Annotated in this window: 43 protein-coding genes and 1 tRNA gene (1 of these 44 only partly in view); 13 read left to right on the forward strand and 31 right to left on the reverse strand. The window is 38.8% G+C overall.

The genetic code is table 11. The features are described from left to right. Positions 1 to 1,705: the 5' portion of an alanine--tRNA ligase gene (gene alaS / locus H7U19_RS05740; protein ID WP_186560043.1), read on the reverse strand. Its footprint begins 908 nt before the window's first position; 1,705 of the gene's 2,613 nt are visible here — the first part of the coding sequence; it begins with the start codon at positions 1,703 to 1,705; its stop codon lies beyond the left edge, outside the window. A 222-nt stretch (positions 1,706 to 1,927) separates the two neighbouring features. On the opposite strand from alaS, the gene H7U19_RS05745 reads away from it, so the two are divergent. From H7U19_RS05745 to H7U19_RS05765, 5 genes are all read left to right on the forward strand, one after another. Beyond that, complete coding sequence (locus H7U19_RS05745) at positions 1,928 to 2,899, forward strand: M23 family metallopeptidase (RefSeq protein ID WP_186560045.1); 972 nt, start codon at positions 1,928 to 1,930, stop codon at positions 2,897 to 2,899. After that, a complete protein-coding gene (locus H7U19_RS05750) occupies positions 2,899 to 3,228 on the forward strand; it encodes a MerR family transcriptional regulator (RefSeq protein ID WP_186560047.1) in 330 nt (109 codons plus the stop codon). The genes H7U19_RS05745 and H7U19_RS05750 overlap by 1 nt, the downstream gene beginning before the upstream one ends. A gap of 137 nt (positions 3,229 to 3,365) precedes the next feature. Then, positions 3,366 to 3,980 (forward strand): LemA family protein, encoded by a 615-nt coding sequence (locus H7U19_RS05755; protein WP_186560049.1) that lies wholly within the window; start codon positions 3,366 to 3,368, stop codon positions 3,978 to 3,980. Next, positions 3,980 to 4,420 carry a TPM domain-containing protein gene (locus tag H7U19_RS05760; protein ID WP_186560051.1) on the forward strand — a complete coding sequence of 147 codons (441 nt, stop codon included), beginning with the start codon at positions 3,980 to 3,982 and terminating at the stop codon, positions 4,418 to 4,420. Before H7U19_RS05755 ends, H7U19_RS05760 begins: the two co-directional genes overlap by 1 nt. A 9-nt stretch (positions 4,421 to 4,429) precedes the next feature. Further along, positions 4,430 to 5,275 carry a TPM domain-containing protein gene (locus H7U19_RS05765; RefSeq protein WP_425489552.1) on the forward strand — a complete coding sequence of 282 codons (846 nt, stop codon included), beginning with the start codon at positions 4,430 to 4,432 and terminating at the stop codon, positions 5,273 to 5,275. A gap of 101 nt (positions 5,276 to 5,376) precedes the next feature. Here H7U19_RS05765 and H7U19_RS05770 read toward each other — a convergent pair whose 3' ends face one another. The 7 genes from H7U19_RS05770 to der form a co-directional block, all read right to left on the reverse strand. Further along, on the reverse strand, positions 5,377 to 7,941 hold the full coding sequence (locus H7U19_RS05770; protein WP_186560053.1) for a TlpA family protein disulfide reductase: 2,565 nt from the start codon (positions 7,939 to 7,941) through the stop codon (positions 5,377 to 5,379). A gap of 10 nt (positions 7,942 to 7,951) precedes the next feature. After that, complete coding sequence (locus tag H7U19_RS05775) at positions 7,952 to 8,392, reverse strand: protein-disulfide reductase DsbD domain-containing protein (RefSeq protein WP_186560055.1); 441 nt, start codon at positions 8,390 to 8,392, stop codon at positions 7,952 to 7,954. A gap of 113 nt (positions 8,393 to 8,505) precedes the next feature. Beyond that, positions 8,506 to 9,027: a hypothetical protein gene (locus H7U19_RS05780; RefSeq protein ID WP_186560057.1), complete on the reverse strand. Its 522-nt coding sequence runs from the start codon at positions 9,025 to 9,027 to the stop codon at positions 8,506 to 8,508. Next, on the reverse strand, positions 9,014 to 9,394 hold the full coding sequence (locus H7U19_RS05785) for a GntR family transcriptional regulator (protein ID WP_186560058.1): 381 nt from the start codon (positions 9,392 to 9,394) through the stop codon (positions 9,014 to 9,016). The genes H7U19_RS05780 and H7U19_RS05785 overlap by 14 nt, the downstream gene beginning before the upstream one ends. Next, positions 9,394 to 10,212: a hypothetical protein gene (locus H7U19_RS05790; protein ID WP_186560060.1), complete on the reverse strand. Its 819-nt coding sequence runs from the start codon at positions 10,210 to 10,212 to the stop codon at positions 9,394 to 9,396. The genes H7U19_RS05785 and H7U19_RS05790 overlap by 1 nt, the downstream gene beginning before the upstream one ends. A gap of 11 nt (positions 10,213 to 10,223) precedes the next feature. Continuing rightward, positions 10,224 to 11,042, reverse strand: coding sequence for an ABC transporter ATP-binding protein (locus tag H7U19_RS05795; RefSeq protein WP_186560062.1), 819 nt, complete (start codon positions 11,040 to 11,042; stop codon positions 10,224 to 10,226). An 81-nt stretch (positions 11,043 to 11,123) separates the two neighbouring features. Beyond that, complete coding sequence (gene der / locus H7U19_RS05800) at positions 11,124 to 12,428, reverse strand: ribosome biogenesis GTPase Der (RefSeq protein ID WP_186560064.1); 1,305 nt, start codon at positions 12,426 to 12,428, stop codon at positions 11,124 to 11,126. Positions 12,429 to 12,504: 76 nt separating this feature from the next. Between der and H7U19_RS05805 the strand changes: the two genes are divergently transcribed. Further along, positions 12,505 to 13,008 (forward strand): GTP-binding protein, encoded by a 504-nt coding sequence (locus tag H7U19_RS05805; RefSeq protein WP_186560066.1) that lies wholly within the window; start codon positions 12,505 to 12,507, stop codon positions 13,006 to 13,008. A 206-nt stretch (positions 13,009 to 13,214) separates the two neighbouring features. On the opposite strand, the gene H7U19_RS05810 is transcribed toward H7U19_RS05805, so the two are convergent. The 4 genes from H7U19_RS05810 to H7U19_RS16795 all read right to left on the reverse strand — a co-directional run bounded on the left by H7U19_RS05810 (position 13,215) and on the right by H7U19_RS16795 (position 17,852). Then, positions 13,215 to 14,720, reverse strand: coding sequence for a choice-of-anchor I family protein (locus tag H7U19_RS05810; RefSeq protein WP_186560068.1), 1,506 nt, complete (start codon positions 14,718 to 14,720; stop codon positions 13,215 to 13,217). An 83-nt stretch (positions 14,721 to 14,803) separates the two neighbouring features. Next, the gene (gene era / locus H7U19_RS05815) at positions 14,804 to 15,688 is read right to left on the reverse strand and encodes a GTPase Era (RefSeq protein ID WP_186560070.1); all 885 of its coding nucleotides are present in this window, start codon (positions 15,686 to 15,688) and stop codon (positions 14,804 to 14,806) included. A 102-nt stretch (positions 15,689 to 15,790) separates the two neighbouring features. After that, on the reverse strand, positions 15,791 to 16,525 hold the full coding sequence (bamJ, locus tag H7U19_RS05820) for a BamJ family beta-barrel-assembly machinery protein (protein WP_222597389.1): 735 nt from the start codon (positions 16,523 to 16,525) through the stop codon (positions 15,791 to 15,793). 148 nt (positions 16,526 to 16,673) lie between these two features. Further along, positions 16,674 to 17,852: a hypothetical protein gene (locus tag H7U19_RS16795; RefSeq protein WP_222597390.1), complete on the reverse strand. Its 1,179-nt coding sequence runs from the start codon at positions 17,850 to 17,852 to the stop codon at positions 16,674 to 16,676. A gap of 169 nt (positions 17,853 to 18,021) precedes the next feature. Between H7U19_RS16795 and H7U19_RS05830 the strand changes: the two genes are divergently transcribed. Next, positions 18,022 to 19,329 carry a Kelch repeat-containing protein gene (locus tag H7U19_RS05830; RefSeq protein WP_186560071.1) on the forward strand — a complete coding sequence of 436 codons (1,308 nt, stop codon included), beginning with the start codon at positions 18,022 to 18,024 and terminating at the stop codon, positions 19,327 to 19,329. 141 nt (positions 19,330 to 19,470) lie between these two features. Here the strand turns inward: H7U19_RS05830 and H7U19_RS05835 are convergent, their stop codons facing one another. The 10 genes from H7U19_RS05835 to H7U19_RS05880 form a co-directional block, all read right to left on the reverse strand. Further along, positions 19,471 to 20,235, reverse strand: a complete 765-nt coding sequence (locus H7U19_RS05835; RefSeq protein ID WP_186561496.1) for an SDR family NAD(P)-dependent oxidoreductase — start codon at positions 20,233 to 20,235, stop codon at positions 19,471 to 19,473. A gap of 284 nt (positions 20,236 to 20,519) precedes the next feature. Beyond that, positions 20,520 to 22,169, reverse strand: a complete 1,650-nt coding sequence (locus H7U19_RS05840) for an alpha-amylase family glycosyl hydrolase (protein ID WP_186560073.1) — start codon at positions 22,167 to 22,169, stop codon at positions 20,520 to 20,522. Positions 22,170 to 22,172: 3 nt separating this feature from the next. Beyond that, a complete protein-coding gene (locus H7U19_RS05845) occupies positions 22,173 to 24,050 on the reverse strand; it encodes an alpha-amylase family glycosyl hydrolase (RefSeq protein WP_186560075.1) in 1,878 nt (625 codons plus the stop codon). Between the two features lies 1 nt (position 24,051). Continuing rightward, positions 24,052 to 25,026 carry an alpha/beta hydrolase gene (locus tag H7U19_RS05850; RefSeq protein WP_186560077.1) on the reverse strand — a complete coding sequence of 325 codons (975 nt, stop codon included), beginning with the start codon at positions 25,024 to 25,026 and terminating at the stop codon, positions 24,052 to 24,054. Positions 25,027 to 25,076: 50 nt separating this feature from the next. Beyond that, positions 25,077 to 27,047 (reverse strand): glycoside hydrolase family 13 protein, encoded by a 1,971-nt coding sequence (locus tag H7U19_RS05855; protein WP_186560079.1) that lies wholly within the window; start codon positions 27,045 to 27,047, stop codon positions 25,077 to 25,079. Positions 27,048 to 27,053: 6 nt separating this feature from the next. Beyond that, positions 27,054 to 29,165, reverse strand: coding sequence for a glycoside hydrolase family 97 protein (locus H7U19_RS05860; RefSeq protein WP_186560081.1), 2,112 nt, complete (start codon positions 29,163 to 29,165; stop codon positions 27,054 to 27,056). A gap of 32 nt (positions 29,166 to 29,197) precedes the next feature. Next, complete coding sequence (locus tag H7U19_RS05865) at positions 29,198 to 31,507, reverse strand: glycoside hydrolase family 65 protein (protein ID WP_186560083.1); 2,310 nt, start codon at positions 31,505 to 31,507, stop codon at positions 29,198 to 29,200. Then, on the reverse strand, positions 31,488 to 32,177 hold the full coding sequence (gene pgmB, locus H7U19_RS05870; RefSeq protein WP_186560085.1) for a beta-phosphoglucomutase: 690 nt from the start codon (positions 32,175 to 32,177) through the stop codon (positions 31,488 to 31,490). The genes H7U19_RS05865 and pgmB overlap by 20 nt, the downstream gene beginning before the upstream one ends. Positions 32,178 to 32,249: 72 nt before the next feature. Next, positions 32,250 to 33,608 carry an MFS transporter gene (locus H7U19_RS05875; protein ID WP_186560087.1) on the reverse strand — a complete coding sequence of 453 codons (1,359 nt, stop codon included), beginning with the start codon at positions 33,606 to 33,608 and terminating at the stop codon, positions 32,250 to 32,252. Positions 33,609 to 33,763: 155 nt separating this feature from the next. Then, complete coding sequence (locus H7U19_RS05880) at positions 33,764 to 34,837, reverse strand: LacI family DNA-binding transcriptional regulator (RefSeq protein WP_186560089.1); 1,074 nt, start codon at positions 34,835 to 34,837, stop codon at positions 33,764 to 33,766. Positions 34,838 to 35,085: 248 nt separating this feature from the next. On the opposite strand from H7U19_RS05880, the gene H7U19_RS05885 reads away from it, so the two are divergent. The 5 genes from H7U19_RS05885 to H7U19_RS05905 all read left to right on the forward strand — a co-directional run bounded on the left by H7U19_RS05885 (position 35,086) and on the right by H7U19_RS05905 (position 45,367). After that, positions 35,086 to 38,034, forward strand: coding sequence for a SusC/RagA family TonB-linked outer membrane protein (locus tag H7U19_RS05885; RefSeq protein WP_186560098.1), 2,949 nt, complete (start codon positions 35,086 to 35,088; stop codon positions 38,032 to 38,034). Positions 38,035 to 38,046: 12 nt separating this feature from the next. Next, positions 38,047 to 39,651 (forward strand): RagB/SusD family nutrient uptake outer membrane protein, encoded by a 1,605-nt coding sequence (locus tag H7U19_RS05890; RefSeq protein WP_186560106.1) that lies wholly within the window; start codon positions 38,047 to 38,049, stop codon positions 39,649 to 39,651. A gap of 14 nt (positions 39,652 to 39,665) precedes the next feature. After that, positions 39,666 to 40,796 carry a SusE domain-containing protein gene (locus H7U19_RS05895; protein ID WP_186560108.1) on the forward strand — a complete coding sequence of 377 codons (1,131 nt, stop codon included), beginning with the start codon at positions 39,666 to 39,668 and terminating at the stop codon, positions 40,794 to 40,796. Positions 40,797 to 40,814: 18 nt separating this feature from the next. Continuing rightward, a complete protein-coding gene (locus H7U19_RS05900) occupies positions 40,815 to 42,275 on the forward strand; it encodes a SusE domain-containing protein (RefSeq protein WP_186560109.1) in 1,461 nt (486 codons plus the stop codon). A gap of 188 nt (positions 42,276 to 42,463) precedes the next feature. Beyond that, positions 42,464 to 45,367, forward strand: coding sequence for an alpha-amylase family glycosyl hydrolase (locus tag H7U19_RS05905; RefSeq protein ID WP_186560118.1), 2,904 nt, complete (start codon positions 42,464 to 42,466; stop codon positions 45,365 to 45,367). Between the two features lie 192 nt (positions 45,368 to 45,559). Here the strand turns inward: H7U19_RS05905 and H7U19_RS05910 are convergent, their stop codons facing one another. The 8 genes from H7U19_RS05910 to H7U19_RS05945 all read right to left on the reverse strand — a co-directional run bounded on the left by H7U19_RS05910 (position 45,560) and on the right by H7U19_RS05945 (position 55,940). Continuing rightward, entirely contained in the window at positions 45,560 to 46,465 is a 906-nt protein-coding gene (locus H7U19_RS05910) for an alpha/beta hydrolase (RefSeq protein ID WP_222597392.1), read from the reverse strand. 134 nt (positions 46,466 to 46,599) lie between these two features. Next, positions 46,600 to 46,672: transfer RNA gene (locus H7U19_RS05915), tRNA-Met, on the reverse strand. Positions 46,673 to 46,731: 59 nt separating this feature from the next. Further along, entirely contained in the window at positions 46,732 to 46,914 is a 183-nt protein-coding gene (locus H7U19_RS05920) for a CPXCG motif-containing cysteine-rich protein (protein WP_186560120.1), read from the reverse strand. Positions 46,915 to 46,987: 73 nt separating this feature from the next. Further along, complete coding sequence (locus H7U19_RS05925) at positions 46,988 to 47,812, reverse strand: leucine-rich repeat domain-containing protein (RefSeq protein WP_186560122.1); 825 nt, start codon at positions 47,810 to 47,812, stop codon at positions 46,988 to 46,990. A 103-nt stretch (positions 47,813 to 47,915) separates the two neighbouring features. After that, the gene (locus H7U19_RS05930) at positions 47,916 to 49,277 is read right to left on the reverse strand and encodes a TolC family protein (RefSeq protein WP_186560124.1); all 1,362 of its coding nucleotides are present in this window, start codon (positions 49,275 to 49,277) and stop codon (positions 47,916 to 47,918) included. Continuing rightward, entirely contained in the window at positions 49,267 to 52,575 is a 3,309-nt protein-coding gene (locus tag H7U19_RS05935; protein ID WP_186560126.1) for an efflux RND transporter permease subunit, read from the reverse strand. Before H7U19_RS05935 ends, H7U19_RS05930 begins: the two co-directional genes overlap by 11 nt. Before the next feature lie 3 nt (positions 52,576 to 52,578). Then, positions 52,579 to 53,733, reverse strand: coding sequence for an efflux RND transporter periplasmic adaptor subunit (locus H7U19_RS05940; protein ID WP_186560128.1), 1,155 nt, complete (start codon positions 53,731 to 53,733; stop codon positions 52,579 to 52,581). 299 nt (positions 53,734 to 54,032) lie between these two features. Continuing rightward, a complete protein-coding gene (locus H7U19_RS05945) occupies positions 54,033 to 55,940 on the reverse strand; it encodes an ABC-F family ATP-binding cassette domain-containing protein (RefSeq protein WP_186560129.1) in 1,908 nt (635 codons plus the stop codon). A gap of 174 nt (positions 55,941 to 56,114) precedes the next feature. On the opposite strand from H7U19_RS05945, the gene H7U19_RS05950 reads away from it, so the two are divergent. Then, complete coding sequence (locus H7U19_RS05950; RefSeq protein ID WP_186560131.1) at positions 56,115 to 56,510, forward strand: DUF983 domain-containing protein; 396 nt, start codon at positions 56,115 to 56,117, stop codon at positions 56,508 to 56,510. Here the strand turns inward: H7U19_RS05950 and H7U19_RS05955 are convergent. Beyond that, positions 56,507 to 57,553, reverse strand: coding sequence for an NAD(P)/FAD-dependent oxidoreductase (locus H7U19_RS05955; protein WP_186560133.1), 1,047 nt, complete (start codon positions 57,551 to 57,553; stop codon positions 56,507 to 56,509). The two genes, H7U19_RS05950 and H7U19_RS05955, sit on opposite strands and share 4 nt — an antisense overlap. Positions 57,554 to 57,671: the final 118 nt, after the last annotated feature.

Here is a 57,671-nt window from a genome sequence, read left to right on the forward strand (position 1 = left end):
GCAACAAGTGCGTTGCTGTATGGTTACATTCCGTGCGATGACGCTGTTTGGCATCCACCACAGCCTTAAACGTTTCATCCAAATGCTTCGGCAAATTTTTTGCAAAATGGATAATCACATTATTTTCCTTTTTCGTGTCCAAAATATAAACCACGTCTCCATGCGCATCTTCCAAATACCCCTTATCCCCCACTTGGCCTCCGCCTTCTGGATAAAAGGGCGTAATATCAAATACCAATTGGAACATGTCACCCTCTTTTTTGGAGGACACTTTTCGGTATCGTGTTAATTTTACATTCGCTTCAAGCGTATCATAGCCCACAAATGCTTCGTCTGAGTTTTCGGTTAGAACCGTCCAATCATCAGTAGACATTTCACTAGCTGCTCGGGAGCGGTCCTTTTGTTTTTGCAGTTCGGCCTCAAATCCTTTTTCATCCAGTTTTAATCCTTTTTCAGAAAGAATCAACGCTGTCAAATCGATTGGAAAGCCATAAGTATCATACAACTCGAAAGCCTTTTCACCTGAAATGGTTTCGCCTTTAGTTTCTACAACAATACCGTTCAATAATACCAAACCTTGCTCCAAAGTCCTTAAAAAAGACTGCTCCTCTTCTTTAATCACATTTTCAATCAATTGCTTTTGAGCCTTCAACTCTGGAAAAGCTTCTCCCATTCTATTGCTCAACACGTCCACCAAACGGTAAATAAAAGGTTCTTTTTTATCTAAAAAAGTAAAACCATAACGTACCGCGCGACGTAAAATCCTTCGGATGACATACCCTGCACCGGTATTGCTGGGCAACTGCCCATCAGCAATTGAAAACGCCACCGCACGCACATGGTCGGCTATTACCCGAATGGCTACATCCACTTTTTCACCCTTACCATAGGATTTATTAGTAATAGTTTCTACCTCACGGATTATCGGGGTAAACACATCGGTATCGTAATTAGACTGCACGTCTTGCAATACCATGCATAAGCGCTCAAAACCCATCCCTGTATCGATATGCTTGTTCGGCAAAGTTTCCAATTTCCCGTTGGCCCTTCTATTGTATTGCATGAATACCAAATTCCAAATTTCCACAACCTGCGGGTGGTCCATATTCACCAAATCCTTACCGGAAACTTTGGCTTTTTCTTCTGGCGAACGGATGTCCACATGAATCTCAGAACACGGCCCACAAGGACCCTGGTCGCCCATTTCCCAAAAATTGTCCTTTTTATCTCCTTTTAAAATACGGTCCTCGGAAATATGTGCCTTCCAAAAATCATAGGCTTCGGTATCCATTTCGGTGCCATCAGCTTCATCACCTTCAAAAACCGTCACATAAAGGATGTCCTTATCAATACCGTAAACTTCAGTCAGTAATTCCCATGCCCAGGCAATGGCTTCTTTTTTAAAATAATCGCCAAAACTCCAATTCCCCAGCATCTCAAAAAGCGTGTGGTGGTAGGTATCGTAGCCCACTTCTTCCAAGTCGTTGTGCTTCCCGGAAACACGCAAGCATTTTTGTGTATCTGCAATTCTGTTGCTTTTTGGCTCCGCATTCCCCAAGAAATATTCCTTAAAAGGTGCCATGCCTGAATTGACAAACATAAGGGTGGGGTCGTCCTTTAATACCATTGGTGCAGATGGCACAATACTGTGTTTTTTACCCTCGAAAAAACTTAAAAATTTGGACCTTACTTCTTGAGATTTCATGGATGTAATTACGCTAATCTTCGTTAAATTATAGTTTTTGTAAAACAATTTTTATCTTTATCCTCCATTTTGAAAATCAAACTCGGAGTTGGACAAATAAATCACCCATTTTATTATTCCCTTTTACAAGGCAATAAACTATAAAAATTTGGGTTGTAATTGTTGGTAAAATTCAACTTCCACATTAAATTTTATAGCTGCAAAAATAGCATAAATTAAGTAATGAGTAAGGTAAAATATTATTACGATCCTGAATCGCTTTCTTACCGAAAAATTGAACGCAAAAAACGTAACACTTTTAAGTTTATCATGGTGTTTTTGCTGGCTTCGGCGCTGTTTGCCTTTCTCTTCGTATTCATTGCTGGGCATTATGTGGAATCCCCAAACGAAAAGGCTTTAAAGCGCGAACTGGAAAACATGCAATTACAGTTCGATTTACTGAACAAAAAAATGTCTGAAGCCGAGGCGGTTTTGGCGAGTATTGAAGATAGGGACAATAATATTTACCGCGTATATTTCGAAGCCAATCCCATTCCAGGAGAGCAACGGCGCGCTGGTTTTGGAGGTATCAATCGCTACAAGGATTTGGAAGGCTATGACAATTCGAAGCTAATAGTAAGAACCAGCAAGCGCTTAGATATATTACAAAAACAGATTGTAGTACAATCCAAATCGCTGGATGAAATTGCAGTTTTGGCAGAAGAAAAGGAAAAATTGTTGGCGGCCATTCCAGCCATTCAACCTGTGAGCAATGAGGATTTGACCAGAATGGCATCCGGATATGGCATGCGTTCCGACCCTTTTACCAAAGTGAGAAAGATGCACAAAGGGATGGATTTCACTGCTCCGCGAGGCACCCCAATTTATGCTTCCGGCGATGGCGTAGTGGTTCGCGCAGATTCCAGGGCAAGCGGTTATGGGAAGCATATTCGTATTGACCATGGATTTGGGTACATGAGCCTTTACGCCCATTTGTATAAATACAATGTTCGTAAAAATCAGAAAGTAAAACGTGGCGATTTGATCGGTTTTGTAGGTAGCACTGGACGTTCTCAAGCACCGCATTTACATTATGAAATCATGAAAGACGGTCGGCATATTAACCCAATAAACTTCTATTACGGCAGTTTAACGGCTGAAGAATTCAACAAACTTTTAGAAAACGCTTCTTTAGAAAACCAATCCCTCGATTAATGCATATAGAACTCCCCGAAAAACGATATTATGGTATTGGCGAAGTGGCCAAAGCCTTTGGGGTGAACACCTCCCTCATCCGATTTTGGGAAAAGGAGTTTGACATCCTTAAACCGAAAAAGAATGCAAAGGGCAACCGTAAGTTTACCCCCGAAGACATCAAAAACCTCAAATTTATCTATCATTTGGTAAAAGAACGTGGGTTTACTTTAGAGGGTGCAAAAACCCATTTGAAAGAAGATAAAAAAGAAGCCTTGAGCAACTTTGAAATCATCAATAAGTTGGAAAACATCAAAACCCAATTGATAAAAATCAAGGAGCATCTTTAAAATTATTTCATTTGTCGCGATTTTTCATCCGCCCCACCCATTTTCATTTTAGTTAATTTCGAAAGGAAAAAACTAGAAGTAACTTTTTAATCAATTTTGAGTCTAACAGATATCACTAACATCATATTTAATTTATTATGAAAAAAAGAGTAATTGGCGGTTTAGGCTGCATTGGCCTATTAATTATAGGTGTAATTGCCATAGGGGGAATTGGCTTCTTGTATGGCTACAATTTTAACAATACTGCCGTGGAATATGAAGCGGACGCAAAAACAGCTTGGTCCAATGTTGAAAGTTCGTATCAACGCCGTGCGGATTTAATTCCAAATCTTGTTGCAACTGTTAAGGGCTATGCGGCTCACGAAAAAGAAACCTTGGAAGGTGTCATCAAAGCACGTTCCGAAGCGACAAAAACGACAATTAACGCTGGCGATTTGACTCCTGAAACTATGGCCCAATTCCAGCAAGCACAGCAGGGTTTAAGCGGTGCATTATCCAAACTTTTATTAACTGTGGAGCGTTATCCAGATTTAAAAGCAGACAAAAGCTTTTTAGAATTACAGTCACAGTTAGAAGGAACGGAAAATAGAATTAACGTGGCTCGAGATCGTTATAATCAAGCAGTAAACATCTATGATAAATACACAACAAAATTCCCTGGAAAACTATTTGCCGGATGGTTTGGATTTGAAGAAATGGCAAGATTTAAGAGCGCTCCAGGAAGTGAAAATGCTCCAAAAGTAGAGTTTTAATGTCCAAAATCGAAGACTTTTTAACTGCTGACGAAGAACGGGAAATTATTGAAGCCATACGACAGGCTGAGCTCAATACTTCGGGAGAAATCCGAGTGCATATTGAAAAAACGTCGAAAGAAATGGACGCATCCAATCGTGCTTTGGAGTTGTTTCACATCTTAAAAATGGACAATACTAAACTTCAAAATGCGGTATTGATTTATGTGGCGGTGGAGGACAAAACCTTTGTGATTTATGGTGACAAAGGCATCAATGATGTAGTTGAAACCGGTTTCTGGAACAGCACCAAAGACATAATGCAATCCCACTTTAAAAAAGGAGATTTTAAGCAAGGGTTGGTGGAAGGGATTTTAAAGTCTGGTGAACAGCTTCAGACTTATTTCCCTTATGAAGATGGGGACACGAATGAGTTGACTAACGAAATTTCAAAAGGATAATTGGGCAGTATGCAGTATTCAGTAGGCAGTTCGCAGTCGCAGTATAGGCAACAAAAGAAAACTGTACTTATCCTTATGTTGGCGCTTTTTTCTTTTTGCACAACTTATGCCCAATTCGATATTCCTGAAAAACCAGAATTTCAAACCAGTGTTTATGATTATTATAATCTTTTAAATGCTTCAGAAAAAGGTGGCCTCGAGCGTAAACTCATTAAATACTCGGATACTACTTCTACACAAATAGTTGTCGCCATTATTGCTTCTACCAAAGGCGAAAACATTAATTATTTAGGGGCTAATTGGTTGACTGAATGGGGTATTGGACAAGCAAAAGAAGACAATGGTATTTTAATTATTCTTGCAAGAGACGATAGGCGTATTGCCATAAATACGGGATACGGCGTGGAACATTTGTTGACCGATGCCATGTCCAAACGGATTATTGAGCGGGACATCATCCCATTTTTCAAAAGAAATGATTACTATGGTGGCCTTAACCGTGGCGCGGATGCCATTTTTGAGGTTATGAATGGGGAATACAAGGGTTCGCGAAAATCGAATAACAATGGGTTGCCCATTGGTTTCTATTTTGTGCTTTTCCTAATTTTTATCTTGATACTTATTGCCATTACCAAAAATAGACGCGGTGGAGGTGGCAATAGAGGACATCGTTCTACCGGGCAAGATATTTTGGAGGCCATCATTTTTAGCAATATGGGCCGTGGCAACTATCGTGGCGGTTCCAGTGGCTGGGGCCGAAGTTCAGGCGGTGGTGGATGGTCTTCCGGAGGCGGTTTTGGTGGTGGCTTTGGAGGAGGTGCTGGTGGTGGAGGCGGTGCTTCTGGGGGGTGGTGATTTATTTCAATTACATAGGCCTTATGATGAATAAGAAAGGCAGTCTAAAAAGTCACTTTTAGACTGCCTCTTTTTGTAAAATCTTTACACCAAAAAATATGTTATTTAGCCATTTCTGCCTTAAATATCCTTTTCAAACTGGTATTGTCCATATGTGGCATTTTGGGTTTCACGATGTTACCTTCCTTGTTTACCAATGTATAATGCGGAATACCAGAGATATTAAATTTTTCAGCTAAATAATTCCACTCGTCTTCCGACACTCTGTAATGTTCTCCTTTTATATTTGCTATCGCATTCTTCCATGTTCCCTCTGGCGAGGTTTGGTTGGTTATGTACAAAAACACCACATCTTCATCTGCCATTTCTGCTTTTAGAGGAGCAATTCTTTTTATACCTGATTTACATGGGGCACACCAGGTAGCCCAAAAATCTACGTAAACTACTTTACCTTTAAATTTTTCCAACATGGAGGCAAACAACTCATCGCCTTCACTTTTCTCCACACTATGTACGGTATAACCTCCTTTGGTTTTGTTAAGCTCCATTTTTTCCTTGGTTTGCTCATTACAAAATGCTAAATACTCTTTTAAAAATGGTGTATGAATCTTCTCTTGCGCCTTGACCAAAGTCTCATTATTATAAACTTTATAGTCTTCAAACTTTTTACTAAGTGTTTGTATTTTCATTACATCTTGTAAAAAGGAATTTTGCTTCCCAAAAAACGCTCGCATTTTCTTGTCTCTAGCTTCACTCAGCCGTACCCTAAAAATCTCAGATGAATGTTTATTGTATTTGTCATAAAACGTTTTTACGGCACCTTCAAACTGTTTTTTAAATACACGCTCTTCTTCAATTTCAATAGGTGTCTTTAAAACCGCTAAGGCCTCTACCATTTTAGCTTCTTCATCTGTAATTTCAATATTTTTAGTTTTTAAATAGTCCACAACATTAAGGATAAAATGATGTTTGTATTGGTCTTTTTCTTTTATAAACTTCCGAACATCTTTAAAATGTTTCCTATACTTTTTATAAAACGCTTGTTCAGTATCACCATGCGCCTTTCTGAATTTTTCTTCTTTGGCGCGTATTTCTGGAGTTTCTATTTGCTTACTTGACTCCACCATATTAAGTTCTTCAGTAGTTAATTCTATGCCTTTTTTCTGCAACCAATAAGCCATTTCTGCCCTGTTTAATTGAGACAATCGATCTTCTCTAAAAATCTCAGCATACATTAACCTATTTGTAAAAAAGTAATAGCTGTTAGACAAGGTTAATAGCTTATTATCTGCAATAGATTTGGGCAGAAAACTATAGTAATCCTCATCTACCTCAAACTCTTTATAAGGTACTTTATCCTTCTCGTTTTTGGCTCTTTTATTTTTTGAAGCCATAGAACGGCGATACATGTCATAACTCAGTAGCATATCGTAAAACCCCAATTCGATTTCTGTGTTCTTTATTTGCAATGCTTTTTTACTAATAAAGTTATCCTTTTGAAATAACCTAAGTTTACCCAGAGATTCTTCCTTTAATTCTTGGCATAATTTTTTATAATCCTTTGGAGATGTTTCTCCTATTTTTTTATACTGTTTCTTACTTAAACTAAGTGTAATGTCTTTTAATTTTTGTAAGTCAGCATTAATTTGGGCGTTATCGCCCATAAAATAGGAGTCTCTGTTATGGATATAATGAAACGCTTCTTTATTAGGCTCTAAAAACACATCGTATCTACCGATTGGCGTTTTTACGTACACCGTTTGCGGATGAGTTAACGGAAGTTCCAGTTTAAAACTGCCATCCTCACTTACTTTAACCAAATGCGATTCTTGGCCTCCTAAAAATGGGTTATTGACATGAATCATGCCTGTTTTTTGCTTCATCCTTTTTGAAAACCCTTTTATCATTCCAGAATATGTAGCAGTACTTATTTCAAACTCCACGTTTTCAAAAGCCACATCGTTTGGCAATTTAAAATCTGGGTTGAACACCTTTTCTAAACTATAATCTTGTAGTGACTTAGGTGAACCGCCAAAAGCAACCATTCCATTTTTTCCGAGTTTTGCATTTATGGTTTTAACCTCGCCACCTTTCTCTAAAGTTATAGTATATTTTTTGCCTTTTTGGTCAACAGATTTATAATTCCAAACTATACCATCTACAATGGCATATTTGGAATTAAAACCATAATCCCAACGATTACTACCATCAACTAAAAACCAGTTCCCCCGAAGCTCTTTCGGTAATAATACACTATTTTCATCTTCTTGTATTATAATATCATAAATACCACCGCCACCTTTTTTTTCTACCCCAAACTCAATAGTTTTAACAGTTTTGCTTAAAGGCGGAAAATATAACTGATATGTAACTTCTCCGGATTTTGGAAAATAATTTCTTTTAAACTCTGCTCCAGTGAGTTTAATAGTAAATAGTTTTTTATCTCCACTTAAATCTTGGATATAAGACTCTTCGTGCAAATGAAAATATCCCCACGGCAACTTTTTTAATTTGAAATGCAACACCGTTGTGGTGTCTAGCATTTCAATTTTTGTAATTTCTCCTGGATATGTAGCGAGCCCGTATTCTGGATTTTCAATGACTTTTTGAGCGTAAAGGTGAGATGATACTACCCCAACGAAGAGGATAAAAAGGAATTTGTTCATAATTGATAGTTTATTTGATTGATGCTTCGAAATTTTTGGATCCAGGAATACATTTTTCGTCGTTACAGGTCATATAGTGTATGGTGCCCTTTATATCTATGGGCTCATTATTTAGTTTAATAATACGTTGTTTAAAAACTGTTTTGTTTTCAAAGTATTTTACATTCATTTCAAAAACGGCTTCATATACTTCCTTGGCATTTTCTTCTAATGGTTGCCCTTCACATTTATAATTGTCATTAGGTTCAAACTTAAATACGGTGGGCAATGGTCCGCCTTCGGAAAGGTATTGTGAATATAAATGCCAACTGCTTTCAATATCCACAGTAAAAACTATATCATATTCGTTTTCCGAAATCTTTTCAAGTGAAGTTTCCCATGTAACGGGATTTAAAATTTGAGAATAACTTTGTATTGATATTAATACAAATAGGAATGTGATGATTTTCAAAAGATGGGAAAAATTTAAGTGTTAACAGCCAGTCCTAATGTAACGAAAGTAAGATTAAAACAGTATGTGTTTTCTTAACAAATAGCCAATTTTAGTAGTTGTAATGTTAAAAGTTACTTTAAGGGTTTTCTAACTTTAATAGAATCGCCTTTAGCATTCTTATAATACTCATAGGTAATCCCTTTAGCAGAATCTTGTTTTATTAATACCTCTATATGAGGTTTTGCAGCGTCTTTCAAACCTAAATTTAAAAGCGTCCGGCCGCAAACTTCATTTACAAAACGATTATTTGGCTCCAATTTATGAGCTTTATCTATCCACTTCTTTGCAAGTTTTAAATTAAAAGTATCCTTGGTTAAATTAAATTTATCATTCAATAAACTTGCTGCACTTGCGTAGTCATAATAGCCATTGTAATATTTAAAATATTCTTCTGATATCACTATAAATTCTTCTATTTTTTCAATAGAATCCTTGTTTTTTTCAAGCCATTGTCGGGTATAGTAAAAATCTGTTCGTGCTTTTTTCTTTTTATCATATTCTTCTTCATGAAACATAGAATCTACATGCCAACTCACTAATACAAGAGTTATAAATGCTAAAAAGCCAATTAAAATATAATTACTTGTTTTCATTGGGATCGTTTTGTTTTAGTTCGTCAATTAGTGCTTTTAAATCGTTACTATCCAATTGCAGTAGCTTTATTTTTTCTAATAAAATGGGGAGTTCATTTTTAAAAAACTCTTTTTTATTTCTGTTTTTAATTAATTTCACGGCGTGTTCTGCTACAAAAAAACCTACACCTCTTTTATTATTAAAAATTTCTTCACCCTCTAAATAACTGTAGGTGCGCATTACGGTATTTCTATTTACCTCCAATTCCGCTGCCAAATCGCGAACAGAAGGCACCCTTTCATTTGGCTGTAGTTTACCTTCCAAAATTTGGTTGCAAATACTATCTGCAATCTGTAAATAAATACCTTTGGTTGCCTTAAATTCCATTATGCTTCCTTTTCTTTGAGTTTAAAGTAGGCGAATGGCAATAAAAATAAACTTGATAATGCACCAATACTATAGAGTGCAACATGACTGCTCTCGTACTCATCTTCTAAATCTCTAGAAATAACTTCAATACCGAAAACATCCACTTTACTCGGCAGTAGAATATGGTACAAAATTAATGTCACAACATACGCAAATAAGAATAGCCCTCCTAAAGCCAAAATAGTTTTGAATAACGCATATTTTTTGAAACAGCTTGCACCCGCGAACATAAACGTGGTAAATGAAAACAACGACAGTAAGGCTACGTTTCTATCTAATTTATTTTTAACAAAATCAAGTGAATCCAAGATTCCAAAACTAGGTATGTCCATGAAACCCCGACTATACTCTCGGGCAAACATAAGGGTAGCTAACTTAAAACTTAACCAAAAAAACAGCAAATACAATAGATTAAAGAGCACTACTCTAATAAGAAACTCATAAAAGAACTTTTCAAAGTTGGATACCGGTAAACTTAAATAGGTTGAAGTTCCCTCTTTATCTCTAAAAAAACTAAACGAGCTACCGGCTACTACAACTGAAAAAATTAAATAAAACCAAACAAAATAACTCACATAATCCCTGTGCTGTTTATCAAAATTATAACTATCCGCATACTCCTCAAGAATTCTATAGTTATCATCCAACAAATAATAACTAGCAAAACATAATACCACAAACATAACTAGTGCAAACAGTACATACTTCTTTTTGTGAAGCGCTATATCATATTGTAAAAACTTAAAAAAACGGCTTAAATTAAAATATCTATTCATAATACCTTAAACTATAGTTTAATATCGGCTTTATTTAAAACGGCTTTAAAAAGTAGCTCTATGTCAATTGGGGTTTCTTCTTCATCATTTACCGGCATGATAGTATCATGACCCCCCACACTTTTTTCAGAATAAAAAACCTCTTTTTCTGCAAGAGATGCAACTCTTTTAAATTGAATCTTCTCAACAATGGCTGTCACCTCCTTTTCAAAAATGATATCGCCTTTATCCATTATGACAATTTTATCGATTACAGCTTCAATGTCTCTAACTTGATGCGTAGAAATAACGACTAATTGATTTTCATCAACAGAACTAATCAAAACTTTTCTAAAAACACTTTTAGAATGAATATCCAAACCATTAGTGGGTTCATCCAGTAACAACAATTTACAATTTGTGGCCAAGGCAAACGCTATAGTAAACTTTTTTTGCTGCCCATGTGAAAGTTTATGAAGCTTTTGGGTTTCATCCAATTCAAAATCATCGAGAATTTTACTCATTTTTTCTTGATCGAAATTTTTATACAATTTTCCATAAACTTTAACATAAGACTTTATGGATAACGATGGGTAAAATGGCGTTTCTGTTACCAAAAAGACATCGTTTAAAAAATCCGGTTCTCTTTTAAAAGGGATGTGCTCGTTTATACTAACCTTTGCCTTCTTAAGGTCGAGTAAGCCAGACATCACATTTAAAAGCGTTGATTTTCCTGCACCATTCTTTCCAAGTAACCCAACAATATTACCTGCTTCTTGATTGAAGTTTAAGTCTTTAAATAAGCTACTCTTTTTACTGTAACTGTAAGAAAGATTTTGAATCGATATCATTACTAATGTATTAGTGTACTATTTAAGTATGACACAAAGATAGATTTATTATTGAAAAGAACAATTATTTATTGAAAAAAGTTATTTTTTCCGCATATAAACACTAATCGGGACACCTGTAAAATCAAACTTCTCCCGTAGTTTATTCTCCAAAAAGCGTTTGTAGGGGTCTTTTACATATTGAGGTAAATTGCAGAAAAACGCAAATTGTGGTTGAGGCGTGGGCAATTGCATGATGTATTTAATCTTCACGAACTTGCCCTTGTAAGCCGGTGGTGGGTAATGCTCAATAATGGGCAACAAGACGTCATTGAGCTGACTTGTCTTGATTTTCTTTGCTCTATTTTTATACACCTCAACGGCGGTTTCAATAGCTTTATAAATACGTTGTTTGGTCAATGCCGAAATAAAAACAATAGGCACATCTGTGAAGGGTTCCATCTGCCTCTTAATGGCTTTTTCGTAATCCTTTACTGATTTATGGTCTTTTTCTACCAAGTCCCATTTGTTGACCAACACCACAATGCCTTTTCGATTACGTTCCGCAAGCCAAAAGATATTCTGTACCTGACCGTCAAAACCACGATTGGCATCCAAAACCAACAGACACACATCACAATGTTCAATGGCTCGAACACTTCGCATCACCGAATAAAACTCCAAGTCTTCTTTTACCTTAGACTTTTTTCGGATTCCAGCAGTATCCACTAAATTGAATTCAAACCCAAATCGGTTGTATTTGGTGTCAATTGAATCCCTAGTCGTACCAGCTATATCGGTTACAATATATCTATCTTCGCCAATCAATGCATTTATAAAAGAGGACTTCCCTGCATTTGGCCGACCAACCACTGCAAAACGGGGTAATTCTTCCACGTCCTCCTCTACTTTTTCGGGAAGTGCGTCCACTAGCGCATCCAATAATTCGCCCGTACCGCTACCGTTGATGCTGGCCACAGTGTAGTACTCGCCCAGTCCAAGTGAATAAAACTCTACGGCATCCTCCCCTCTTTTGGCATTGTCCACTTTGTTCACCACCAAAAAGACAGGTTTTGATACTTTTCGCAATAGTTTTGCGACATCCTCGTCCATACCTGTAACACCGCTCTCAACATCTACCATAAAAATAATGGCATCCGCTTCGTCAATCGCCAGCTCCACCTGCTTATCGATTTCGGCTTCAAAAATATCGTCGCTTCCTAGCACGTAACCTCCAGTGTCAATTAGGGAAAACTCTCGTCCGTTCCATTCACATTTGCCATAATGGCGATCCCGTGTTACACCACTTACGGCATCAACAATGGCCTCTCTTTTTTGAATCATACGATTGAAAAAGGTCGATTTCCCAACATTTGGCCTTCCAACAATTGCGACTATATTTCCCATGTTTCTTAAATTGGGAGCAAAGGTACTACTTAAAGTTGAAGAAAAAACACTAATTTAACGATGCAAACTGAACATTATGCCCGCCAAAAATGAGATTGTATTAAGGCCACGTTTCAAAGTGGAATTAGAAGAAGACAACCAGTCCGTTTTGCAACGTTTTGAGAATGCCAAGAAAACCCAAACAGATTTCACGGTGACCCGAATTGACAATCACGTATTTATAAAATATCCCAAGAAAGACCAGCATTTTTGGTCGCCACAACTCCATTTGGAAATTGACGAAGTTGATAAAAATTCAAGTCTGCTCCATGGTCTATTTGGTCCCAATCCCACCATTTGGACGATGTTTATGTTTTTGCATTTTATTGTAGCCACACTTTTTCTCGCATTTGGCATTTGGGCTTACACCAATTGGACTCTAAATAATGAATACATCCTTCAGATAAGCCTGATGGTTTTGATGGTAATTATTTGGTTTGCGCTATACTTCGGCGGACGTATCGGGCGGGATTCCAGCAAGCCCGAAATGCATGATTTGCATGACTTTATGGAAAAGATTATTGCGCAAAAAAAGCCCTAGTTGAAGGAGGATACAACCTAAGGCTTTTAAAAACTAACTAACTCAAAACTAAACCAAACTAAACAAAGTTTGAGATATGCAAATATTGAATTGTTATATTAACTAATGGTTACCTAATCAAGAAGTTAGTATTAGGATTTTTACTTGATCTAAAAAAGCCAGAGCAAATTAAATACTCTGGCCTTTCGTTTTTTATGACTTGTGATTTATTTTGAATAAATATTCAAAGTAGCATCTTCCGGAAATTCGTTGGAAACGACTAACAAGGTTTTAGCGTTTGGGCTATCCTCTGCATCTACAACCAATAAACCTTCGGGCGAGGTGTTTCTTAATCTTTGGACAAAAAATGGATTGTAAATATCACGAATATTGTAAATCAGTACATCCCCACTTCGTTCTAAACCAATAACCGCATAGGTATTATCGCCTTCTACAAAAGTGGTTACCGCTTCCGGCTCTGTTCCTTTATCGTCCGACCTGTTTTCAGGATAATTTCCAAAGTCAAATAAGGTCATTAAAGTGAATTCATTTCCAGAATCGAAAAGCAATTGCCCCGATGTGCTCCAAATGGAGAATGAACGCGCACCGTATCCGTAAATTTGGTCCACGTCGCCATCACCGTCGGTATCTCCATTGGCAGTAGTTACTTTTAAACGACCTAGATTTTCCTCCGCTTGAAGTTCAGACGGATCACCAAAAATTGTAGGGTCTAAAGTCAAATCGTCTCCTCTTTCCTCTTCGGAGTAGCCATCATAATCCCTTGCATCCCCTTCATTTGCAGTAATAATATAGCCGTTGCCACCAATTTCAAAATAATCAATGGCGTCTGGCTGATAAAAACTCAACACTGGCCAAAATTGAAGGTTCCCGGTATTACCATCTTTATCACTTAAATCGAAAGCAACTTTTGAATAGTCCTTAGTTCCCAGAGGATAGATATCTGTGATCGTTTTAGAATCGATATCTAATTTGGCTATACCGTTGTTCTCTTGCAATGCGATAAACGCAGTTTTGGAATTAGAAGACACCGTAATATATTCCGGCTCAACATCCGTACTTAAATCCGCACCTGGGCCAAACACCCTAAATCCTTTTTCTTCCAAGGTGGCTTCTTCAATATTGAAAGCATCAAAATATATTTGAGTAGCTGTTTTTGTTTCGACTTCTATTAAAGTGATAGAACCTTTTGGATCTACATCATAATCATCGTTTGGCTCACCTTCATTGGCGGATAAGATATACTTTCCATCAGGAGTAAAAGTTACCATATCTGGCAATGCTCCAGCTGTAACATCAGCATAAGGCGTCAGTAAATCGTCAGTTTTAAAAACCACAACTTTACCGTTAGCCTGCTTATCCTCAGCTTCAATAGCAATGGCCAAATAGCCATTTTTACAGGCCACGGAATTTACGTTACCACCGTAAGCAGTCACATCGATCGGCATTTTCACTTCTGGGTTCCCTACATCGGAAATGTCGATTACCTCAACTTCTTTTGCTTCAGAATTTGTTGAAAATACAGTTTGAGTTTGGACATCATAGGCAGAAATTTCTGGAACGCCATCTCCAAAAGCAACTTTGGCAACTTTGGCAAAGGAGGTAACATCCATACCATCTTCACCATCCTCACCATCTTCTCCGCAAGAGGTAAATACGGTAAAAGTCCCCAAAAGGGCAATACTAAATAATTTGAATACGTTTTTGAGTTTCATAATTTTTGTTGATTAATTAAACCACAAATATGAAACCCAACATTAAAGCTAATGTTACGAAATCAAAAAATAAAGGTTAGAATTTAGCGCTGATTGTAACCAAAACGTTTCAGCTGGTTTTGATTGCTACGCCAATTTTTATTCACTTTGACGTAAAGTTCCAAGTGAATTTTTTTATCGAAGAAGATTTCCAAATCCTTTCGAGCCTCCATACCCACTCGTTTTAGAGCGCTCCCTTTATGACCGATAATGATACCTTTTTGGGAATCGCGCTCCACCATTATTACCGAACGGATTCTAATAATTTTTTCCTCTTCAAAAAACTCTTCGGTTTCAATTTCAACGGCATAAGGAATTTCTTTTTTATAGTGCAAAAGGATTTTTTCCCTAATTTTTTCGTTTATAAAGAAACGTTCAGGCTTATCCGTCAACTGATCCTTTGGATAAAATGGAGGTGACTCGGGAAGCAATTCAATAATACGATGGAACACTTCTTTTACATTGAAACCCTCCAAAGCCGAAATAGGAAATATTTCAGCATTGGGTACTTTTTCAGTCCACAATTGCACTTGATTTTCTAATTGTTCCTGATGCGATGTATCAATTTTGTTCAATAACAATAAAACGGGAATTTTTGCACTGGTTATTTTTCGAAAGAATGCTTCATCTTTTAAATTTTGCTCACCGATTTCAACCATGTAAATTAAAATATCGGCATCCTCGAAAGCAGATTTTACAAAATCCATCATGGATTGCTGCAACTCATAAGCTGGTTTAATGATGCCCGGGGTATCGCTAAGCACTAACTGAAAATCGTCACCATTTACAATCCCTAAAATCCGATGACGGGTGGTTTGTGCCTTTGAGGTAATAATAGATAGTTTTTCTCCCACAAAGGCATTCATCAAAGTAGATTTCCCCACATTGGGGTTACCGATTATATTTACAAAGCCAGCTTTATGCGCCATTTATAAGTTTCTTTTAAATACAAAGTTACAATGTAATAAGTCTCAAATAAAAACAGGAAGCTAAATTGCCTCCTGTTTCTATAATCTAAATATGTATAAAATCTATTTTTTATCTAAAATCTCCAATAACTCTACCTCAAAAATCAACATAGAGAATGGCTTGATGTTTGGCCCAGATTGTCTCGCACCGTAAGCCAATTCCTGAGGAATGAAAAATTTATATTTTGCACCTTCGTTCATTAATTGTAAACCTTCGGTCCAACCTTTAATCACTTGGGTTACTCCAAAATCGGTTGGTGTACCTCTGTCAACAGAACTGTCAAAAACAGTACCATCAATCAAAGTACCGTGATAATGTACCTTTACCCTATCAGCAGTGGTTGGTTTTTCACCATCACCTTCTTTCAAAACAATATACTGCAGGCCACTGTCCGTGGTTTTAACATCAGGATTTTCTACATTTTTCTTTAAGAACTCTTCGCCTTCGGTCTTGATATGTCCAAATGCCTTCTCAGCTTTTTTAGCGGCGATTTCCTGTTGCCTTTTCATGATTTTCTCACGATTTTTTTGAAAATAACCTTGTACTATATTTGCAGCCTCATCCTTATCTATCAATACTTCTGCCGAATCCAAAACATTCATATAACCTGCAATAAACAAATCGTTATTGATGTTTTCAAAATTTGAACTCACACTGTTTCCTACATCCATTCCTATGGCATAGCTTACAGAGTCTATTTCGGTTTTTAGCGCATCTTTGCTAACCGCTCCCGGCTTGTTTTGGCATGATGCAAAGCTTATCACTAATGCTATAATTGATAATTTAATAAGTTTCATAATCCTTTCTTGTTTTTTAAATTCCGCCAAAAGTAATGAAATTAAGCACATAAAAAAAGGGTATTAACGTTCTATTTGGTTTTGTAAATCTATTTAACCAAACACCTGAAAAATAAGGGTTTTACGTAAAAAGCAGAGCGTAAAAAAATTATTCGGGCCTAAAATCGACAGCCTTGGAAAGGATAAACTTATCAAACTCAAAACCGTCCTCCCGCATGGAAAAGGTGACGTAGTGTATGCCTTTTTCCTTGATATTTAAAGTTATTTTTTGAGGAATACCACAATGTTTTTCCTTTGTTCGTTGTGCTGAAGACCAGGCCCAAGAATTTTTCCCTTTACACCATTGCATTCTTGCACCACTTTCCGGCCATTCTCCATCTAAACCAACATGCAAACCATTATCCTCACTTCCTGTAGAATATGCCCTAACCCATACGTAATAAGTGCCGGGGTTTTGTATTTTAACTTTATAAGAAACCGTTCCACCAGTCCCTGGAACACCGAAAAAATTCTCGTTTTTAACGAGTGTATCATCATGTGTCACCCGGGTATCAGGTAAAGCTTCAAGATAAGCTTCTCCACTTGCTGAATCGGCATGATCCTCCAAGATAATGTCCTTAATTGGGACAATACTCGTTTTGGACCTCACGTACCAATCACGAGGCGACCCATTATTGGATTTATGGTGAAAATCCTCAGCCTCAACCTCTAAAAGACCTTCATTTTCCTCAAACGGCACCACATCCTTTAGTAAGGCTTGCAGGAATTCCTTTTTGTTTGATAGTAGTTCTTTCGGGATAAGATCCAAGCCCGTCCAGCGCCCCCGGGACCAAGCAGTGCCATCATTTTCAGGGATTTCACCATTGGTCACTGCTTTAGATTGAATTTCAACGATATCATTTGTTTTCAACATAATTACGTCCAAATCGTGGGTTACCCTTTCAAAAGATACCTTGGTTTTCGGGTTGGTAATGGTTATAATCTCATTACCATTCAGCAAAATTTTATACACGGATTCGCCGTCATTTTCGGTCATTGTGCGCAAAAATGGCTTGTAAAACCCCGGTTTACCTTCAAAAGTAATTTCAGCGCTTGCAAACACATCCCTTTGAGATTTATCCGCCGCATTCACAGCCAGAGCACCGTTTCGCTTATCTTTATAATATGTTGCCTTCCCACCTTCCGCTATTTTAAAATCGCTCACCGCCTTTAAATTCCAGGCTTTCGAAACGGCTTCACTGTTAACACGATCTTCCTTAGACTGCCCAAGGGCAAGGCCTACGTTAAGAAAAACACATAATACTAAAAACAATACTCTATTCTTCATCTGCTTTTTTTTAGCGGTTGAACCATTCAGTAAATCTAAGGGGACAAATTAAGATAATAAATTGTATTTTCAACAAAATACAATCAAACGTTCGCTATAGTTACAGCTTTTAATCACTACAGTGATATCGGAACGCTAACGGTGTAAAGCAACCTTAATGAATCCAATAATGCAAAAAAAAAACTCGTTCTCCTTCTGCCATATTTTTCTCTTATTGTGCTTGGTCAGTTTTAAGCTAAGTTACTCACAGCAAGATATTTGGATCGATAAAGATGAAAATGAAGACTATGAGGCGCGCCACGAATGTTCTTTTGTTCAGGCCGGTGATGCATTCTATATGTTTGGCGGACGGGAAAAGGCACAACAATTGGATGTTTACGATTTTAAAAATGACAAGTGGTCCATCGGCGGGAGTGCTCCAAAGGAGTTCAATCATTTTCAGGCAACATTTTATGAGGGGTTTATTTGGGTAATTGGCAGTTTTAAGACCAACAAATTTCCACGGGAGGAACCTGCCGATTTTATTTGGTTGTACTATCCGCCCACAAAAACTTGGATCCAAGGCCCTGAAATCCCCAAAGATAGACGGCGAGGCGGTGCAGGTTTGGTAATCTATGATAATAAATTTTATTTGGTTGGTGGTAACACCATAGGCCACGACGGCGGTTATGTAAACTGGCTGGATGAATATGACCCAAAATCAAATACTTGGACGGCATTGTCCGATGCCCCAAATGCACGGGACCATTTTAGTGCATTAACAGTCAATGACAAGCTTTACGCTTTAGGCGGAAGACACTCAGGTGGTGATGGTGGGGTTTTTGGGCCATTGATTGCACAGGTTGATGTTTATGATTTTAAGTCAAAAAAATGGTCTATTTTGAGCGAACCTCTCCCCACACCTCGTGCGGCACCGGGAGTGGCTCTATTCCATAACGAACTGTTTGTTATGGGTGGAGAAGGCGAACAACGGGGGCCAGCATACAAACGTGTTGAAGCTTATAATTTGGAAACAGACACTTGGTCAAGGAAAGCCGATATGCACTATGCCAGACATGGCACGCAGGCCATTGTTTCCGGCGAAGGTATCTATATTGCCGGAGGTTCGCCTAAGCGCGGTGGAGGCAGACAACTTAATATGGAGGTTTATAACGAAGATGCTCCCAGGGGATTACCATTAATTCCAAGCAAATTAAAGGGGCCCAAAAAAATATGTATCAAGAAAGGTGAAATGGAAATTGTCAAAGTGAAAAACACAAATGGAAATACAGGCAATTTTATAAATTCTATTAAGACTGAAGGGAAAAACGGAGATCAGTTTAAAATTCTCGAAAACTTTGATCTTTCACTTTTGGGGAGCAAAGAAATTGCGTACCTGAAAATCATTCATTTAAGGGAGAATCAAAATGACACGGCACAGATTGTAATAACTTATAATGGCAATTCAAAACTAATCATAAAAGTTGTTTCCAAATAAAAAAGCCTTTATGAAATCATCATTCATAAAGGCTTTTTCAAGTCGAGTTTAGTTTTAGTTTAGTATAAAATTTTGGGTTTTAAATGTAGCCCCAATTTTCAAGTATATTTTTGACCAAACCAATAGCGGATCAGTATTTTACTATCTACCCATCCAGCCACCGTCAACCACTACGATAGCACCATTCATATAGGCTGCAGCCTCCGAAGCCAAAAATACGGTTGGACCTGCAAAATCTTCCGGTTTCCCCCATCGACCAGCCGGTATCCTGGATAGTATCGATTCTGCCCTTGCAGAATCATTTCTCAAAGCTTTTGTATTATCCGTGGCGATATATCCGGGAGCGATGGCATTTACGTTTACACCCTTTCCTGCCCACTCGTTTGAGAAAGCCATGGTAAGTTGCCCAATGGCACCTTTACTTGCGGCGTAACCCGGAACGGTAATCCCTCCTTGGAATGTTAAGAGTGACGCGGTAAATATAATTTTACCCGAACCCCTCGCTACCATTTCCTTTCCAATTTCTCTGGTAAGCACAAACTGCGCATTTTGGTTGACTTCAATAACTTTATCCCACATTTCATCAGGATGTTCAGCGATGGGTGCCCTTAAAATAGTACCTGCATTGTTTACCAAAATATCTATTTTAGGATGATCTGCTTTTACGGCTTCAATAAATTTATACAATGATTTTCTATCCGAGAAATCGCATTGATACGCGCTAAAGTTTTTGCCCAACGCACGCACTTCTTTTTCGACATCGCTCCCGCTCAATTCCAAAGATGTGGAAACACCAATAATATCAGCGCCTGCTTCGGCCAAACCTACGGCCATTGCTTTTCCGATACCTCTTTTACAACCAGTTACCAATGCTGTTTTTCCTTCTACACTGAATGTGTTTAAAATACTCATTTTTATCTATTTGTTTATGCCTGCAGGACATGAAAAGAGTTTGCAGGGAGTTTATACTTTGAAATTTAATAAAACGTCATTAGGGCTAATTCTTAAACCATTTCACAAAATATAGAAACGGTACACAATTGAAGTCAACTGCATTATTAAAGATACTAGGACTCAAATATCCTAATTTTGATGAAATTTCCAAAGTATCGGCGGCAACAATTTCACTTTTTTTTTGGGGATGCCTCTGAAATAATTTGAAATGTTCAGGTGCAATTGCATAAAACGTGTTACCGCTCTAGTAAAACAATCGGGAAATTAGAAGTAATAGTGAGGGTTTTATTTGTGACAACAGCTTCTTGACCGGAATATGCGTCATGAATTTTTTCGCCCTCGGTAAAAACCCCAGAAACATTGATTACTTTTTTTCCAGTGGACAACCCCAAACCTATCACCACATTATCCTCAAACCTGTTCTTGCTAAAAGATCTTGAAAATACAAGTGGATCTTTCGAAATGATATGATGCACACCAGCGCCAACGGCAGGATGTTTGGCTCTAAATTGGCCCAGTTTCTGCCAGTGTTTCAAAATATCTTGAGTTGTTGCATCATTCTGAATCGCTTCCCAATTCATAAATGATCGTAAGGTAGCATCACCTTTAGTATCTTCAACAACCAATGAACGTGCAGATTCATCTCCATAATACACCTGTGAAGCACCTGGACACAGCAATAGTTTCGTTGCGGTTTCAAAAGGTTTTTCCCTTGAAGGGTCAAAAGGATCTCCGTCATCGTGGGAGCTTAAATAATTTAATACGCTGTACCCTTTTAAATCGGAATTCAAAATATCGGAATAGCTTTGAAAGAACTCGGCAATGGGTAATTCCTTTGCATTCCACTTAGCCTCAAAATTGATGAGCCCATCGAAGTCGTCATCAAAATAATTCACTTTTTTATCACCAAAATCAAATGCTTTTTTGGCCGATATACCATAATTGTAAACTTCACCTACCAAATAAAAATCGTTGTCATCCAAAACTTTTTCAGGGTTGTTTTTTTTGAACTCTGAGAAAGCCACATCACAAACATCTTTAAACTCTTGCCACACGTAAGGTTCGGTATGCTTCACTGTATCCACCCGATACCCATCAATGCCAAATTCCAAAATATAATCGGCCAGCCATTTCATAATGTAAAAACGTGGCGCACGAGGGTAGCCGGTTTTCTTAAAAAAGGCGTCCAGTTCTGCAACCTCATCCTCAAAACGGTCCTCAGACTTCCATTTTTGAACTAATTGGGGAGGCAACTCCACCGTTTCATTACTTTCTGTTCTGATGTCCGGGAGGTTTTCCACCAAAGTACAGGTCACCGTATTTTCAAACGATTTATAATCACAAGTTGGCTCCGTACGCACCCACTCATTAGGCCAAAGCGGGTCTTTTTCGGTAACCGGACCCGTATGATTGATGACAGCATCCAAAAGAATTCGAATGCCATTTTTATGCGCGGTTTCAACCAACTGACGCAAATCTTCTTTTGTTCCAAAATTTGGGTCGATGGCTGTCCAATCACTGGCCCAATAGCCATGAAACCCATAGGTTAACCCAGTACCTTCATCTGTCCCTCCATGGATTTGTTCAACTATTGGCGTCATCCAAATGGCATTGATACCCAAATCAGTAAAATAACCTTCGTTAATTTTTTGGGTGACCCCTTTGATATCACCACCTTCAAAACCACGGAGTTTTCCTGTTTTAAGGGTTCTGCCGAAGTTGATGTCGTTTAAAGTATCGCCATTATTGAACCTATCCGTCAACAAAAAATACACGTTCGCGCCCTCCCAGATAAAAGAGGTTTCTACGTGCTTAACAGGGGCTTGTTTTTCGTCTTTACAATTGAAAATGAATACAACAGCTAATAAAAGAAGTAAATGCTTCATGGGTTATTTGATTTTTAAAATGAAGGATTGCAAAGGCTTCAATCGAATATTGATGCTTCCTTTCCCCTTTTCAACCTCCAATTTTGAAACATATTCGCGGTAAAGAACGTCACGCATTAGGTAATCGCCGTCGGATAACTTCCAGTTTTTAATAATACGCTCAGGGATTTCTAAATCAAATTCATAGGTATTGACATCATCAAAATTGGCGACTATAATCAGTTTTTCATTGTCACTCCACCTCACAAAGGACAGTACTTTATCATTATAGCCTTCGGTGTACTTGCGATTGTAACTGTGGATATCTGAATAATTCCCAACTAGGGCATCACTTTGAATGGTGAAATTCAACAATCTTTTATAAAAATCACGCAAGCCTTTTTCATCGTCAGATAATTGTCCCCCATCAAACTTTTTATCGTTCACCCATCGCTGATGTGCGGGTACACCAACGTAGTCAAAAATTGAGGTGCGGGTTGGCGAACCAAAACCAGCATCCTCAGAACCATCCTCCCCAACTTCTTGTCCAAAATAGATCATTGTGGGCGAGGTTGTTGATGTTGCTGAAACTACCATCGCCGGCTTGCCTTTTTCAGGATTCCCAGCAAAATCCTGGCTTGCTAATCGTTGCTCATCATGGTTTTCTAAAAAGTGAAGCATGTGATGCTCAATATCCTTCAATTCATCCAAAATCGGGGGAATATTATCTGTTTTCCCATTGCCTTGCATTACACTTTTAATGGTATCGTATAATTGAACCTTATCATACAGATAATCCATTTTTCCTTTTTTGATGTAATCTCTATATAACAAAGGATTGTACACCTCTGCCAATAAAAACGCATCTGGATTTTTCATTTTGATGGACGAATTCATAAAGCTCCAAAACTCTACTGGCACCATTTCTGCCATATCATATCGAAAACCATCCACTTCTTTGTCCAACCAATACAGAGCAATATCTCGAAACTTTAACCATGAATTTGGTACCTCTTTGTCCTTCCAAAACTCAAAATGTTTTACGTAATCTTCATTCTCGAAACCGTCAGGCAGTTCATCAAAATCCTTTCGGCCTTCGGGAGAAATACCATAATTGACTTTCACGGTTTCGTACCAATCGTTCATGTCGGGTTGGGATAATCTCGACCCATTTCCTGTCCATTTTGCCGGTTGCTCAGGAAATTGGTCATCTTCAAGTGGGTGCTTTTCATCACCTAATGGAGAGTAACCGTTCTTCCATTCGGGTACCTTAAATGATTCATCTGGATTGTAGTAAAAGTTATTATTCTTGTGGTAGGCTAATGAAGCGTTATCGTCTTCTCCAAAACCCCTGACACCTTCGGGCCTGGAAATACTTTTATAGTTCCTCGCAACATGATTAGGTACAATATCAATGATAACCTTTAAACCTGTATCGTGTGTGCGTTTGATAAGTGCTTCGAATTCCTGCAACCGGTTTTCTACATTTACCGCTAAATCTGGGTTGACATTATAGTAATCCTTTACGGCATACGGCGAACCAGCACGACCCTTTACCACATCGGGATCATCATTTGAAATGCCATATTCCGTATAATCGTTGATAACAGCATGATGTGGCACACCCGTAAACCAAATATGGCTCACCCCAAAATCTTTGATTTCCTTCAGTGCTTTTTCAGTAAAATCGTTAAACTTGCCAACGCCGTTTTCTTCAATTGTACCCCAAGGTTTATTCGTGGTATTGGTATTTCCAAATAAACGCGTAAACACTTGGTAGACCACGTATTTTTTCTTGGATATTTCAACATCACTTGTTTGGGCTTTAGCTTCTTTTTTTTCATTCGTACAACTTAAACCTACCATCATTAATGCTATTAATATGTATTGAATCGATTTCATTTTAATCTTGTCCTAATAAAAAAGTAAATGGAATATCAAGTCGCTTATTCCACGCATTTTCAGAATGGTTTGTTCCTTCAAACTTTAAATTTTTGAAATTGTTTTCACTGTACCCCTTTGAAATCAAAATCTCATTTACAGATGGTGCATATTGCGGATAGTGGGCATCCAAAGTTTCCGTGCCATAATCAAAATACATCTTATGGTCGGTTGGATCCGGAAGGTTGTTTTCCATGTATTTAAGAATGGCCCATGGTAACGGGTTATTGTCAATGGGTTGTGCTCCCGGCCAATGGGTTGAAATACACCCTGCGCCTCCGAACACATCGGGATATTCACAAATAGCATACATGCTCATTAGGCCTCCCATACTTGAGCCCATCACAAAAGTGTTTTCTTTGTTTTTATGCACTGAAAACTCGGCATCCACAATCGGTTTCAATTCTTTTACCAAAAATTTTAGGTAATTATCACCGTTAAGCTTGCTCCCTTCTTTAATATGATTTTTTTGCTGATTGATTAGCACTTTATCTTCTTCTGATAGCTTTGCAAAAGCCTTTTCAGGAAATAAATCTTGCCAGCGTTCTGCTTTGATATTGTGCGTAGCCACAACAATGAAATCCTTTGTTTTGTTTTCATCCATTAATTTCGATGCCCATTCGTCCACTTTCCATTCTTGTTTGTTCCAAGTGATTGTTGAATCAAATAGCATTTGTCCATCGTGCATGTAAACTACAGCGTATTTTTTCTCTTTTGAATAACCCTTTGGCAACCAAATATCAACAGGTCTTGGCGTGATGTATTTTGATGGAAAACTGTCCATTCGCATTAATTTTCCGCTTTCCAGTCTTGCCTTGGGGTAATCTTTAAAATAGGTTTCTGATTTTTGATGACTTATTACATCCTGATTCTTAACTTCACTTCTACAGGATAGCCCTAATATTAATATCAGGATTATGAAATACTGATGTTTCATTTTTAAATGGTATTAAATGTTGAAGAGGTCTTTGCCTTGTTGAAAAGAAATTAATCCAATTTGGTGGTTAAAAGTGTGGTCCCCTTTTCGGTCAAAACAAACTTGTCTTTCCAAAGTATGTTGGCGCCAGTTAGAATATTTCTTAGTGTCTTTCCATCTAAACCAACTTCCTCAAATCGCTGTAATTCCAGTTCTATCGGCTCCACATTTTTGTTCATGATATGCACCACAACTTCGTCTTCGTGAATCCTGAAAAGCACATAAACACCATTTTCAGGTGCAAAATGAACGGTTTTACCCTCGTGAATGGCAGTACTTTGTTTCCGATAATTCAATATCTTTTTAAGATAGGCCTGCATACCTTTTTGAACGTCGGACAGACCTTCGCCTGTAAATGCATTAACAGCATCCCCTTTCCATCCTCCCGGAAAATCGGTTCGAATCAATCCATGGTCGCCGGGGTTGTCAAAATCGTGCATTAAAATTTCGGTACCGTAATACACCTGCGGTATCCTTGGCAACATCAAAATATAGCTCAATGCCATTTTGGTATTAACTATATTCCCATGCAATTGGGTGAAAATCCGACTCATATCGTGGTTATCGGGAAACACCATAATATCCTTCGGACTCACATAAATAAAATCATTAGCCAAGGCCCTGTAAATTTCAATAAAACCAGTCCCCCAAGTCTCCTCTTCGTTCAAGCCCTTGACAATTTTTTCTTGCATCGCAAAATCCATCGGAGATTTTAAATTTGAATTGTAACCGTCCTTATTCACGTTGCCTTGTTGCCAATACGCAATCAACAACGGATTACTTGTCCATTCTTCCCCGACAATATTGAAATTTGGATATTCATGCATAATTTCACCCGCCCAACGGCTCATAAAGTGCTTATCGGGATAAGGGTAAGTATCTTGTCGAATACCTCCCAAATTAGCTGTTTCAATCCACCAAATACTATTTTGGATGGTGTATTGCGCCATAAAGGGATTGCGCTGGTTTAAGTCCGGCATCGCTGAAACAAACCAGCCCTCGTTCATACTTCTCTTGTCAATTTTAGAGGCATAAATATCTTGGTTTGTAGTGCGTCGATGGTTTGTAGTAATATTTTTTCCAGCATACCAATCGCCCTCTCTATTTTCATATTTTTCTTGATGGTTAATCCAGTCCCCAAAGGGGAAATCCTTCATCCACCAATGCTCTACCCCGCAATGGTTGGCCACCTGGTCCATGATCAATTTCATGCCTTTTTCAGACAGCTTTGCAGACAGTTCGAGATAGTCCTCCATGGTGCCGAAACGGGGATCAATTTGATAATAATCCGTAATGGCATAGCCATGGTAAGAGCCCTCAGGCATATCATTGGTCAATAACGGACATGGCCAAACGGCCGTAAACCCTAAATCCTCAATATACTCTAAATGGTTTATGATCCCCTTGATATCCCCGCCGTGCCTGGCATAACCGTCGGTTCTGTCCAAACTGGTGTCCTTCATTGAGGTTATGATATCATTTTCAGGATTTGCATTTGCAAATCTGTCTGGAGTAATTAAATAAATAGCATCAGAACTATCAAATCCTATATAATCCTCAGAAGATTTTGTCCGTGCTTTTAACTCATAGGTATGCACCAAACTGGGTTCACCTTCCTTTTTGAAAATAATATTGAATTTTCCTGGCTTTGCAAATCCAGAAATATTCAAATCCAAAAAGAGATAATTAGGACTATCGGCTTTATGAACCTTCTCTAGCGAAACGCCTTCATATCGAATTTCGGGCGTCCATTCTGAAATTTTAGGATGGTGCACCAAAAGCTGAAGCGATGGGTTTTTGAACCCCACCCACCAGTTGAGAGGCTCAATACGCTGAATATCTTTTTTCTCTATAAATGAAGATGTTTCAACCTCCTCTTCCTTATCCATCTTGCTTTGTTGTTTACATGATAAAGTTACAGTATATACGCACAGCAACCCAATTAAAGTTACTTGTTTAATGATTTTATGATACTTTTTCATAATTCCCTATTTTAATTCTGTTATACTAATCGCATAACCTCCACCCGGGGCAGACAACAGTGATAATTTTGATTTGCTGGTTACTCTTTTGGTTTTAATGGTATAGGCCTGCGGATTCGTTTTATAATGTGCATCCTTGGCATCGGCATAAATGGTCGCCATGTACTTTTTCCCTTTTTCAAGAAAGTCTAATTTGATGGTGGACGTTCTTGGTGCAACTCCATTCACGTTGCCAACAAACCAGTTATTGCTCCCTTTTTCCTTTCGGGCTATGGTGATATAATCTCCAGGCTCGGCCTCCAGATAGACGCTCTTATCCCAATCGATGGCCACATCTTTTATAAATTGAAAAGCATCCATGAACTGCTCGTAATGCTCAGGTAAATCGGCCGCCATTTGTAAGGGACTGTACATCGTAACATATAAAGCCAATTGATTGGCAAGCGTACTATTTACATGGGAATTATTATCTGGATTCAACTTACTGATATCCATTTCAAAAATGCCTGGGGTGTAATCCATTGGCCCTCCGATTAATCTGGTAAAGGGCAAAACAGTCACGTGGTTTGGCTTTGAACCACCAAAAGCCTGAAATTCCGTACCCCTTGCAGATTCATTTCCTATTAAGTTAGGATAGGTTCTGCATATTCCCGTGGGACGTACGGCCTCATGGGCATTAACCATAACTTCGTATTCCGCCGCTTTTTCTATAGCATATTGATAATGATTCACAATATACTGGCTGTAATGGTGTTCTCCTCTGGGGATAATATTGCCCACATACCCACTTTTTACCGCATCGTATCCATTGTCCTTCATAAATTGATACGCTTGGTCTATATGACGCTCGTAATTTCTGATAGAACCCGAGGTTTCGTGGTGCATAATCATTTTTACCCCATTTGACTTGGCATACTCATGAATTTCCTGCACATCAAAATCGGGGTAGGGCGTCACAAAATCGAATACGTAATCCTTTGATTTCCCAAACCAATCTTCCCAACCTTCGTTCCAGCCTTCCACCAAAACGCCATCAAAACTATGCTTTGAGGCAAAATCGATATAGCGTTTTACCTTTTCGTTATTTGCGGAGTGCTTACCGTTTGGTTTGACTTTTGAATAATCGGTTACTCCCAATTGTACGGCTGGCAATTCATCCGTATACGCCCAAGAGCCTTTACCGGTTATCATTTCCCACCAAACACCTATGTACTTCACTGGTTTTATCCAAGAGGTATCTTCAATGGCGCAGGGTTCATTTAAGTTCAAAGTGATTCTGGATGCTAGAATATCGCGTGCATCATCACTAACCATAATGGTACGCCACGGCGAATTGCACGGGGCTTGCATATAGCCTTTGTCACCATTTACATCAGGTGTCAACCAAGATTCAAATACCATATTCTCATCATCCAAATTCAAATGCATACAGGCATAATCAATCAAAGCCGCTTCATGTAAATTGATGTACAAACCCGTATCAGTTTTCATCATTAACGCCGTTTGCACACCTGTTTTCGAAAACTGTTCCTGCGATGCGTTGTGCGTTACCGCTGTATCAAACTTCCCCCGGATTTCGGACAATTTAGACTCGGTATAATCATATTCTTGAGAATCATAATCCCCGGGAATCCAAAATGCGGTATGGTCTCCAGTCATAGCAAATTGTGTGCGTTCTTCTTTAATTACGAAATACACTAAATTGTCTTGTTGTGGAAATTCATAACGAAACCCCAAGCCTTCATTGAACATCCTAAAACGAACCAACATTAATCTATCAGTTTCTTTTTGTTTTAGGGTTACAGCCAACTCGTTATAATAGTTTCTTATTTTGCTTTCTTCGCCCCAAACCGGTTGCCATGTTTCATCAAAAGCTGATGTCTTTGTATCAACAATTTCAAAATCGTTAAGCAATGATTTTTCATCATCCTTTAGCTCTAAACCCAAATGACTTGGTCTGATGACCTCTTTATTTTTATAGGACAATTGATATGTTGGTTTGCCATCTTCTTCCAAAGAAAATTGTATTGAAAGAGCTCCATTTGGGGAAGCTAACTCCTGAGCATTGCCAAAATTGAACAACGCCAATACAACAATGGTTATGAAAAATTGTTTCATTTTAATAATAGTTTTTAGTTATGAAAGCAGTTTTAACTCACTGCTTTTAACACATTACTTTCCAGCGTTAGCGGGGTATCGTTCACCAAAATTTCGAGAGCTTCCCCACAAAGCATTTCAAAATTGGTTTGTTTTTGTGTGACATTTATCCTTAATATATGATTTCTAAAATTCACTTTAAAAGAATAGCCCTTCCATTGTTTTGGAATTTTAGGTGCGAAAGACAGTTTTCCATCTTTCACCCTCATGCCTCCAAAACCTTCCACTATACTCATCCAGGTACCAGCCATTGAAGTAATGTGCAGACCTTCGCGGACTTCGTGATTGTAATCGTCTAAATCCAACCGCGACGTTCTTAAATAGAAGGTATAAGCCTGTTCCATCCTATCCAATTTTGAAGCTTGGATACTGTGCACGCAGGGCGACAACGAACTTTCGTGTACCGTAAATGGTTCATAAAAGTCAAAATGCCGTTCTAATTGCTTATCTGAAAAATGATCTTCAAAGAAGTATAAGCCTTGAAGCACATCCGCCTGCTTGATGTAGGGCGAACGTAAAATCCGATCCCAACTCCACTTTTGGTTGATGGGTCTTTCAGATTTTGGTAAATCTGCAACGGTAATCAGTTCCTTGTCCAAAAAGCTATCCTGTTGCAAATACACATTGTGTTTTTCGGAATACGGGAAATACATATTATCGGCAACGGCCTTCCAAAGTGCCAATTCTTTTTTTGATAATTTCACTTTTTTGGCAATTCGCGAAAAATCCTTGGTGTATTCCTCCTCCACCTTTTCAATTTGAGCCAAGGTGTAATCGATACACCATTTTGCGAGATAGTTTGTATACCAGTTATTATTGACGTTATTTTCATATTCATTAGGCCCCGTAACACCAAGAATAACGTATTGGTTTTTAGCCGTTGAAAAGTTGGCGCGCTGCTGCCAAAAACGCGCTATACCAATGAGCACTTCCAATCCTTTTTCAGGAATATATGAGTAATCGTCCGTAAAGCGACAATAATTGTAAATGGCGAAGGCTATCGCTCCATTTCTGTGTATTTCTTCAAAAGTGATTTCCCATTCGTTGTGGCATTCCTCCCCATTCATGGTTACCATTGGGTACAATGCAGCACCATTTTTAAACCCAAGTTTTTCGGCATTTTCAATAGCTTTCTCTAAATGGTTATAGCGATATTCCAAAAGCGTTCTTGCTACGTTTTGATCTTTGGTCGCCATGTAAAAAGGGATACAGTAGGCTTCGGTGTCCCAATAGGTACTGCCACCATATTTTTCACCTGTAAAGCCTTTTGGTCCAATATTTAATCTGGAATCTTTCCCCAAATACGTCTGGTTTAATTGAAAAATATTAAAGCGAATACCTTGCTGTGCTTTTACATCCCCTTCAATAGTGATATCTGCCATTTCCCAGATGTTATCCCAAGCTTGTTTTTGTTCCTTTAAGAGAGCATCAAAGCCCTTATTTATGGCACTTTTTAAAACTTGTTTTGCCCTTTTGACCAATTTGGATTTGTCATGATTTCGATCCACCACATAACCACCAAACTTCTGAATGCTGTACGTCTCACCCTTTTTCACGGGATAGGCATAGCTAAACGCCACACGGTTTGAATCGGCGGTAATATTATGTTCCACTAAAATGGGTTTTTCTGAAATATAAACCTTGGACTCCATAAAGGTGCAGGTATGAAAATCCGTCTTCATGGTTTTGGCTTCAATAAAAGCCTGGTGGTTGAGATGACTAACATGGGTAGTATCCCAAAACTTATCGTCCCAATTGGTGTCTTCGTTTGTGATTCCAGAATCCAAATACGGTTGAAAAACGATTTCGACATCCTTGTTAATAGGTTTTATTTCGTAATTGATAGCGCCAACCTCGTCCAATTCCAAGCTTAAAAATCGCTTTGCAGAAACCTCAACTTCAATGCCGTTTGGCAAAGTGGCCACAAAATATCTTGACAACCAGCCTTCTTTCATATTGAGCTCCCGCCTAAATTTTTTGACGGATTTACAGGTATGCAAATCCAAAGGTTCGTTATTCACCAAAACATTGATACCAATCCAGTTTGGGGCATTCAATACTTTTGCAAAATATTCGGGGTAGCCATTTTTCCACCAGCCTACTCGGGTTTTATCCGGATAGTACACTCCGGCAATATAGCTCCCTTGAAAGGTGTCGCCGGAATATTGTTCTTCAAAATTGGCACGTTGTCCCATGGCACCGTTGCCTATACTAAACAAACTTTCGGAGGACTTAACACGCTCTGGATCAAACCCTTCCTCTATTATGGACCAACTATTTGGTTTAATATAATTTTGATTCATTCTTCTTCAATATTTTTTCTGAAATCACCTTGGTAAAAAAGTCACTTGGTATTTCAGACAGATCTTTAAAATTGTAATCGGCTTGGTTAAGTGTTTTTTTGTCTCCTATACCAACAGAAATCATATTTGCTCTATTGGCAGCTTCGATACCTGCGATGGCATCCTCAAAAACCACACAATGCTCAGGTTTTAGATTCAATTTTTGGGCTCCTATTAAAAACACCTCTGGATCGGGCTTGGCTTTTGATACGCTATTACCGTCAACGATCCCTGCGAATCTGCTTAATAGGTTCACTTGTTTTAATATCAATGGCGCATTTTTACTTGCTGAACCTAATACATAATGAATACCCAAGTCATCTAATGTATCCAGAAGTTCGCTTGCTCCAGGCAAGATTTCATCAGGCCCCATTTTGTGGATATACTCCAAATAATGTTCGTTCTTGCTGATGAGATACTCCTGTTTTTTTTCTTCGGAAAGCTTTACCTTTCCTATATCCAATAAAATCTCTAATGACCTTACACGACTTACGCCTTTCAGCAGTTCATTATGGTTTTCAGTGAATTCAAACCCCAATTCATCGGCCAAATCTTTCCACGCCAAATAATGGTATTTTGCCGTATCTACAATAACACCATCCAAATCGAATATTACTCCTATTTTATACATTCTAAAAGTCCCCTAGTCCCGCTTACAGCGGGAAACTCTTACTCGGGTAGTTTAAGAGTTTTGTTATTATTTTTATTGAACTATATCATCAACATCTTTAACCTTGAATACTAAAGATGCGGCGATTAAAAAACTAACGCCACTCATCACTAATGCGAATATGGCCTGATTGCCGTAAGCATATTTTACGAGTGGCCCACCAATTAAGGCATTTATAATTTGAGGAATCACAATGAAAAAATTAAAGATTCCCATGTAAACACCCATTTTTTTTGGAGAAATTGATCCTGCTAAAATTGCATAAGGCATAGCCAATATGCTTGCCCAAGCAATCCCAACACCTATCATCGAAAGAATAAGCCAGTTTTTATCCGGCATAATGTAAATAGACAACAAGCCTATACCACCAATAATTAGAGACACAGAGTGCGTTTTTTTACGACCAATTTTCTTAGCGATATAAGGCAGCGCAAAAGCATAAAATGCAGAAATAAAGTTATAAACACCGAAAAGGATGCCCACCCAATCGCCTGCATCTTGGTAACTACTACTGCTACTATCCGTATGCGGTAGGCCATAAATATGCTGTGCTATTGCTGGGGTTGCAAACACCCACATCCCAAAAAGCCCAAACCAGGAAAAAAACTGCACCCAACTTAACTGGCGCATGGTTTCTGGCATCTTTTTGAAATCTTCAAAAATATCCAATAAACTAGATTTTTCTTCTTCACCATCTTTTTCCATGGCTTCGGAATGGTCTTTTTCATCTTGAAAGCTTGCCAATTCTTCAGGAGAATATTCCTTTGTGGTAGTAACCGTAATCAGGATTGATACTACCAAAACAGCAGCACCTATGATAAAAGACAAAATCAAATTAAGAGGCACCGAGCCAGCAGTCGTTTCATTTGAAACGCCAAACCAATTTGCTAAAACATAGGGCAACCAAGAACCTACTACGGCTCCAAAACCAATAAGTGCAGTTTGAACGCTAAAACCTAGCGTTCGTTGGTCTGTTCTTAAGTTATCTCCAACCAATGCTCGGAAAGGCTCCATGGCAATATTAAATGAAGCATCCATAATCATCAGCATCCCAGCACCAACCCATAAAGCAGGTATAAATGCTATAAAAATATCGGCCTGTGGCATTAATATTAACCCAATTGAGGCCAGAATAGCTCCCACCAAAAAATAAGGCTTTCTTCTGCCAAATCTACCCCAAGTTTTGTCGCTATAATGTCCAATGATGGGTTGAACAATAAGCCCCATTAAAGGTGCAATGATCCAAAACCATGATAATTCATGAACATCCGCTCCAAAAATCTGAAGTATTCTACTGGCGTTTGCATTCTGAAGGGCGAAGCCCATCTGGATTCCCAAGAAACCGAAACTCATGTTCCAGATTTCCCAGAAACTTAATCGACGCTTTTCCATTAAATAGTATTTTTAATGATTAATACTATTTGATAAGCGATATTTTAGATATTACTTACCAAAACTTATGCGAGAAGTGAAAATATAAGTTTTGATTTCGAATCAAAGATATAAAAGAATTTGGATTTTCCTAACGGCAAAATTTTGTTACGAAACTATTTAGTAGATTCCCTTTCAATGATTTCGGTCTCGATAACCACCTTTATAAAGTCTCGTTTTTGGTCGTTATTTGTAAAGTATTGCTCGCTTTCCGCCTCCTCTGCTTCCAGTCTATCAATCAATAAATTAGCGGATTGCTCTCCCATTTTTTGGCCGTGCTGGCTTACCGTTGTCAGGCTTGGCGTAGCATGTTTTGAAAGCACGCCATCCGTAAAACCAATCACCTGCATATCGTCGGGAATGGTCAACCCTAATTTTCGGGCCACCTTCATTGCCGAAACAGCATAAAGCTCGTTTACAGCAAATACGCCATCGATAGAAGGATTCGATTTAAAAAAATGGGCGATTTCAGTTTCTAAAAGTTCTATATGATTCTCAACGTCCAAGCTATCGTCAATCTTTAGTATCAGGTTTGAATCAGCCTCAATCCCGCTACTTTGCAGAGCATCCAAGTAACCTTGAGTCCTAAGCCTACCAACGCTCACGTAGTCCATTGTGGTTATTAGTGCAATGTTTTTACATTCATTTTCAATCAACTTTTTCACGGCCTTAACCGCTCCATTAAAATCATCCACAATCACCTTATCACATTGTACCTCATTCACTACCCTATCAAACATTACGATTGGCATTCCTTGATTGATCGTTGCATTAAAATGATGGTAATCCTGCTTTAAAAGTGTCTCTTTAGAAATGGATAAAATAAAGCCGTCAATACTACCGTTGGCCAACATTTCCATATTGATGATTTCCTTGGTAAACGATTCATTGGAAAGTCCAACAATAACATTGTATCCACGACGATTGGCCACGCGCTCAATACCCCGAATAACGGTAGAAAAAAAGTGGTGAACAATTTCAGGAATAAGGATACCAATAGTCTTAGTTTTCCTGTTCTTTAGGCTAAGGGCAATGTTATTGGGCTTGTAGTTATAGAGTTTGGCAAAGGCTTGTATTTTTTGGGTGGTATCCTCACTAATCTCCTTACTATTGCTCAATGCCTTGGAAACCGTTGATACTGATACATCTAACTCCTTGGCTATCTGCTTTAATGTTATCTTTTTCTTCATGGATTGAAATTCACTCTAAAATAACAATTATTCCATTCTTTTCTACACTATGCATGCATAATTATTTGATAGCCTAAAAATGATTATTTCTCAATTTTAGAGCCAAATAATAAAAAGTTGTCAACACGAAAACGTTTTCGTTAAATATTTCGTAATTAAAAATTATTTCTTAACAATTCCTTTACATAATTTTGACGTGAGAAGTGAAAGTATAACTGACTAATTAATACATTAATTTAACAAACTGTATGAAAACAAATACTAAAAATTTACTGTTTTTGCTACTGGTTTTCCCGGTATTTTTATTCGGGCAAAATTTGGTTAAGGGAACGGTAACAGAACAGTCAACTTCCATCCCACTCCCGGGCGTTAATGTTGTTATTAAAGGCACAACAACAGGTACGGCCACGGATTTTGGTGGAAACTACCAGATTGAAGTCAATAACGGCGATGTTATTGTATTCTCCTATGTGGGCTATCAATCCAAAGAAATCACTTATTCTGGTCAAACCTCTTTGGATGTTCAGTTATCCGAAGACGCGGCGCAACTGGAAGAAATTGTGGTGATCGGTTATGGTTCCACAACCAAAAAAGACGCTACCGGTTCGGTTGAGGCCATAACACAAGAAGACTTTACCAAAGGTAACATTGTAACAGCCGAAAACCTTTTAAACGGTCGTGTTGCCGGTGTGAGTGTTAATACTAGTGGTGCACCAGGTTCTGGTTCCCAAATCAGAATTCGGGGTGGTTCTTCAATTAATGCATCCAATGACCCTTTAATTATTATTGACGGTTTACCTATTGATAATAAAGGTGTTACTGGATCCAGAGGTGTGTTAGCTTCCATCAACCCAAATGATATCGATTCATTTTCCGTTTTGAAAGATGCGTCGGCCACCGCTATCTACGGGTCTCGAGCTGCGAATGGTGTAATCATTATAGTTACCAAAAAAGGTAAATCTACTTTTAGCGCTACATATGATACACAATTTAGTTTTGGCGAGGTAACAGACTATATCGACGTATTTTCTGCTGATGCCTTCCGTCAATTAGTGGCTAGCCAACCCATCAACAATCAAACTATTGATGAGAGTTTATTGGGAAATGCTAACACGAATTGGCAAGAGGAAATTTTTAGAAGCACTGCAGCTTCAAGTCAACATAATATATCAATGCAAGGCTCCTTACTTAAGGTGCTACCAACTAGATTTTCCTTTGGAGCGGTGAAACAAGAAGGTGTATTACAAACTTCAGATTTTGATAGACGAAATTTAAGTATCGCTTTAAATCCAACGTTTTTTGATGATCATTTAAAAGTAAACTTAAACGCCAATTTGGCTTTCGAGGACAACCGTTTTGCGGATGCCGGACAAATCGGTGCAGCTATGCGCTACGATCCTACGCAACCTGTTTTTGATCCTTCTTCTCCATTTGGAGGTTATTACCAGCACAGGGATGGTAATATTATATCCATTGGCACCCAAAACCCTGTAGCTTCTTTATTACAAAGAAATAATACAGGTGATGCCAATAGAGCTTATGGTAATTTGAATTTCGATTATAAATTCCATTTCTTACCAGAATTAAGAGCAGTATTGAATTTAGGTTTTGACCAAACAAAATCTACAGGTTTTGATATCAAGGACAGAGGAGCTGCTACAACCGATCTGCAACAAATATTCCTAGGTGAATTCAAACAAAATAATCAAATTAGAATCAACAGACTTTTAGATGGTTATTTAACCTATAAGAAAGATTTTGACAAATTTGGCACTGAATTTACGGCTGGGTATTCCTATCAGCGTTTTATTAACAACGGTAAAAATGGTAGAAATATTCAAGATCCAGCAGATGTAGATGATAATTATGCAGACCCTGATATTGTTTTAATTGGATTTTTTGGAAGGGCAAATATCAGTTTCCTCGACAAATACTTATTAACTCTTACCTACAGGCGAGACGGAACCTCCCGTTTTGGTGAAAACAATAGATGGGGCAATTTCCCTGCTGCAGCGTTCGCATGGAATATTAGCGATGAAGATTTCCTTAAAGATTCCGAAACCATTTCAAATTTGAAACTAAGGGTTGGTTTTGGTATTACTGGACAACAGGATATTGACGAGAAAGACATATTCTTGAACCGCTATAGAAGTGGTGATGGCAATTCTCAATACCAGTTTGGCAATTCAGTAATTCAATCCTTGATTGCTTCGGAAATCAATCCAGATCTAAAATGGGAAGAGACGACCACGATTGAATTTGGTGTTGATTATGGCCTTTTTGGCAATAAGGTTTCGGGTTCATTAAACTTCTTTCAGAAGAATTCAACCGACTTATTATTTACAGCTACAGTTGCTGACGGTACCAACTTTTCAAACAGTGTCATCCAAAACATTGGTGAACTACAGATTCAAGGTATGGAATTCTCTGTAAATACTGACGTTGTAAACACTGATGATTTTAAAGTAGATTTTAACTTCAACGCCACATTATTGGACAGAGAAATCCAAGAATTAGCACTTGGCCAAGATGTGAGAACAGGAGGAATTTCTGGAGGAACGGGTAATAATATTCAAATCCATAGGGAGGGCGAAGCGCCTAATTCCTTCTACGTATTTAAGCAATTGTACGACCCATCCGGCAACCCAATTGAAGGTGCCTATGCGGATTTGAATGGCGATAATGTGATTAATGATGAAGACCGCTATATCAAAGAAAATCCTGGTGCTAATACCATTTTAGGTTTTCAATCGAACATCTTTTACAAGAATTTTGATTTTGCCTTTAACTTAAGGGCTAACCTTGGCAACTACGTTTACAATAACGTTAGATCTTCAAAATCTCAATATGCATTGTTGTTGGATAACGGAATACCGGCCAACGTGCCAACGTCTGTTTTGGAAACCAATTTCCAAAATACCTCGGACGTCATCACCTCTGATATTTATGTAGAAAACGCTTCATTTTTAAGAATGGATAATATAACTTTAGGCTACACCTTTAATGAGATATCTAATTCACTTAAAAGTGTCAGAATTTGGGGTGGTGTTCAAAACGTATTCACCATTACCGAATACAGCGGATTAGACCCAGAGGTAACGGATAACGATTCCGATCTTACTTTGACTTTAGGAATCGACAACGTAGTTTACCCTAGACCAAGAACTTTCTTGGTGGGTGCTAATTTTAAATTTTAAAAAAACCAAACTATGAATACAAGATTTAAAATACACAACACATTTGGCTTGGTATTGTTGTTTATCGCTACATTGACCTCATGTACGGATGACTTAAATATCACACCAAACGACGATCAAACCACATTAGGTGAAGATTTGTTTCAAGACGAACGAGCCTATAAGCAAGTTTTAGCAGGTATTTATGCTAACTTAGCTTTAACGGGAACAGATGGCCCTGAAAGTTCAAACTTAAAGGGTATCGATGCCGGTACTAGCCAATTTGGGCGGGTACTACTGTATACTCAAACTCTATCGGCCGATCAAATGATTTGGTCCTATGAAAACGACCCTGGAGCTCGCGAAATCCAAAGAAACATTTGGACTTCCCAAAACCCATTATTGTTGGGTATGTTCAGCAGGGCGCATTTATCTATCGCTTTAGCAAACAACTATTTACGCGAAACCACCGATGGCGCATTAGACGGTCGTGGCGTTTCTTCAGCTATTCGCAGTGAAATTCCAGCTTATCGTGCTGAAGCTAGGTTACTAAGAGCTATGGCTTACTATTATATGATGGATCTTTTTGGGCAGGCCAACTTCTCAGATGAAACCACTCCTGTAAATGATCCAGAACCTGAAGCATATAACAGAATTCAACTCTTCGATTATATAGAATCTGAATTACTGGCCATTGAAAACGATTTGGCAGATCCTGGCCAAAATGAATACGGTAGAGCTGATAAGGGCGTAGCCTACATGCTTTTGGCAAAAATATATTTGAATGCTGAGGTGTATATCAATGAGGCCCATTACACAGAATGCCTTACGTATTGCGAAAGAATTATTAGTGGCGGTTATCAATTGGCCGATAGCTATCTGCACAATTTTATGGCAGACAACAACACCAATTCTGCAACCAAGGAAATCATCTTCCCAATTGTTTCGGATGGTATTACCGTACAAAACTACGGGCCTACCACAGTGATGATCAACGGATCTGTAGGTAGTATCGAGAAAAACGGATCCGAAGTTGGCGTAGGTGCTGGCGGATGGGGCGGAGCCCTTAGAGTAAGAAAGCAATTGGCGGATTTATTCGGAGCTGGCTTCAATACTGATGATAGAAACACGATTATTTCAGCAGGCCGACCTATTGAAATCACCGATATCTCAGACAAGGATACTGGATATATTCTTCAAAAGTATTCAAATGCAACTTCTACCGGAGATTTTGGCCCAGACCAAACTTTTGTTGATACGGATTTCCCGTTGTTCAGATTAGCTGATGTCTATTTGATGTATGCTGAAGCCCATTTAAGAGGTGGCGGCGGTACACTTTCAGCTGCAGTTGACTATTTCAATGCCCTAAGGACTAGATCTAACAATCCAAATACTATTACTTCAGGAGAACTGACTTTGGATTTGATCTTAGATGAAAGAGCACGTGAACTACACTGGGAAGCCCACAGGAGACAGGATTTAATCCGATATGGAAGGTTTACCGGTGGCAGTTATAACTGGGTTTGGAAAGGCAATGGCAGTAATGGTATATCACTTCCTGCACACTTTGACCTATATCCAATTCCTGTAGGTAGCTTAGCGGCCAACCCTAACCTTACGCAAAACCCTGGGTATTAATATTTAAAAGATTTATGATGAAATATATTAAAAACATATCAATATTTGTCCTTGCGGTATGCACCGCAGTACTGGCAAGTTCGTGCGAAGATGGGACAGATGAATTCTTGGTCTCAGAAACGGCTCCAGTTCTATTATCCGATTTATCGATTAACAACATAGAGTTGGATCCCGTAAACGTTAACAACCCAGCAATGACATTAACCTGGACGGAAGCTAATTACGGTCAACAAGCTACTGTAAACTACAATATAGAAATTGCAGCAGACGAGGCTTTTACGAACCCTACCACAGCCTCGAGCGTAAGTGGGAACAATACCGCTACGCTTTCAGTTAGTGAGCTAAACTCTGCGGCAGGTACGCTTGGATTACCGCCTTTTGCGTGGAATACCTTATATGCACGTGTGGTATCTTCCTTAGGAACACAAAACGGAATAGCGGTAGCTTCTAATAGCATTAGTTTTATGGTATTCCCATACTTTAACTATCCATTTGATGACTACTATTTAGTTGGAAACGGTGTGGCTCCTGGATGGGACAATAACGCCAACAACCCAGCATTGTTTAGAGATGCAGGCAATCAAAATCTATATCATTATACTGGTTTTTTTACCAATAGTTCTGGCGACTTTGGAGAGGGAAGGTTCAAAGTTTTAGAATCCAGAGGGCTTTGGCAACCGCAATGGGGAGTAACGGATAATGAAGGTGATGATGTCATTAAAACAGGTGGGGATATTGCCGGTAATCCTGGAACTCAAGGAAGCGATCCAGGAAGGTTTGGAGTTGCCAGTTCTGGGTATTATCACTTCACCATTAATTTCGGTGACCAGAGTTACACTATGGAGCCTTATGATGCTTCAGGCGCAACCGATTTTACTTCTATGGAAATCCAAGGTTCCGCCACTACGATAGCAGCCATGACACAGTCTAGTTTCGATAGTCATATTTGGAACATTCCAAGTGTACGCCTTGTACCTGGCGAGCTCCAATTCGTCACCAACACAGGAAGCAGCTGGGGCGGCAGCACTGAATTTTCAGGACAGGCAACAGAAGGCGGAAGTATCCCTGTGGTTGTAGAAGACGATTACGAGGTTTGGTTTAACGATTTAGATGGTCGTTATATACTAATTCCATTGAATTTATAATCATAAAAAAAATTAGATATGAAAATATTAACAAATAAAATAAGTTTTCTTTTTCTTTCACTTGCCTTGATATTTACCGCATGTGAAACGGAGGAAACTCTTGAAATAACATCACCTGACCCTGCATTCGTATTGCAGCAGCCAGGTATTAGCACAGTGTTCCTGAATTTTGGCACCCCCGATAATGCCGCATTAAGTATGGCATGGAACGACGAAGTAACAGGAAGTTCGTCCTATGACGTTGAAATGGCCTTAGATGCTGATTTTACTTCAATAGTAAACTTAGGAAATGTGAACTCCAATTCATTTTCAATTAGCGTCGCTGATCTGAATGATGCCATTAGAAATGCTGGCGCAGCCAATTTTAGGGATATTGCAGTTTATTTTAGAGTAAATGCCGGGGGCACTTTAAGTAATTCAGTGCTTTATTTGGTGACTACCTATCCTACAGATGCTCCTATGATGTCAAATCCATCAAATAATGATGCATACGTTCTAGCTTTGGCCACTTCAGGGGAAACAGCAATGACTATTAATTGGGAGGATGCTGTTTTATCTTCAACCTTAGGTATCGAAGTGATCTATACCATTGAAGCTGCCGCGGCCGGCACGGACTTTGCTGCCCCAGTTACCGTAGGAACTGTGACCAATGGCACAACTTTATCCGTTACACATTCTGATTTAAATGCTGTAGCCATTGGCTTGGGCCTTGCTCCTGATACTGCAGGAAATGCCGATATGAGAATCATTGCCAGAAATACCAACCAAAATGGAAACACTTTAGAACGCGTCAGCGATACCACTACGGTTTCAATTACTCCGTATAATGTATCCTTCCCATATTTATATATGGTAGGAGATGCCACTACTCCAGGATGGAGCAATGACAATAACAATACACCCATATTTAGAGATCAAGATGTACCCAACGGCTATTTCTTTACAGGATACTTTGGTGCAGGAGCTTTCAAATTATTAGAAGTAAAAGGACAGTGGCAACCACAATGGGGAACAAATGATGGCTCAACCTTGGCAGTTAATCCAGGTGGTGGATCAGACCCCGGAACGTTTAACGTGGGCGCTGCTGGTTATTACACCTATACCTTCACCACAGTTGGAGAGGGAGGAAGCTTTACAGTAGCCCCATACGATGCTTCAGGAGCGCCAACATATGGCACTATTGGCATAATCGGAGATGCCACACCAGGTGGATGGGGCTCTGACACTGATTTCACTCAGGATCCGAACAACCCACATTTATGGTACCTAAATGGTGTTACATTAAATAATGGTGGACAAATGCTAATTAGAGCAAATGACGACTGGGCCGATGTTTGGAGATACACAGGCTCGTCTGAACTCTATGGCACCTCAGTGCTTGCAGGAGGTGGAGATAATATCCCCTTTAACGCACCTACAGGAACCTACGATGTTTGGTTCAACGATTTGGATGGCGCATACGTCATCATTCCTAACTAGGAATAAAATTTAAAAGTGTTAAGTGACTAAAAAGGCTGTGCCAATTATATCGTACAGCCTTTTTTGCCTAAAACTTGCACCATGTTTTCATTAAACATCGGGGTGCCTTAACATTTTACATACTATTTCGAAGTTAATAGATAGCTATAAGCTTCGACCTAGTCCACTATCACAAAAAAATAATGCAAATGAAAAAAATTACATATATCCTGTTCTTTATATCAGCTTTTGTTTTGGCACAAAAACAAACGGTTACGTACAGCGTTTCACCACTTCCCTTTGAAGAGGATGACTCAATAACGATTACCTTTCAAGGCAGCAGTATTAACGAAGCTACATGGGGCGTTACCGGCAATGCACTTTACCTTTGGGCCTGGTCCTGGGACACAAATATCTCTAACCAGCAAGATTGCCCTACCAACGGCACATGGAACAATTCGAACGAAACCAATCGACTCACCTACAATAGCGGTAGCGATACCTATACCATTACTTTCACCCCTACCTCTTTTTACGGAAGAACAGGCATTGGACGCATAGGATTTCTAATTAAAGCAAAGGATGGCACAGGAGATAAAAAATCTCAAGACTTAGATGAGGATGTGGGCACCCTTCAACTGACACTTACATCACCTACAGACGCAACAACCATTATATCGTCAGGTGGAAATCTTAGTATTTCTGCTACCAACACCGGTGGCAACGCCAATTATGTGCTAAAGGCAAATGGTGCTACCATAAACACTCAGAACGGCATATCTTCCTATTCCTTTACGGATATGAATATTTTGGAAAACAAAAATTACGTTTTGGAAGCAACTATTGGAGGCACAACCAAATCGGCCGAATTTTCAGCCATTATTGACCCGGGCACCAACAATGCAACCATGCCGGAAGATTATGAAGATGGCATCAATTACGACGACTCAGACCCAACAACTGCAACATTGGTGTTAAATGCCCCGGGCAAGGATTTTGTATATGTTGCCGGAAGCTTCAACGGATGGGAACCCGAAATCTCGGATGCGATGAAATATGATACGACACGAAATAAATTTTGGTTAACGCTTACAGGTTTGACTTCACAAAAAATTGAAACCTATCAATACTGGGTGGTGGATAAAACGCCGATTGCCAATTCCCCGGAAATGGTAAAGACGGCGGATCCTTTTTCTACTTTGGTATTATCCCCTTTTGATGACCCATTTATTCCTGCATCAACCTATCCGGGCTTACCAATGTATCCAACAGGGCAGGAACGCGAGGTTACCGTTTTACAAACGGACAAAACACCGTACAATTGGCAGGTCACAAATTTCGTAAAACCTAAAAAAGAAGATTTAGTGATTTATGAAGTATTGATTCGCGATTTTGATGCGGACCGAAATTATCAGGATTTGATTGATAAGATTGATTACTTCAAAGATTTAAATATCAATGCCATTGAACTGATGCCTGTTATGGAATTCGAGGGCAATGAGAGCTGGGGCTACAATACTTCGTTTCATATGGCTCTGGACAAGTTTTATGGCACCGAGGACATATTTAAAGAGTTTATAGACGTATGCCACCAAAACGGTATTGCCGTTATTTTGGACATCGCCTTAAACCATGCCTTTGGCCGCAATCCTATGGTACGCATGTGGATGAATGATGCTGACAGAGACGGATGGGGCGAGCCAAGTTCTGATAACCCTTATTTTAATACATCTCCAAGGCATGCTTATAATGTGGGTTCGGATTTTAATCACTCCAATACTATCACAAAAGATTACACAAAACGTGTGGTAAAACATTGGATTGAAGAATTCAACATAGACGGTTTCCGTTGGGATTTGACCAAGGGATTTACACAAAATTGTACTAGCGGAAATGAAAGTTGCACCAACAGCTATCAAGCAGATCGCGTAGCCGTTTTAAAAGAATATGCAGATTATTCCTGGAGTTTGGACGAAACCCACTATGTGATTTTCGAACATCTAGGAGGTGATACAGAAGAAAGCGAATGGGCCAATTACCGATTGGGAGATGCCATTCCAAAAGGCATTATGATGTGGGGAAAAATGACCGACCCCTATGCCCAATTGACTATGGGATATTCCAGTAGCTCCAACATTAGCCGTATGGGACATAAGGCCCGCACAGGTTATACAGCACCGCGTGTAGTAGGCTATGCCGAAAGTCATGATGAGGTAAGAACAATGGAAAAAAATTGGCGTTTTGGCAACAGCAGTGGAGGCTATGACACAAAGGATATCAACACTGCTTTGTCTAGAATATCTGCTTTAGGTGCGGTTTCCTTAACCATTCCCGGACCAAAAATGATTTGGCATTTCGGAGAATTGGGCATGGAAAACTCTATATTTACGTGCTCCAATGGCACATTAAACCTACCAGATGATGCCCCTCCCGGAGGCGATGGCGGTACACCATCAGGCGATTGTAAATTAGATACCAAACCACAACCACAATGGACCCAAGATTGGATTAACGATGTCAATAGAAGCCCTATATACGAAGCGTGGTCTAGAATCAATAATTTAAAAATTAACGAACCTGTATTTGAGGGGGACTATAATATTTCCTCTGGAAACCTCCGTCCTCGGATAAGCATTTTCACCGGAAATGAAAATACTTCGGGTTCTGAATTAAAAAATGTGATCATTATCGCTAATTTTGAGTTGACTACTATGAATATCAATCCAAATTTCCCTTACGGGGGAACTTGGTATGATTTAATGGATACCTCAGGCTCACCAGCAACTATTGATGGCAGTACTACCTCAATCAGCCTAGCTCCGGGCGAATTCAAAATTTATGGGAATCAGTTATCAACACTTTCCTCAAATGATTTTGAAACAACACGCAACGTTACTTTGTATCCCAACCCTGCCCAAAACGAGTTTTCATTAAATGTTGATGTCGCAACAGTTTCCATTTATGACATACATGGTAAACTGGTAAAATCATTCGATGGCAATTTTAGAAGTGGATATAATTTTAATATTTACGATTTACCTAAAAGTATTTATGTTGTAAGGGCTAAAAACGATTTAGGAAATACGTTTACAACAAAACTTGCAAAGTTTTAAAAGATAGTAAGTAACTAGCTTAATGAATTAATTAATAGCACTATAGTTTGTTTAGTTTAGTTTGGTTATTGGTTGAGCAACCGGTAACAGAAAAAGGTTTTCTTTCTAGAAGGCCTTTTTTGTTTATCAAAGCGAAATACACTTTGAGACATAAGTCCTATCAAAAATATCATATGGATGAATAATCCAATCCTACTTTTTCACGGAACGAACCGTCTGAATGGTTTCTCCGGAGCCCAGTGTTTTTTCAAAAAACTCAAGCACAGCATCCAATTCGTCATAAGGAATATGGTTGACTTCGTGCCCTCCTCCTATTACTTTATGTAGGTAGTACGATTGGTTCAACTGGTGCAATCTATTGGCAATACTTTCTGAGCCATTTAAAACCAAAAAACCTGAGTCATCCTCAGAACAATAGCGGTGCGGGGCTTCCCCAAAAGGCACCAATTTATCTTCAGTCCCATGGAACAAAACAGCTGGAACGGCATTGTCCTCGGAAATATAGCTGGTATCCATGACAGCACCAGCCAATGCAAAAACACCGGCAAAGTTCACTTTGGCGTATGTTTTAACATCATCAAGCAAAAATCGTTTTAAATACACGGCATGCAATACCACCTCCGCTCCGGCGCTACTGCCTCCTGCAATTATTTTATCAATATCAATCCGGAGTTTTTTCTTTCGGGCAACAATGTATTTGGTCGCGTCCAAAAAATCCATGGTGGCCTGACGGAATACTTCCTTTTTTAAAGACGCAGGGCAATTGCATCCAAACCCGGTTTTAGAACCTTTTAGCAACAATCTATACGAAATCGACACCCCGATATATCCATTTTTTGTTAGATATTTCATAAAGCGGGTCTCGGTAGCGCCATCCCTTTCTCCTCCAGAAAAGCTCCCTCCATGCATCCAAATGACCACAGGTAAACTTTCTCCTTTTTTTAGGTGCTCGGGGGTGTAAACATCCAATCTCAACTTCTTGGAATCCTTTTTAGCGTAGGTATAACTCCTTTTATTTTGAGAAACCCCTAAAAGGCTACAACCAAAAACAAAAAGTAAAAATAAATTTCTCCTCAGATATATAGGCCAGTCGAACATGTTTTTTGTAGCCAAAAGTTGTACATTAGAGTGTACGGTTTTTAAAAAGACAAGATTTCTTGGGCATAAAAAAAATGCGGCTCAAGTCTATTTTAAACCGCATTGTCTCTTATGTTTCCGTAGAATCTACTTTGTAGCGGGAACTGGACTCGAACCAGTGACCTTCGGGTTATGAGCCCGACGAGCTACCTACTGCTCTATCCCGCGATATTGGACAGCAAATATACAACCCTTTTTAGATTTGGCAAGGCTTCAAACGAAAAAAATTATTGCTCGATACTAGTGGCCTGAAAGTCTGTCAATTCCGCTTCGGAAAATTTTACAGTGAGTTGAATAGGGTTGCAACATACTTCACAATCCTCTATATAGGATTGACTGGAGACGGATTCATCGATCAACATCGAAATGTTTTGCCAGCAATAAGGACAGGTAAAATAATGTTCTTTCATATATAAACAAAAAAAGTAGGTGCAACTACTGCACCTACTTTGCCATTAACTTATTGATAAATAACTTTACTAATTAATCTTTTTCAATGTCCATTGTGGCCGTAGCGCTTTGGGTATTTAAACGCATCAAAGCTGGTGGATTCTTACCTGAAACACTGATATATTCTTGGTTCAGGTTGTTATCGCTAACCATAATGGTGTTAAGGTTTGTCAAATTAATCAACTCCATTGGCAAATCACCAGTAAACTGGTTGCTTGACAGTAATAACTCTTCCAGGTCTTCCAATTGTGCAATCTCAACAGGAATTTCACCATCCATTTTATTGTCCATAACGCTGAATTTTTTCAACTTGGTCAATGCAAAGATTTCGGTTGGAATATTTCCAGTTAAAAAATTACTACCCAATAACAACTCTTCTAAATTGGTCAAACCCATAATAGAAGAAGGAATATTTCCCGTTAGTTGGTTGCTATATAATTTTAAGGATTTTAAGTTTTTTAAGTTACCTAATTCAGAAGGAATATCGCCTTCAAATTTGTTCATAAACAATTCAAGAGCCTCAAGGTTTGTCAACTTGCTCAACTCTGATGGAATTGTTCCAGTTAAGCCATTAAAACCAAGATTTAAGGTTTTAAGATTTACCAAACTGGCAATTTCAGCAGGCAATTCACCTTTTAGGTTATTAAAAGGTAAGTTGATTTCGGTTACCGTACCGTTTTCAATTTTAACACCGCTCCATGTATCTATGGAGGCATTGATATCCCAAGTAGCATTCCATTGAGCGCCATTGGTACTGTTATAAAGGGCTAAGAGCGCCTCTTTTTCACTATTCGAAATATTCGCAAAAGCAGAAACTGCTACAAATAGACTAAGAATTGTTAGCTTTAAGGTTTTCATCTTTAGGTCGATTTTAGGACTAATACTCAACGAAATTAGCTATCATATAGATGAAAAACTATTTTATTCGACGAAATACATAAAATTTTAACATTTAATTTCTTCAAAAATCGACGTTCAGTAATTCTCCACTTATTCTCAAGACTTCCAACTCCGACACTTTAGCCTGATATTTAGCCTGGTTTCGATTGAGTTCTGCATTTATTAAATTAATCTGAGCTTGCCTAAATTCAATAGAATTGACCTGGCCTAGTTTAAATTTCTCTTGAGTTCTTTCAAAATTATTGGATGCTGTGATAATATTATCCTCCTGCATCCCCAAAACAGTGAGTTTGTTTTGATAGTCCTCCCAGGCGTTATTAAAATTCCGCTCAACGTCCATCAGAAGTTGCTCCTTTTGAAGTTCTTGTATTTCCAGATTGATTTTGGCATTCTTTGTTCTAGTAATAGAAGTACCGCCATCAAAAAGGTTCCACGTTAAGTTTACCCCACCCGAAACCCCACTGCTCGTACTTTGGAGTACGAACGCTATGGGATTGTTATTATTTGCAGTTTCGTTCCAACCATAAGACCCCTGTAACCCCACCGAAGGTAAAAATTGGGCTTTGCTAGCTTTTACATCAAATTGACTGATACTGATATTTTTTTCGGCCCTTAATAAGTAAATGTTGTTCATCCGAGTTTTTGAAAGTAACTCTTCTTTGTCCAAATTAAGCATAAAGCTGACATCCGTTTGCACATCAAACTCAATCGGCATTTTATTACCCAAAACTACCATTAAGTCTCGTTTTGCATTTCTCAATTGCTGTTTGGCATTAATCAGGTTGATGCTATCGTTGTTTATATCTACTTCGGCATTCAGCACATCCAACTTCGTGCTTTGACCATAGTCAAACTGATACGTCGCTCGGGTTAGTCTATCTTTAGAAATGGTTAAGGTCTGCTCCAAAATCCTAGTATTCTCTGAGGATTGCGCAACGGTGTAATATATTGAGAATAATTGTGCAATTGTAGTCTCCACGGTTTCCCGTGCGTCCAATTCGGACAACTGATATTCTTCCTTTAAGCGTTTGTAATTATACATTCTGCCCAACCCATCGAACAATACATAATTTAAATTTAGGGAAGCATTATATCGCCTCGTCTCAGCTCCATTAGCTATACGAGGTGGTCTTTGAATAGCTGGGCCATCAGGGTTATCTGGATCGGGCTGAGGAGCCAATTGCCCTTCGGTATTTTGCCTATCAATAGTTGCCCCTGCATTTCCTGTAAGCGTTGGTAAGTAGCCTGAATTCAAAATATCGGCATTGTTCTCGGCCAATTCCGCTAGATTATTTGCGATTTTAATACCATAATTATGCTCCAATGCCAATTTCAGTGCATCTTCTGTACGCAATACTTGTTGGGCATTACCAAACATTCCAAGGAAAACTAATGCTGAGTATAGTACTATTCTACTTTTCATCGGAATTGTTTTGTTTATTTAATAGGGCCAATACTTCTTCCTCGGTTACATAATTATCATTTATCAAATGAGGCACCGTGCCTTCCAATTCCAAATCCTCGTCCTTTTCATAAACCACGCGCTCAACTTCTTCTTTTGAAACTTCCCTATTGAGCCATAACCATTTGGCTGTCGTTTTAACATTATTGCCAAAGGATAAAAAGATGGGCAACATAATCAATGTCAACACAGTGGCAAAGCCAATGCCGTATGCTATAGAAACCGCCATGGGAATTAGAAACTGCGCCTGCCTACTTTCCTCAAAAATTAAAGGTGCCAAACCTGCCACAGTTGTTATTGAGGTTAAGAAGATAGCCCTAAACCTTGAACGACCAGCCTCATAAAGGGCATCGTCAAAGGTCATCCCTTCCCGAAGGTTATTATTGAACTTACTTATAAGCACCAATCCATCATTCACCATAATACCAATAAGGGCAATGATTCCCAAAAGGGAAAGAATATTCAAAGTAAAATCATGAATCCAATGGCCCCAGGCCACTGCTGGCAAACTAAACGGAATCAAAATAATGAGCAAAAGCGGTTGACTATAACTTTTAAAAGTGAACGCAATTACAATATAAATAAGAATTAAAACTACCAAACCCACTGGACCTAGGGAACTGGTTAGTTTTAAACGTTCCCGGTTCTGGCCCTCATAAGATGGCTTAACCGTTGGGTATTTTGCTAGGATTTCCGGCATAATATCATTTTGTATCTCGGCCATAATATCCGTGGCGCTCGTTTTCTTTTGGTCTTTGATATCGGCAGAAACTTGAATTTCTCTGCGCCCATCCAAGTGGTTTATGGCCACATCGCCTCGTTCTATGCTATAAGTGGCTACTTCCTTTAATGGCACGCGCTGGCCATTAGGAGTTACAATACGCATATTGTCCAAATTTTTAACGGATGTTCTATCCTCTCTATCATAGCGTACCCAAACCCTAATTTCGTCCTGACCTCTTTGGAAACGTTGTGCCTGGGCACCAAAAAAAGCCGATCGCACTTGCCCCATTATTGATTGCAAGTTCAGTCCAAGCGCATAGGCGCTTTCCTTTAACTGCAAACGGATTTCCTTTATGCCTGCCGGGTCATTATCCGTAACATCTTTCAATAAGATATTATTTTCAAGATTTTGTTTTAACTCGGCTTTCACAGCTTTTAATTCATTGATATCATTGCCTAATAAAGAAACCGAAACAGGACTGCCACCAAAATTTCTACCGGATCCAAAAATTAAACTCTCCACACCAAATACAGGTCCTACCTTTTCACGTATTTTATTGGTAACCAAGCCGGCAGTTATTTCATTTGGGCGTTCTTCTCCTGGCAATAAGTTGACAGTTACTGTGGCAGTTGATGACCCGGGGCCCAATCGCTTAATGATATTTTCCACCAAATGCTTTTCTGTATTTTCACCTAAAAATTCATTATGGATATCATTGGTCGCTTCAATCGCCTTTAATTCAATAAAGGAAATAATGCTATCGGTAACTTTTTCATTCGTCCCGTTTGGCATATTCAACGTAATTTGAACACTATCACTGGCGATTAGTGGAAAAAAGGACACCCGAATGATGCCTCCCAAAACACTTGACCAAGTCAATATGAAGAAAACAACGAAAAAAGAGAAGGTTAAAAACTTATATTTCAAAGCGAATTTTAGGGTTGGGCTATACATATTGTCCCTCAGCCATTTCATGATATTATCGCCCAAGGTATTGATATACCTAAGCTTGGAAAACACCCTTTGAAAAACACCAGCTAAACCCGATTTCGTCTCTATGCTTTGCTTCCTGAGCGCTTTGGAATGGGCCAAATGCGCTGGTAAAATAATTAAAGCTTCCACTAAGGACACTATGAGGGTAAGTATTACAACAACCGATACTTCCCCAAAAAACTCTCCTATTCTGCCATCCAAAAACAGGAATATACTGAAAGCCAATACCGTGGTAATTATTGCTGATATAATTGCTGGCAACACTTCCATTACGCCGTCTATGGCCGCTTGCTTGGGGGATTTGCCCTTTTCGTATTGCTGATAGATGTTTTCGGCAATCACAATACCATCATCCACCAAAATACCGATTACGATAATCATTCCAAACAAGGACAGCACGTTAATGGTGACATTAAAAAACCCTGCAAACATAAACATACCCAAAAAGGCCACGGGTAGCCCAAAAGCCACCCAAAACGCCAGGCGGATGTTCAGAAAAAGGGATAAAAAGGTGAGCACTAAAATCATGCCTATAATGGCATTCTCGGTAAGGAGATCTGTTCGTTGTACAAGCGTAGTAGACAAATCCCTAACCACATTGAGCTGAACGTTGTCGTATTTTTGATTAAACTCTTCAATATATGCCTTGGTTTTCTCGGCGGAAGAAATTAAATCTTCTGTATTCGTGCTAGTTATTGTTACGTTAATTGCCAAATTCCCGTTGAAATATGAGGCATTGGGTGTTTCTGAAAATTTATCACTTACCTCAGCAATATCTTTCAACCGAACAATACGCCCAGAAGGATCTGCTTTTACAACAAGGTTGGATAATTCATCGGCATAATATGAGCGGGCATTGGCTCGTATTAAATATTCTTCGGCTACGGTCTTTATTGTACCTCCCGTAGTTATAAGACTGGACCGGTTGATAGCCTGAGAAACTTCGGCAAAAGAAAGGTTGTATGCCAATAAACCGGTTTCGTTAACCGCAATTTCAATTTCTTCATCTGGATAGCCGGTAATTTCAATTTGGGAAATGCCATCAATACCTCTTAAATCATTTTCAACTTGCCTTCCTATTTGCTTAAGGGTTGCCAAAGGAATGTTGGAACCACTAATAGAAAAGGTTATGGTGGGGCGCATGTTCTCTATTTTGGCCACTACCAAAGGCTCCATCCCGATAGGGAAAGACGGCACTCTGTCCACAGCATTCTTGACTTCAAGCAGCATAAAATCAACGTCTTTTCCTTTTTCAATTTCAACATTAATAGTACCGCTATTCTCCCTAGAAGTTGACGTGACGCGTTCCACGCCGTTAAGTCCCTTGAGATTATCTTCTATTTTCAGAATAATACCTTCTTCTACTTCTTGTGGCGAAGCACCAGGGTAGGTTACACTGATATTAATATTTTTTGAATCGACTAAAGGAAAAAAAGAGGATTTAAGTTTTGAAGCTCCGAAAAGGCCAAAAAGCAAAAATCCAATAACAACAACGTTGACCGCAACACTATGTTTGATAAAATAGGCAACCAGTTTTCTCATGCCCTATTGCGCTTTTCTTGTCATAAGTTTTTGAGGAGCTTCCTTTTGTTTTATCCCGAAAGGCCGTACCATCATGCCTGCGTAGGCTCCTGGAACGGGCTTTTCAATAATCACAGTGCCTTCTGGTATATCCTTTAGCACCACTTTGGTATCCGAAAAATAGACGGGATTGACATCTATCACATCCAAAACACTATCTCTTACTACAAAAATCTGTTCTCCGTCCAGCATCAAACTCCTACTAATTTCTATGGCATTTTCTTCTTTTTTAGCATTGAGATTGGCCTCAAGGTACATGCCTTCTTTTAGGCGCTCATCTTTCACCTCAATAAAGGCCGTAACAGTTTGGGTAGTGGGGTCGATGCGTCCATTAACTCTGGAAACTATCCCAGAATACGTTTCAGTATGCTCCAAATTATTAAGCGCTACTTGCTCCCCAACTTGAAGAAAACCTGCATAGGTCTTACTAATGGCCACCTCCATCTCATAAACTGAAGGACTGATGAATTCGCCTAATTTTTGTCCGTTTCTGATCAACGAGCCCTCAGTAACCAAGGCCTCCGTTAAAATTCCTGAAAATGGCGCACGGATATTGTATTTTGCCAAACGTTGTTCCAAGTTTTTCACATTGTAGTAACTGGATACAATGCCTCGACCGGTGATAAAAAAGTTCTCTTTTTCAGAAGTCATTTCGGGTAATTTCGGTGTTGACTTCTCTAAATTGAAATTGTTGAGATAGGTTTGCCACTTGGGATAAACTTCAGGAAAATCCAACCTCAAATCCGGCATTATCGAAGCAATGGAATTATAAAGATTGCTTTTGGCCGATTGCACATTGGCAAAGTGTTCAGAAGCGTCAATTTTAATGAGCGTTTCCCCCTTGACATATTTTTGCCCAGGCCTAAAAAGCTTTCCGTTAGACCGAAATATGCCCTGTACTTCGGCAAACAATTCCACACGTTGTTTGGCCACCAAATTACCATTGGCGGGTATTACAATTTGAACGACACCATTTTGAATCGTATCGGTGAACACAGTTTTTACTACCTTTTTGGGAACAGGCCGCCTTTTCTTTTTATTATCAGCAATGCTATTACCAATAAAAACGGCCCCTACGATAAGTAAAAGACCCAGAAGGGATAAGATGATATTACGCATGAATGTTGATGGTTAGCGAATGCGAAATGAATTTGCCATTATACCAAATCGATTATAAAATATCACTAATAATTAATTTCTTTTTCTACTTATACTTAGGTGAAAAACAAAACCGTTCCCGATAGCTATCGGGATAAGGCTATGGTTTGACTTTTCATCTCGCATAAGCGAAAAATAATCTTAATTCTCATGTCACATTTTATAATCGATTTGGTATTACAATTTAGGCATTCTATGCGAAAGTATTCAAAATACCCACGTATTCCCGTTAAAAAAACCCTAAAAAGGCCGAATACCGCCTAGGACAAAGCTTCCAACTTATATTGAATGACTTCCCAGTCTGCCATGAGTTCCTCTAATTTTTGCTTTTTTTTATGGTATTTATCAAAGAAACTTTTATCGGCCACCGTAGGATCATAATTCGTTGCCAATTCCATATCGTCTTCTTTTATTTCCTTTTCCAATTGGGAAATTTTGGCCTCCACGCTACTCAATTTGTTATTCAATGATTTGAGCCTTTTCTGTTCTTCATAGGAATGTTTATTTTTTTGTTTAGGTGTTTCTTTAACCACCGTACGCTTTTCAACCTCGCGAAGATTCAACACCTGGCGTTGCTCTAAATAATAATCGATATCGCCTAAATATTCTTTGATCTTATGGTCCTTAAACTCGTACACTTTATTGGTCAATCCTTGAAGAAAATCCCTGTCGTGTGATACCACGATCAATGTTCCTTCATACCGTTTAAGCGCTTCTTTAAGAACGTTTTTTGATTTGATATCCAAATGGTTGGTAGGCTCATCCATTATCAGGACATTAAATGGCTGAAGCATTAACTTGGCCAGAGCCAATCGGTTCCGCTCCCCACCAGAAAGTACTCTCACATACTTTTCAACCTCGTCTCCCCTAAATAAAAACGATCCCAAAATATCGCGTACCTTACTTCGATTGGATTCATTGGCCGCATCAATCATAGTATCCAATACGGTTTTGTTGCCGTCCAAATACTCGGCTTGGTTTTGAGCAAAATAACCGATCTCCACATTATGCCCCAACTTCAATTGCCCTTCATGCTTTATTTCACCAACAATAATCTTTGCTAAAGTGGATTTTCCTTGACCGTTCTGCCCAACAAAAGCGGTTTTGCTGTCACGTTCGATTAACAAATCGATGGATCTTAACACCTCGTTTTCATCGTAACTTTTTGAAATCCTCTCTGCCTCTACTACCACCTTGCCTGGTGTTACAGATACGGGGAAATTTAAGGTCATAACGCTATTATCATCCTCGTCCACCTCGATTCGCTCAATCTTATCCAGTTTTTTAATGAGGGATTGAGCCATGGTAGCCTTAGAAGCCTTTGCCCGGAACTTTTCAATCAGTTTTTCGGTATGCTCAATCTGTTTTTGTTGGTTTTTTTGAGAGGCCAACTGCTGTTCGCGGAGTTCCTTTCTCAAAACCAAGTATTTTGAATAGGGCTTTGGGTAATCATAAATCCTGCCTAATGAGATTTCAATAGTGCGATTGGTAATATTGTCCAAAAACATTTTATCATGCGATACAATTACCACAGCTCCCGGGTAGTTCTTTAAAAAACCTTCAAGCCAAATAATAGATTCAATATCCAAATGGTTTGTAGGCTCATCCAAAAGGAGGATATCATTATTTTGAAGCAACAATTTTGCCAGCTCAATCCGCATGCGCCACCCTCCTGAAAATGTATCGGTTGGATTATTGAATTGATCGCGTGAAAAACCAAGTCCCTGCAATATTTTCTCTGTATTACCCTGATAATTATAACCACCTAAAATTTCATATTGATGTTGTAAATCATTGATATCAATCATCAATTGGTTGTAGCCCTCACTTTCATAATCCGTACGCTCGGCCAATTGCGTATTGATTCGCTCCATCTCTGTTTCCAAAGCCTTTATTTCCGTAAATGCTTCGTAGGCTTCCTCCAAAACCGTTCGCCCTTGAACAAAATCAATGTCCTGCTTTAAAAACCCTATCTTCAGTGCTTTATCAGTAGCAATCTGCCCCGAATCCGGTTCCAATTCCTTGGAAAGAATTTTGAGCATAGTAGATTTCCCAGCACCGTTTTTTCCAATCAGCCCCACACGGTCGCCATTACCTAGCTTAAAAGTAATATCTTCAAACAGGTATTCGCCTTGAAATGAAATAGATAAGTTATGGATATTCAGCATAGAAATGTGACTAATGTTACAGCCTTTTGGATTATTACAATTACTTTTGTTGCGAGCAAAAATACGATAAAAAATTTCTTAAAATTTTTTATTTAGATTCCCGTTTTCACGGGAATGACAGTTTAATTTGAAACCTCGCCACATTCGTGACGAGCCGACATATTTTTGAAATAAATGTTTAAAAAAGGAACGAAATTGTACAGCATTTTGACGGGAAGTTGCCCAAAATGCCATCAAGAATCGATGTACAGTAACAAAAATGCTTATGTGTTTTCAGAAACTTTGAAAGTTAATGAGCGCTGTTCGCACTGCAATACCAAATATAGAATCGAACCTTCATTTTTCTACGGCGCCATGTATGTGAGCTATGCCGTAGGGATTGCTTTTGCCGTCGCGGCTTTCGTTATTAGCAACCTTTTCCTAGGGGCCGGGTTAAAAGCGACTTTTATTTCGATAGTGGGAACCCTAGTCGTATTTATGCCAATCATCATGCGTCTTTCCCGAAATATTTGGATCAATCTGTTTATGAGCTATGACGAGAAACTGGCGAATAAAAAAGGACAATCTTAGCTGTACCGGGAAATATTTATAGCGGGCTCAAGTTCTTCTTCGTTTTCAATAAAATTATAAAGTTGATTTGCTACATATGGCCCTATCATCACCCCCCTCGTTCCTAATCCATTTAAAACATACAGGTGTTTATGAACTGGATGTTGCCCAACTAAAGGTCGCCTGTCCCTTACGGTTGGACGGATACCTGCCACTTGATCTACAATTTCAAACGGACAGGAAATCATCGTTTTTAAACCTTCCAAAAGTTTATTTTTGCCTTTTTCGGTAGGGTTATGGGTTAAGTCGTATAGTTCGTATGTCGCGCCAACGATATATAAATCGTCCTCCATAGGAATCAAAAACACTGGACCTTTTAATACGAAATCAATCTTCAGATCGGGCGCATGGATTATCAGTAGTTCTCCTTTGGTTGGTGATAATTGCAAGTTTTGAAAGAAGGGGTTTTGGACGACTCCATAGCCCTCAGAAAACACAATATGCTTTGCTATGATATTTTCATAAACCACTGATTCATTGTTGTTTAAAATATTTGAATATTCAAAAGATTCCTTCTGAAATAGTCCTCTTTTTGTCAAAAACTCGCGATAGGTTTCCATCAGAATTTTGACGTCAATACGCCCTGTATACAAGACTTCTCCAAAACCAAAGGAGGCTTGAATGGCCGGGTTTTCATTTTTAATAATGCCGGTTGAAAGATATGGCTTAAGCGCTGGTTTATCTGAGGCAGTAAACCAATTGTTTTGTTCTTCTACGGATGCAAACTTACGGTACACCGGGATTTTATAATCCAGTTTTACGTCCAGCAATTGCTCTAAATCTTGATACATTGCAAGTGCCAAGGGCAATTGCTCATCGCTTTTCCAAACGGCAGTAAAACGCTTTAAAACGACTGGATTGTATAATCCTCCTGCAACCGTTGAGGATTGTTGGGAACTGTCATCAAATACTACAAAGCTTTTGTTGTGCGCTCTTAACTGTTCGCAAAAGCAGATTCCTGCTAAACCCAAGCCGACGATAATGTAATCGTATTCTGTTTTCATTTGGTGCGAATATAATGGAAAAGGTGCATATTTTAGACGAACGTGAAGGAGTCTTAATCAATCAGACTTTAGACCCCTCCTAATTCCGCCTGTGGCGAAATTGTCCTCCCCTCGAAAA

The organism is Hyunsoonleella aquatilis (assembly GCF_014270105.1).
GTDB lineage: Bacteria > Bacteroidota > Bacteroidia > Flavobacteriales > Flavobacteriaceae > Jejuia > Jejuia aquatilis.

Bases quoted from the DNA above. Each gene is read 5' to 3' on its own strand.
- H7U19_RS05745 (WP_186560045.1), top strand. From the start codon at position 1,928: ATGAGTAAGGTAAAATATTATTACGATCCTGAATCGCTTTCTTACCGA.
- H7U19_RS05750 (WP_186560047.1), top strand. From the start codon at position 2,899: ATGCATATAGAACTCCCCGAAAAACGATATTATGGTATTGGCGAAGTG.
- H7U19_RS05755 (WP_186560049.1), top strand. From the start codon at position 3,366: ATGAAAAAAAGAGTAATTGGCGGTTTAGGCTGCATTGGCCTATTAATT.
- H7U19_RS05760 (WP_186560051.1), top strand. From the start codon at position 3,980: ATGTCCAAAATCGAAGACTTTTTAACTGCTGACGAAGAACGGGAAATT.
- H7U19_RS05765 (WP_425489552.1), top strand. From the start codon at position 4,430: ATGCAGTATTCAGTAGGCAGTTCGCAGTCGCAGTATAGGCAACAAAAG.
- H7U19_RS05770 (WP_186560053.1), bottom strand. From the start codon at position 7,941: ATGAACAAATTCCTTTTTATCCTCTTCGTTGGGGTAGTATCATCTCAC.
- H7U19_RS05780 (WP_186560057.1), bottom strand. From the start codon at position 9,027: ATGAAAACAAGTAATTATATTTTAATTGGCTTTTTAGCATTTATAACT.
- H7U19_RS05785 (WP_186560058.1), bottom strand. From the start codon at position 9,394: ATGGAATTTAAGGCAACCAAAGGTATTTATTTACAGATTGCAGATAGT.
- H7U19_RS05790 (WP_186560060.1), bottom strand. From the start codon at position 10,212: ATGAATAGATATTTTAATTTAAGCCGTTTTTTTAAGTTTTTACAATAT.
- H7U19_RS05795 (WP_186560062.1), bottom strand. From the start codon at position 11,042: ATGATATCGATTCAAAATCTTTCTTACAGTTACAGTAAAAAGAGTAGC.
- der (WP_186560064.1), bottom strand. From the start codon at position 12,428: ATGGGAAATATAGTCGCAATTGTTGGAAGGCCAAATGTTGGGAAATCG.
- H7U19_RS05805 (WP_186560066.1), top strand. From the start codon at position 12,505: ATGCCCGCCAAAAATGAGATTGTATTAAGGCCACGTTTCAAAGTGGAA.
- H7U19_RS05810 (WP_186560068.1), bottom strand. From the start codon at position 14,720: ATGAAACTCAAAAACGTATTCAAATTATTTAGTATTGCCCTTTTGGGG.
- era (WP_186560070.1), bottom strand. From the start codon at position 15,688: ATGGCGCATAAAGCTGGCTTTGTAAATATAATCGGTAACCCCAATGTG.
- bamJ (WP_222597389.1), bottom strand. From the start codon at position 16,525: ATGAAACTTATTAAATTATCAATTATAGCATTAGTGATAAGCTTTGCA.
- H7U19_RS16795 (WP_222597390.1), bottom strand. From the start codon at position 17,852: ATGAAGAATAGAGTATTGTTTTTAGTATTATGTGTTTTTCTTAACGTA.
- H7U19_RS05830 (WP_186560071.1), top strand. From the start codon at position 18,022: ATGCAAAAAAAAAACTCGTTCTCCTTCTGCCATATTTTTCTCTTATTG.
- H7U19_RS05840 (WP_186560073.1), bottom strand. From the start codon at position 22,169: ATGAAGCATTTACTTCTTTTATTAGCTGTTGTATTCATTTTCAATTGT.
- H7U19_RS05845 (WP_186560075.1), bottom strand. From the start codon at position 24,050: ATGAAATCGATTCAATACATATTAATAGCATTAATGATGGTAGGTTTA.
- H7U19_RS05850 (WP_186560077.1), bottom strand. From the start codon at position 25,026: ATGAAACATCAGTATTTCATAATCCTGATATTAATATTAGGGCTATCC.
- H7U19_RS05855 (WP_186560079.1), bottom strand. From the start codon at position 27,047: ATGAAAAAGTATCATAAAATCATTAAACAAGTAACTTTAATTGGGTTG.
- H7U19_RS05860 (WP_186560081.1), bottom strand. From the start codon at position 29,165: ATGAAACAATTTTTCATAACCATTGTTGTATTGGCGTTGTTCAATTTT.
- H7U19_RS05865 (WP_186560083.1), bottom strand. From the start codon at position 31,507: ATGAATCAAAATTATATTAAACCAAATAGTTGGTCCATAATAGAGGAA.
- pgmB (WP_186560085.1), bottom strand. From the start codon at position 32,177: ATGTATAAAATAGGAGTAATATTCGATTTGGATGGTGTTATTGTAGAT.
- H7U19_RS05875 (WP_186560087.1), bottom strand. From the start codon at position 33,608: ATGGAAAAGCGTCGATTAAGTTTCTGGGAAATCTGGAACATGAGTTTC.
- H7U19_RS05880 (WP_186560089.1), bottom strand. From the start codon at position 34,837: ATGAAGAAAAAGATAACATTAAAGCAGATAGCCAAGGAGTTAGATGTA.
- H7U19_RS05885 (WP_186560098.1), top strand. From the start codon at position 35,086: ATGAAAACAAATACTAAAAATTTACTGTTTTTGCTACTGGTTTTCCCG.
- H7U19_RS05890 (WP_186560106.1), top strand. From the start codon at position 38,047: ATGAATACAAGATTTAAAATACACAACACATTTGGCTTGGTATTGTTG.
- H7U19_RS05895 (WP_186560108.1), top strand. From the start codon at position 39,666: ATGATGAAATATATTAAAAACATATCAATATTTGTCCTTGCGGTATGC.
- H7U19_RS05900 (WP_186560109.1), top strand. From the start codon at position 40,815: ATGAAAATATTAACAAATAAAATAAGTTTTCTTTTTCTTTCACTTGCC.
- H7U19_RS05905 (WP_186560118.1), top strand. From the start codon at position 42,464: ATGAAAAAAATTACATATATCCTGTTCTTTATATCAGCTTTTGTTTTG.
- H7U19_RS05910 (WP_222597392.1), bottom strand. From the start codon at position 46,465: ATGTTCGACTGGCCTATATATCTGAGGAGAAATTTATTTTTACTTTTT.
- H7U19_RS05920 (WP_186560120.1), bottom strand. From the start codon at position 46,914: ATGAAAGAACATTATTTTACCTGTCCTTATTGCTGGCAAAACATTTCG.
- H7U19_RS05925 (WP_186560122.1), bottom strand. From the start codon at position 47,812: ATGAAAACCTTAAAGCTAACAATTCTTAGTCTATTTGTAGCAGTTTCT.
- H7U19_RS05930 (WP_186560124.1), bottom strand. From the start codon at position 49,277: ATGAAAAGTAGAATAGTACTATACTCAGCATTAGTTTTCCTTGGAATG.
- H7U19_RS05935 (WP_186560126.1), bottom strand. From the start codon at position 52,575: ATGAGAAAACTGGTTGCCTATTTTATCAAACATAGTGTTGCGGTCAAC.
- H7U19_RS05940 (WP_186560128.1), bottom strand. From the start codon at position 53,733: ATGCGTAATATCATCTTATCCCTTCTGGGTCTTTTACTTATCGTAGGG.
- H7U19_RS05945 (WP_186560129.1), bottom strand. From the start codon at position 55,940: ATGCTGAATATCCATAACTTATCTATTTCATTTCAAGGCGAATACCTG.
- H7U19_RS05950 (WP_186560131.1), top strand. From the start codon at position 56,115: ATGTTTAAAAAAGGAACGAAATTGTACAGCATTTTGACGGGAAGTTGC.
- H7U19_RS05955 (WP_186560133.1), bottom strand. From the start codon at position 57,553: ATGAAAACAGAATACGATTACATTATCGTCGGCTTGGGTTTAGCAGGA.